This window comes from Frondihabitans sp. 4ASC-45, assembly GCF_049472575.1.
Lineage (GTDB): Bacteria > Actinomycetota > Actinomycetes > Actinomycetales > Microbacteriaceae > Frondihabitans.
In genome coordinates this window covers 57,672-114,384 of record NZ_JBCEBN010000003.1, presented here as the reverse complement: position 1 = coordinate 114,384, position 56,713 = coordinate 57,672, and the positions used below count along the sequence as shown (strand labels likewise).

Genomic DNA, 56,713 nt, shown 5'->3' with positions numbered 1-56,713 from the left:
CCGTGCCGGATCCTCGGCGGGGCCCGAATAGACTTGGGGCCATGTCTGAAATCACCCGCGAGCAGGTGGAGCACCTGGCAGGTCTCGCCCGCATCGCCCTCACGCCCGACGAGATCGAGAAACTCACCGGAGAGCTGGGGCACATTGTCGACAGCATCGCGAAGGTGCAGGAGGTCGCCGGGCAAGACGTTCCCGCGACGAGCCACCCGATCCCGCTGTCGAACGTGTTCCGCGACGACGTGGTCGGCGAGACGCTGACGCAGGAGCAGGCACTCGCGGGTGCGCCCGAGCACGACGGAAGCCGCTTCAAGGTGAGCGCGATCCTGGGAGAAGAGCAGTGAGCGACGACCTTATTCGCCTGTCGGCAGCCGACCTGGCTTCGAAGCTCGCTTCGGGCGAGGTCTCGAGCGTCGAGGCGACGAAAGCCCACCTCGACCGGATCGCGAGCGTCGACAAAGACGTGCACGCGTTCCTCCACGTGAGCGAGGCGGCCCTTCAGACGGCGGCCGCGATCGACGCGAAGCGCAGTGCCGGAGAGAAGCTCGGCCCGCTCGCGGGTGTGCCGATCGCCATCAAAGACGTGCTGTGCACCTCCGACATGCCCTCGACTTCCGGCTCGAAGATCCTCGAGGGCTGGGTGCCGCCGTACGACGCGACCGTCGTCGCGAAGCTTCGCGCCGCCGACCTCGTGCCGCTCGGCAAGACCAACATGGACGAGTTCGCGATGGGCTCGTCGACCGAGTTCTCGGCCTATGGCCCGACCCACAACCCGTGGAACCTCGACCGGATCCCCGGAGGCTCCGGTGGAGGCTCGGCCGCGGCTGTCGCCGCGTTCGAGGCGCCGCTCGCCCTCGGCAGCGACACCGGCGGATCGATCCGTCAGCCCGGCGCCGTCACGGGCACGGTCGGCGTGAAGCCCACCTACGGCTCGGTGAGCCGATACGGAGCCATCGCGCTCGCATCGTCACTCGATCAGGTCGGGCCCGTCAGCCGCACCGTGCTCGACTCAGCGCTGCTTCACGACGTCATCAAGGGGCACGACAAGCGCGACTCGACTTCGCTGCGCGACGAATGGCCGTCGTTCGCCGATGCGGCCACCGCCGGCCTCGCTCCCGGATCGCTGCAGGGCGTCAAGATCGGCATCGTGAAAGAGCTGAACGGCGACGGCTTCCAGCAGGGAGTCAAGGCCCGCTTCGCCGACGCCGTCGCCTTGCTGACCAGTGCCGGTGCCGAGATCGTCGAGGTCTCGGCCCCCAGCTTCGAGTACGCGATCAGTGCCTACTACCTGATCCTGCCCGCCGAGGCGTCGTCGAACCTCGCCAAGTTCGACTCGGTCCGCTTCGGCCTCCGGGTCAACCCCGAGGGCGGCGGCACGGTCGAGCAGGTCATGTCGGCGACTCGCGAGCAGGGCTTCGGCCCCGAGGTCAAGCGCCGGATCATCCTCGGCACCTACGCGCTCAGCGCGGGCTACTACGACGCCTACTACGGCAGCGCGCAAAAGGTGCGCACGCTCGTGCAGCGCGACTTCGCCCGTATGTTCGACGAGGTCGACATCCTCCTCTCGCCCTCGGCGCCGACCACGGCGTTCCCCATCGGCGAGAAGATCGACGACCCGCTGGCGATGTACCTCAACGACCTGACGACGATCCCGGCGAACCTCGCCGGAATCCCCGGCATGTCGATCCCCATGGGCCTCGCCGACGAAGACGGCCTGCCGACCGGCATCCAGCTCATGGCTCCGGCCCGCGAAGACGCGCGCCTCTACACGTACGGCGCCGCGCTCGAGCAGCTCTTCGAGCAGTCGTGGGGTCACACACTCATCTCGAAGGCGCCGAGCCTCAGCGCCTCCGAACAGTCCGCCGCAACCGAGGGAGTCGTCTGATGGCCGCCCGCCCAGAACTGATGGACTACGACAAGGCTCTCGAGATGTTCGAGCCCGTCGTGGGCTTCGAGGTGCACGTCGAGCTGTCGACTAAGACCAAGATGTTCTCCGACGCCCCGAACGAGTTCGGCGGAGAGCCCAACACGAACATCACGCCGGTCGACCTCGGCCTACCGGGGTCGCTGCCCGTCGTCAACGGCCAGGCCGTGAAGTACGCGATCAGCCTGGGCCTCGCGCTCGGCTGCTCGATCGCTCCGACGTCGCGCTTCGCGCGGAAGAACTATTTCTACCCCGACCTCGCCAAGAACTACCAGATCAGCCAGTCCGACGAGCCGATCGCGTTCGAGGGCTCGGTCGAGGTCGAGATGCCCGACGGCACGCTGTTCACGGTGCCCGTCGAGCGTGCGCACATGGAAGAAGACGCCGGCAAGCTGACTCACGTCGGCGGGTCGACCGGCCGGATCCAGGGCGCCGAGTACTCCCTCGTCGACTACAACCGCGCTGGCGTGCCGCTCGTCGAGATCGTCACGCACCCGATCATCGGCGCGGAGCACCTCGCTCCCGAGCTCGGTGCCGCCTACGTCGAGACCATCCGCGACATCGTCCGAGGTCTCGGCATCTCGGAGGCGAAGATGGAGCGCGGCAACCTGCGCTGCGACGCCAACATCTCACTGCGCCCCCGCGGCCAGGAGAAGCTCGGCACCCGCACCGAGACGAAGAACGTCAACTCGTTCCGCGCTGTCGAGCGCGCGATCCGCTACGAGATCCAGCGTCAGGCCGCGATCCTCGCCGCCGGCGGCTCGATCACGCAGGAGACGCGCCACTGGCACGAAGACACCGGGCGCACCTCCGCCGGGCGCCCCAAGAGCGACGCCGACGACTACCGCTACTTCCCCGAGCCCGACCTGCTCCCGGTCGAGCCGTCGCTCGAGCTGATCGACGAGCTGCGCGCGGCGCTGCCCGAGTCGCCGGCCGTGATGCGGACGCGACTGAAGGCCGAGTGGGGCTTCACCGACCTGGAGTTCCAGGACGTCAAGAATGCCGGTCTGCTCGGTGAGATCGTCGAGACGGTCAGCGCAGGATCCTCGCCCCAGGCCGCTCGCAAATGGTGGACCGGCGAGATCGCGCGCCTTGCCAACGCCGCCGGCCCCGAGGTCGAGGCCTCCTCGCTGGTCACCCCGCAGCAGGTCGCCGAGCTCATCACGCTCATCGACTCCGGCGAGCTCACCGACCGCCTCGCGCGCCAGGTGCTCGAAGGGGTCATCGCCGGCGAGGGCTCGCCGTCCGAGGTCGTCGAGAAGCGCGGGCTCAAGGTGGTCTCCGACGACGGTGCGCTGATCGCGGCGATCGACGACGCGCTGGCTGCCCAGCCCGACGTGCTGGCCAAGATCCGCGACGGCAAGGTGCAGGCGGCTGGCGCGGTGATCGGCGCGGTCATGAAGGCGATGAAGGGCCAGGCCGACGCGGCCCGAGTTCGCGAGCTCGTGCTCGAGAGAGCGCAGGCCTGAGCTGTCCGGCACAGTGTCTTCCCCCGCTTCGAAGGGCACGGCCTGGTGGCTCACGCCGCTGCGTCCGGGCCTGATCGGCCTGGTGGCACTCGTGGTCGCTGTCATCGTGGCCTCGCGGGTGCTGCCCGCCCACTCGATCCTCATCTGGGCCTCGGCGGGCAAGCAGGGGCTGGCGGCGTCACGGAGCGATCTCGAGATCACCGCCACGATCGCCGGGCTCATCGTGCTGGGGGCGTGGAGCCTCGGGTCTCTCGCTTTCGCGGTGACTCCGGCGCGGCACATGCTCGTGCCGCACGCCGCCTACTGGAAGTCGGGAGGACGCGAGCGGGTGCGTGAGATGAAGCACCGCTACTTCATCTACCTGTCGCGGGCCATCGGAATCACGTTCTGGTTTCTCGCCGCCGAGGTGATGGTGGCGGTCGTCTCGCAGAAGAACGGCCTGCTGGAATCGCCGTGGCTGCCGGTGGTCGTCTCGGCGCTGTACATCATCGGCCTGCTCGTGTTCGCGGTGTGGGTCTTCGCCGACGGATTCCAGCCGGCCGAGGCCAAGGCCGCGCGACGCCGCTAGAGGAGGGGCCATGACCGACTTCGATCGCTACGGCGACGACGTCCTCGCGAAGGGCTGGAAAGACGCGGGGCGCAAACCGCCCCGTGTCGTCGACGCCGTGCGCGACCTCGTCGTCGAAGAGACCCGATCAGGGTTCACCGGCGCCATCGTGCGCGTCGAAGCCCAGACGGTGGAGCTCGTCGACTGGAAAGACCGCGTCCGTGCGTTTCCGCTCACCTCGGCCTTCGCGATCGACGGCGAGCCCGTGCGGCTGCAGTACCCCCGGGCGGCGCCTCAGGGGCGTCTCCGGTCGGCCTCCGGGTCATTCGCGGTGACTGACGCCACAGCGCGCGTGGCCTTGCCGAGCCGCATCTTCGTCGAGGGGCGGCACGACGCTGAGCTCGTCGAGAAGGTCTGGGGGCACGATCTGCGGATCGAGGGCGTCGCTGTCGAATACCTCGAGGGCGTCGACCACCTCGCCGACGTGCTCAAGGAGTTCAAGCCCTCGCCCACGCGCAAGGTCGGTGTGCTCGTCGATCACCTGGTGAAGGGCTCGAAAGAGAGCCGCATCGCCGAACAGATCAGCCGCAGCCCGCTCGGGCACTCGGTGCTGGTCGTCGGGCACCCGTACGTCGACGTGTGGCAGTCGGTCAAGCCGGGGCGGCTCGGCATGACGGAGTGGCCGACGATTCCCCGCTCCATCGAGTGGAAGCACGGCATCTGCCAGGCGCTCGGGTGGCCGCACGACGAGCAGGCCGACATCGCTCGGGCGTGGCAGCGGATCCTCGGGCAGGTGCGGACGTTCGCCGACCTCGAGCCGGCCTTTCTGGGCCGAGTCGAAGAGCTGATCGACTTCGTCACGGCGCCCGCCGCGTGAGACCTCAGAATTGACCTCTTGTGGCGCTGATGCCCGGTCGATCTTGACGTCTCGGGTGGATGTCCAGCAGCAATTCGCTAGCGTCGGTCGGCGCGAGCGCGGGTGATACCCCGCCAGGCGAGCAGCACGATCACAGCGAAGACCACGAGGATCCCGCCGAACACGATCCAGCCGAGGTCGATCGTGAAGCCGTCCGACCCTGCGGGCGACGACGTCGGCGAAGGGGACGGGGTGGGCGCGAGAGCAGCCTCGACGGCGGCACCCGTTTGCGCAGCCAGGAAGCGAGCGCCGGCGGCATTCGGATGCAGGGCACCGCGCTGCAGCGAGATGTCGCTGAACCCGGCCGACGCGATCAGAGTGATGCCCTGCATGTACGACCCCGAGGTCGCGCAGCCGGAGTGCGCCCGGGTCGCCGCGAGCGTCGACACGTAGGTGAAGCCGGCGGCCTTCGTAGCGGAGCGGAGGGCGTCGTCGAGGTGATCCTGCACACCGGAGAGGTACTTCACGTCGGTGGCGGTGAAGGGGAAGCCGTTCGTGGGCAGCCCGTCGGTGAGGGTCGACGCCGAGACGACCGGGCGGAAGCATCCCGCAGGGGGAGTGTGGGCTGCGTCCGGGAAGATGGCCGGGTAGCCGACCACGATTACCTTCGCCTGCGGTGCCCGCGACGCGATCGTGGCGAACGCCGATCGGAGCCCCGAGGTGACGTGCCCGTCGATCGCCGCGGCCAGCGAATCGACGCCGTCGGTGACGAGTGCTGACCGGCACGACGACGCCCCCGAGCTGATAACCGGTCCGTCGGCCGAGACCGCGATGCACTTCGACGCCGTCGAGAAGAGACCGGCGTCGTTGCCGCCGATCGACACCGTGACCACTTTCGTCTGGCTGCCGAGGGCATCAGCCTGCGGAGCGGCGCCGTGCTGACGCATCGACACGATGTCGGCGGTGGTCGCACCCGCGCACGACACATCGGTGAGGTCGAGGCCCAGCGACGACGCGACGAGGTGGGGGTAGTCGAGGGCGGACTGACCGCACGCGGCAACAGGACGGCCCGTCGGCTGAGCGAGGCCGTACCCCGCGGCATACGAATCGCCGAGGGCGACGTACTCGGGGCCGTCCGCCGGGCTTGCGGTCGAGGTGGCCGCGGTAGCGGGCAGGGGCAGAGCGACGCCGCAACCGACGAGCAGGGCCAGGACGGGGGCCAAGCGCAGGATCCGACGGATCCTTCGCTTCGTTTTCGGCATCTGCCAATCGTACGGGCACCTTGTGGTGCACCTCCTCCAAGCGGGAGACTGGCGCCGTCACAACGGCTGTGACATCGAGACCGGGAGGGTCCCATGACTATCACGCTCAACCCGTATCTGAGTTTTCGCGGTCAGGCTCGCGAGGCCCTCGACTTCTACGCCTCGGTGCTCGGCGGCACCCCCACCACGATGACCTTCGCCGAGGGCGGCATGGCGGAGCAGTTCCCCGGTGAGGAGCAGCTGCTCATGCACGGCCAACTCGTCACCGACAGCGGCCTGACGCTGATGGCCGCGGACGCCCCGTCGTCGATGCCCGGCGAGTCGGGCAGTGCGATCAGCGTCTCGCTGTCGGGCGGCGGCGACGGCGATTCCGAGACGCTCGCCGCGTACTGGGAAGGGCTCGCCGCGGGCGCCACCATCGTCGCGCCCTACGAGCTGGCTCCCTGGGGAGATCGGTTCGGCATGCTGAAAGACAAGTTCGGCGTCGACTGGATGGTCAACTCGGCTGCTGCCGGCGCCTGATAGGCCTGCTCGGTCTGTTGCCCGCCCGAGCTGTGCCCCGCCCGAGCTGCTGCCCACCCGAGCTGTGGCCCGCCCGAATTTGAAGGAGAAACGTCGCGCAGCCGACGAAGACATCAGGATCCGACGGGGTCGCCGCCCGGTTTCTCCTTCAAATTTGCAGAGGGGGGACGCGATCGGCAGAGGGGGCACGCGATCGGCGTAGCGGTGAATCCGGGGGTCCTCGCCGTACGATGTGCGCATGGCCGATTCGATCGAGGGGCGCGTGCGCAACGGCGTCGACGCCTTCCTTCGATGGCTGCCGCGCTGGGAGATCGGCACCTCCCGGGCACGGACGAAAGTGTGCCGGCTCTGCCTCGGCTCGCCGGTCGCGACAGCGGCGGGGTTCGACCACGAGGTGCCGCACACCGTGCAGCACGCTCTGCTCAGTCGCATGCGCGTCATCATCGACGAGGCGGTCGAGGAGTACACGGCGCGCAACCTGCCACTCGTATCGCGCGAGCTGAGCCGGGCCGCCGAGCCGGAGCCCGCCGGCTACAAGCCCGACGAGGGGCTCGCCCTCGAGTTCCAGGGGCTTGAGATCGATCCCGAGCCGGAGCCCGGACAGCCCTACCTCTTCACCCTCGCCGAACTCGCGGAAGCCGACCGGGTCGTGCCGCCCGCTCGTGCCGAGCCCTCGGATCCTGCCCCCTCGTCGCTCGACGACGCCCCCGCCAGCTACTCGGAAGAAGCCAAAGCCGCATTGCGCACCGAACTCGAACTCGCCGACGACCACGCCCGGCAGGTCGGCACCGCCGTCTGCCTTGCTCTCGTCGAACACCGCACCCGTATCTCCGACGCAATCGACCGCCTCGTCGAACCGCAGATCGACGAGCTCCTCGCGGAACTGTCGCGGGCCCTCGAAAACCCGAGGTCGCGCTGATGGGCGTCATCGATCGGATCGTGAATCCATCGTCGACCGTCTTTCGGCGGTTCCCGTGGTGGTCGTTCGTGATCGACCTGGCGCTGGTGCTGGTCTTCGTGCTGATCGGTCGACGCAGTCACGCGGAGTCGGACGCGTTCGTCGGAGTGCTGACGACGGCCTGGCCGTTCGTGTGCGGGCTGGTGATCGGGTGGCTCGGCATCGTCGGATTCCGGTGGCCGTTCGTGACGCTGCACTCGGGAGTCGTGATCTGGGTCGCGACCGTGTTCGTCGGAATGCTACTGCGCGACTCGTCGGGTCAGGGCGTCGCGGTGAGCTTCGTCATCGTGGCCACCATCGTGCTCGGTGTCTTTCTTCTCGGATGGCGAGCTCTGGCGATCACGCTGGCGAAGCGGCGTCAGCGGACGGCTGCCTAGCCCCGAGCGGCGCGCCCGAAAGGCGCCGGACCTACGACTTGACGCTGTTGTCGAGCGACGGCTCGTCCGAGAGCACGAGGCCGCTCGAGCTGTTCGCGCTCGTGGTCAGCTCGGCCAGCCAGGCCCGGCTGATCGAAGGCACGCGCCCGCCGTTGTACTTGAAGTAGAGGGGGATGCCGGGATCCATCCAAAGGCTCGACCGACCGTCGCCGACCTTCTGCGGGTCTCGCCATGAAAAGAAGAACGACTCGCGACGACGGAGCTTGGTGGCGATCACGATCTGCAGGTGTTCGAGCGTGCGGTCTTCGAACTCGATTTCGATCGAGGTCGAACCGTAGATCAGTGATCCCATGGTTCTCCTTGGTGGTGACGCCGCACGAGTCCCGGATGACACGAGTGCGGCGAAACGAGGGTACCGGACGACGGAGCCCGCGCGGGCTCAGGGTCGCACGACTACCGTGAAGCATCCCGCGGTCAGCCGACCGACGCAACAGCACCGAGGAGATCCATGTCGAACAAGATCGCAGTCGTCACCGGCGGAACCGCCGGCTTGGGCCGTGCCATCGTCCGCGAACTCGCCGAGCGCGGGTGGGATGTCGCGATCCTGGCGCGCGGCGAAGACGGGCTCGACGGGGCAGCCGCCGACGTTCGCAGCACGGGCCGCCGAGCCCTGCCGATAAGCGTCGACGTGGCCGACAACGACGCCGTCGAGGCCGCAGCCGAGCGGATCGAGCTCGAGCTCGGCGAGATCGACCTCTGGGTCAACGACGCGATGGTGGGCGTCTTCGGCGAGTTCCTCACCACCGACCCGGGCGACTTCGAGCGGGCCACGCACGTCAACTACTTCGGCTTCGTCAACGGCACCCGCGCAGCTCTCAAGCGCATGGTTCCCCGCGACCGCGGCCACGTCATCCAGATCGGGTCGGCACTCGCGCACCGCGGCATTCCGCTCCAGGCCGCCTACTGCGCCTCCAAGCACGCGATCACGGGCTTCACCGAGTCGGTCACGACCGAGCTGATCCACAACAAGAGTCACGTGAAGATCTCGCAGGTCGACATGCCCGCGATGAACACCATCCAGTTCAACTGGGTCAAGTCGCAGCTGCCCGACCACCCGCAGCCCGTTCCCACGATCTTCCAGCCGGAGACCTGCGCCCGTGCCGTCGCCGACGTCGCCGAACGACCTCGCCGCCGCAGCTGGATCGGCGAGCCGACCGTCATGACGGTGCTCGGCAACCGGTTCGTCGCAAGCTTCCTCGACGTCTATCTCGCCAAGACGGGCTATTCCGGTCAGCAGGCCCCCGAGAAGTCGGAGCCCATGCTGCCGACGAACCTCTACGAGCCCGTGGCCGGCGATCACGGCTCACGCGGCATCTTCAGCGACAAGGCCAAAGAGTCGAGCCCGCAGATCTGGTACACCCAGCACCGGACGGTGACTTACGCCGCCGCGATCGGCGCGGCTGCGGCGGGGCTCACGGCGCTGGTGGCGGGCGTCAAGGCGCGCAAGTGACCGACGACGCCATCGTCGTCGGAGCCGGCCCCAACGGACTGGCAGCGGCCGTCGTGCTCGCGCGGGCCGGGCTGAAGGTAAGGGTGCTCGAACGGAACGACACGATCGGCGGCGGCGCGCGCACGGCCGAGTTGACGCTCCCCGGGTTCCTGCACGACATCTGCTCGGCCGTGCACCCCATGGGCGCGGTCTCTGGATTCTTCCGGCGGTTCGAACTCGACCGCAGGATCCCGATGCTCACCCCCGACATCAGCTACGCGCACCCGCTGGCTGACGGCCGGGCGGGCATCGCGCACCGGAGTCTCGCCGACACGGTGGCCGGCCTGGGCCCCGACGGCCGCTCGTACGAGCGTCTGCTCGGCGACCTCGTCGCCCGCGACGACCAGCTCGCGCAGTTCTCGCTGTCATCGCTGCTGCAGCTTCCCCGCCATCCCGCCACCGCAGCCCTCTTCGGCCTCGCGATGCTCGACCAGGGCATGCCGTGGTGGTACGAGCGCTGGCGTACCGAAGAGGCGCCGGCAATGCTCGCCGGCGTGATGGCGCACGCGATCCGTCCGATGCCGACCCTCGCGGCCTCCGCCGCGGGCCTCGCTCTCGCGGTGCACGCGCACGCTCGCGGTTGGCCTCTGCCTCGGGGCGGAAGTCAGAGCATCATCGACGCTCTCGCCGCCGACGTGATCGCGCACGGGGGTGAGATCGAGACCGGTGTCGAGGTGACGTCGCTCGACGAGGTCGCCCACGCCAAGGCAGTCGTCTTCGACGTCAGCGCCCGGGCGATGGCCGCGATCGGCGGCGACCGCTTCCCCTCCTGGTACTCGCGCGCGCTGAACAAGTTCCAGTACGGCAACGCCGCCTCGAAGGTCGACTTCGCCCTCTCGGAGCCGGTGCCGTGGCTGAACGCCGACGTGCGCCGATCGCCGACCGTGCATCTCGGCGGCACCCGCGAGCAAGTGGCGGCCGCCGAGAGAGCGGTGGCCCAAGGGCGCCATGCGCCGGATCCTTTCGTCTTGGTCGTTCAGCAGGGAGTGATCGACCCGACCCGAGCCCCCGAAGGCAAGGCGGCGCTCTGGGCGTACACGCACGTGCCGCGCGACAGCGACATCGACCAGACCGAGGTCATCACCCGCGAGATCGAGAAATACGCGCCCGGGTTCCGCGACACGATCCTCGCATCGGTGTCCCGGACGGCCAAAGACCTCGAGAACTACGACCCGAACTACATCGGCGGCGACATCGCCACTGGGGCGCCGAGCGTCAAGCAGCTCATCGCGCGGCCGATCATCGATGTCGACCCGTGGCGCACGCCGGAAAAGGGCGTCTACCTCGGGTCGTCGTCGACCCCGCCCGGGCCGAGCGTGCACGGTCTCGGTGGCGCCTACGCGGCCCGAAGTGCACTGCGACACGAATTCGGCATACGCTCGCTTCCTCACCTCGGACTCTGAAAGGGGCGCCATGTCTGTTCGCCACCGCCTGATCCACGCCACACCCGAAGCCGTTTTCGACGTGCTCGCCGACGGCTGGCTGTTCGCGAGCTGGGTCGTGGGCTCCGCCCGGATCCGCGACGTGTCGGATGCCTGGCCGGCCCCCGGATCCGAGATCCATCACTCGTTCGGCTCCTGGCCGGTCGTGATCGACGACACGACCTCGTCGGTGGAATGGGATGCCCCTCGGCACGCGAAGTTCGTCGCGCGAGGCTGGCCGATCGGCGAAGCGGTCGTGATCATCGACGTCAAGCGGCACAACGACGGCTGCGTCGTCCGCATGGAAGAGTTCGCCTCGAAGGGCCCCGGCCTCGTGGTGCCGAAACCACTCATGGCGATAGCGCTCAACATTCGCAACACCGAGGCGCTGCAGCGTCTCGCCTGGCTCGCCGAGGGGCGCGCCGGGCGCTGACGCGCGGCCGGCGCTGCCCTCGGTAGGCAAGGCCTACTTCTTGAGCAGCTGCTCTTTCACGTGGCGGCGGATGACCTTGCCGATGAGCGACTTGGGCAGGCTGTCGACAACGACGATGCGACGCGGAACCTTGTAGGCGGCGAGGTTCTCGCGCGCGAACTCGCGCAGTGCCGCCTCGTCAAGGGTCGTGCCGGGCTCGACGACCACCGCGGCGGTCACCTGCTCGTTGGACGAGGATCCGAGACCCACGACCGCGACATCGGCCACCCCCGCGAACTGCTTGAGCGTGTCTTCGACCTCGGACGGCGACACGTTGAAGCCGCCGGTGATGATGAGGTCTTTGATGCGGTCCACGATGGTGAAGTAGCCGTCGTCCGAGATGGTGACGATGTCGCCCGTGCGGAACCAGTCGCCCGTGAAGACCTCGGCGGTCTCATCGGGGCGCTTGTAGTAGCCGCTGAAGACCTGCGGTCCGCGCACCACGAGCTCGCCGCGCTCACCGAGCGGGACGTCTTTCGTCGGGTCGTCCGGGTCGACGGCGCGGGCCTCGGTGCTCGGCAGGGGCATGCCGACGGTCCCGGCACGGCGACTGTCGGCGACCGGGTTCGCCATCAGCACGGGGGAGGTCTCGCTGAGGCCGTAGCCCTCGATGAGCCACCCGTGCGAGCGCTCCTCCCAGGGCTCGACCACGGAGGCCGAGAGCGGCATGGCGCCCGAGATGGCGATCTCGATGCCGTTGAGCGAGACGCCGGCATCGTCGGCCGCCCGCTGCAGCCGCTGGTAGATCGGAGGCACGGCGGGCAGGAATGTCGGCGGGTGCTTCTTCATCGCCTTCAGCACGAGCGACGGCTCGAACGCGGGGAACAGCACGAGGCGCGATCCCATCCGCATGGCAAAGGTGAGGCAGAGCGTGAGGCCGTACGCGTGGAACATCGGCAGCACTGCGTAGACGACGCTCGAGCCCTCCTGGATCTGCGGGATCCAGGCCTGGCACTGTGCGGCATTCGACAGGAGGTTGCCATGGGTGAGCATCGCACCCTTGGGGCTGCCCGTGGTGCCGGAGGTGTACTGGATGAGAGCCAGATCGCCCGTCTCGGGGCGCGGGTGGTTCGCGTCGATGCGAGGGGACGCCGCGATCTTCTCCCACGGAGTCGTGCCCGAGACGCTCGTCGTGAGGCGCTCGCGCGACTCGCGGGCCTTCTTGATCGGCAGGCGGAGCTGGGCGCGCATCGAGAAGAGCATCGCCTTGGTCACGTCGATCGACACAATGCCGTCGAGGGGCACCTCGGCCGGGAACTTCTGCAGCGTCGCTACCGTCTTGTCCCACGCGATGGCGAAGCGAGCGCCGTGGTCTTCGAACTGGTGCTGCAGCTCGCGCGGCGTGTAGAGCGGGTTGTGCTCGACGACGATGGCGCCGAGACGCAGGATCGCGTAGAACGCGACGACGTGCTGGGGGCAGTTCGGCAGGATCAGCGCGACGGTGTCGCCCTTCTTCACCCCAAGGCGGCGGAGGCCTTCGGCGGCCCGCTGGATCTCTTCGACCATGTCTTCGTAGGTCGTCTCCGCGCCGAAGTACTCGAGCGCCACGGCCTTCGGGTATTTCTGAGCGGTGTCGCGGACCAGATCGATGAGGGAGCCGGTCGCGGGCTCGATGTCGTGAGGGATGCCGGGGGCGTAGGAGCCCAGCCAGGGACGGGCGCTGTCGATGGTCACTGCACCACTCTAGAAGGTTCGGGGGACGAACCTGGGGAAGCCGAGGATCCGAGGGAGTTGCCTGACCCAGGAATCACTCATCGAAAGGAACACGACAGTGAGCAAGGTTTGGTTCATCACCGGCGCATCCAAGGGCTTCGGCCGCGAGTGGGCCGAGGCGGCCCTCGAGCGCGGCGACAAGGTCGCGGCCACCGCCCGCAAGATCGAGACGCTCGACTCCCTCGTCGAGCAGTACGGCGACAGCGTACTGCCGCTGACGCTCGACGTCACCGACCGCTCGGCCGATTTCGCCGCCGTCCAGCAGGCGGCCGAGCACTTCGGCGCCCTCGACGTCGTCGTCAACAACGCCGGATACGGTCACTTCGGCATGATCGAGGAGATCACCGAAGACGAGCTCCGCGCCCAACTCGAGACGAACCTGTTCGGCGCCTTCTGGGTCACCCAGGCGGCGCTGCCGATCATGCGCAAGCAGGGTTCGGGCCACATCATCCAGGTGTCGAGCATCGGCGGCATCAGCGCCTTCCCGACGGTCGGCGCGTACCACGCGTCGAAGTGGGCGCTCGAAGGCTTCTCGCAGTCCCTCTCGCAGGAGGTCGCCGGCTTCGGAATCGACGTCACCCTGATCGAGCCCGGCGGATTCTCGACCGACTGGTCGGGGCCCTCGGCCTCGCGCAGCGACGAGCTGCCCGAGTACAAGGACGTCCGTGAGGCCGCCGCCAGCCGTCCGTCGGCGAACAACCCCGGCGACCCGAAGGCGACCCGCACGGCGATCCTCAAGGTCGTCGACGCCGAGAAGCCGCCGCTGCGCATCTTCTTCGGCAAGGCGCCCATCGAGATCGCGACGAAGGACTACGAGTCCCGTCTGGCGACCTGGAACGAATGGCAGCCCGTCTCCGTCGAGGCGCACGGCAACTGATCGAAAGCGACTGAACACAGGCAGCCGTTCCCGCTGATCGCTCGGACCCGAGCGATCAGGGGGCCCGCTGTCAGGTGGCTGGCATTCACTGGACGGATGCCAGCCACTGCTTCGTCCGGGGCCCCTTCGACTGATGCCCCCTCGGGCCTCGCCCGCGTCACCGAACCGATCCGCTCGCGCCTTCAGTACACCTTCAACGGCCAGCGCACGGGCACACCCGAGTGGGTCAGCGACCTCGAGAAGGGCGACGACCCCGGCTTCTTCGGGCCGGGATCGGCCGTGTGGGCCGTGCACGGCGGCATGTCGACGATCCCCGCGGGAGTTCGCGCGCTGCTCGTGCAGGCGCTTCACCCGGGAGCGCTCGCCGGGGTGCACGACCACTCTCGGTATCGGGAGGATCCTCTGGGCCGTCTCGCCGGCACGATCCGCTGGATCTTCACCGTCTCGTACGGTTCGCAGGAGGCCGCAACCCACGCGTCGAACTGGGTGCTCCGGCTGCACGAGAAGGTGAGTGGCAGCTACGACGACCGCCACGGCGTCTCGCACGACTACAAGGCCAACGACCCCGACCTGCTCGCCTGGGTGCATATGGCGTTCGCCGACTCGTTTCTGGCGGCGGCCATGGCATGGGGCGACCCCATCCCGGGCGGCCCCGACGCGTACGTGCGCGAGTGGGCCAAAGCTGGCGAGCTCATGGGAGTCCAGGATCCGCCGCGTTCCGTCGCTCAGATGCAGGCGCAACTGGCGGCCTTCGACGATGCCGGCATCCTCGAGCGCTCGGCCCGCACCGATGACGTCGTGAAGTTCCTGCGCCGACCACCGCTCTTTCCGGTGCTGCGCGCCGGCTACCCCGTGCTGTTCAACGGCGCCGTGCGCACCCTGTCGTCGCGCCATCGTGATCTGCTCGGGCTTCGCGCGCCCCACCTCGGCCCGCTCGACCTACCGACGCGGGCCCCCGCGGGCGCCATGCTCGCCGGGATCGGCGCGCTACTGGGGCCGGAGCCGGTCGCCGCCAAACACGCGCGATTGCGGAGGGCACGGCTCGGTATCGCGGATCCTGCGTAGCGTTCGAGGGCGAGGTCGCGCGAATCGGCCGACATCGCGCGCCGCGGCGCCGCTACCTTGGCCGATCCACGCGAGGTCGCACGGCGATCACGGGCGGGCGATGAGCTCGTCGCGCACCTTCCGCCGCAGCACCTTGCCGATCAGGTTGCGCGGCAACTCGTCGACCACGAACAGGTGTTTCGGCACCTTGTAGGCGGCGAGGTTGTCGCGCAACTGCGCCCGAGCGGCCTCCTCGTCGAATGACACGCCCGGTTCGAGCACGACCACGGCGGTGACATCCTCGCCGCCGGCCTCGCGCGGCAGGCCTACGACGGCCGCGTCGGCCACGCCGTCGATGCCGCGCACGGCGTCTTCCACCTCGGAGGGTGCGACATTGAAGCCGCCGGTCACGATCAGCTCCTTGATGCGATCGACGATCGTGATGAAGCCGTCGTCGCTCATGGTGACGATGTCTCCGGTGCGGAACCATGCGCCCTCGAGCAGCACGGCGGCCGTCTCGTCGGGCCTGCGCCAATACCCCTGGAACACCTGCGGACCCTTGAGGAGCAGCTCACCGGGCTCTCCGGGTTCGACCGGCACCGTGGGATCCTCGCGTTTCACGACCTTCGCGAAGGTCGATGGGAATGGCACGCCGACCGTGCCCGAGCGCCGCGACGGCCCGACCGGGTTGCCGAGCGCGACGGGAGAAGTCTCGGTCAGGCCGAATCCCTCGACGAGGATCCCGCGGCTCACTTCCTCCCACGCGGTCACGGTCGAGGCCGGCAGGTTCATCGCACCCGAGATCGCAGCTCGGCAGGCTGTCAGGTCGACCTTCCGCTCGCGGGCGGCGTCGGCCAGACGCTGGTAGATCGGCGGCACGGCCGGGAGGAACGTCGGCGGGTGCTTCTTCGCCGCGGCGAGCACGAGGTCGACGTCGAACTTCGGGAACAGCACGAGTCGGGCACCGATGCGCATCGCGAACGTGAGGCACAGCGTGAGGCCGTATGCGTGGAAGAACGGCAGGACCCCATAGACGGTCTCGGCCCCGTCGTCGAGACCCGGCACCCAGGCCCGGCCCTGCTCGACATTGCTGCGCAGGTTGCGGTGGCTGAGGATCGCACCCTTCGGCGTTCCCGTCGTGCCGCTCGTGTACTGGAGCAGCGCGATGTCGTCGGCTGCGGGCCGATCGTGCTTTCGTCGCAGCGGACGGTGGTCGACGAGGTCGGCCCAGGTGGTGACCGTCTTGCCGCTCGTGACGGGCTTGGCTGTCGTCAGCGCCGCCTTCGAGTCGCGCGCCTTCTTGATGGGCAGCCGAAGGGCCAGGCGCTTGCCCAGAGGTAGTTCACGGGTGATGTCGACGGCGACGATCCGGTCGAAGCGGATGTCGCTCGGCATGGACGCGAGGCAGTCGACGAGGGTGTCCCACGCGATCGCGACCTTCGCCTCGTGGTCTTCGAAGAGGTGGCGAAGCTCGCGGTCGGTGTACAGCGGATTGTGCTCGACGACGACGGCGCCGAGTCGAAGGATCGCGTAGAAGGCGACGACGTGCTGCGGGCAGTTCGGCAGCAGCAGAGCGACCCGATCGCCAGGCTCGACACCGAGGCGTCGGAGGCCCTCCGCGGCGCGCAGGATCCGATCGTGCAGGTCTCGGTAGGTGGTCTCGCGCCCGAAGAACTCCAGCGCCGTCCGGCTGCGGTACGTGCTCGCCGCCTCGTCGATGAGGTCGACCAGCGTTGCATCGGAGGGCTCGATGTCGTGCGGGACACCTAGGGCGTAGTGAGCGAGCCAGGGGCGGTCGACGTCGACCGGGAGCTGTGAGGCTGACATGGGCCAAGCCAACCATGGGCGGCTGTGGGGGTGCGGTGGTGGAGTGGCAGCCCGGGCAAGGGCGCTGAGCTGCTGAGCGACGCGAATCGGCCAAAGCAACGCGGCGCGCCACGTCGGATTGGCCGATCCGCGTCAGAAAGCCCTGGCTCGCCAGAGCGACGCGGGTCAGCTCGCGTCGCGACCCGTCAGCGCGAGCAGGCGCACCCGCAGCGGCGCGTTATCGGGCACCGGCACGATCGGCGCGAAGAGGCCGCTCGCGGCGAGCCCCTCGGCCTGCGGCTCGAACACTCCCCACACGGCGTCGACGAGCGCGTCGTCGAGCTCTTCGCTGGTGCCGGTGGCGCGGGCAAGATCCCAGGAGTGGATCGTCACGTCACCGACCTGCTCGGCGAGGTAGTCGGACGCGGTCACGGTGTCGTACGAGAGATGCACTTCGCGGTCGAGGTCGGCCTGTTGCCACGCGTCCAGAGCGGAAGCGGCGTGGCGATGCCACTCGAGAGCCAGGTCGTCGCCGAGCGGGGCGACGGCGAGCTTTGCCTCAGAGGTGGTCTTGCCGGCAAGCAAGAGCGGCACCCACTGCTGGTCGTCGATCACGTGGGCGACGAGGTCGCGGGTGGTCCAGTCGGTGTCGGGTGTCGGGGCATCCCAGTCGGTGACAGCGGCGATGCGGTCGGCGAACTCGGCGTGGGCGAGGCGAAGGAGGGCGATCCAGTCGGTGGTCACGGTGTGATCCTCTCGTGTCGGGCCCTGGGCAGTGGCACACGGCCCCGGGGCTTGGTGCAACTCTGACCCTTGTCGAGGTGTTCCCGGGCCTCGTTCGCTGATGGGAGAATCGCGTGCCCGTTAACGGAGCGAGACCTCGAAAACGACCAGCGGGATCTCAGGGATCCGGTCGTTTTCGAGGTCTCAGCCTCGTGGCGAGTGACTGCTAGGAGGCGAGAACGACCTGGATTTCGAGGTCGAACGAGATGTCGTTTCCGAGCAGCACGCCGCCCTTCTCGAGGTTCTGGTTGAACGAGACACCGAACTCGGTGCGGTCGATCTTGCCCTTGGCCGAGAAACCGGCCTTGGTCTGGCCGTAGCCGTCGGTGACGATGCCACCGAACTCGGCCTTCAGCGTGGTGGGCTTGGTGACGCCCTTCATCGTGAACTCGCCGTCGATGAGCAGGTCGTCGCCGTCTTCGGTGACCTTGGTCGACTTGAAGGTCGCGGTGGGGTGCGTCTCGGTCGAGAAGAAGTCGTCGGAGTGCAGGTGGCCATCGCGGTCGGCGTTGCCGGTCGAGATGGACGAGATGTCGATGACGGCCTCGACGGTGGAGTCGACGATCGACTCACCGGTGGTCAGGGTCACGTCGAACTTCGAGAAGTTGCCCTTGACCTTCGAGATCGCGAGGTGGCGCACCGAGAAGGTGAGCTCGGAGTGCATCGGGTCGATGTTCCAGGTGCCTGCGACGTAGCCGGGGATGGTTTCGGTGGTGATAGCCATGTGGTGTCTCCGTAAGTGAGAAGCGGTAAGGGGATCCGAGAGATCGGTGACGTGTCACCGACCGGACGAATAGATGCAAGTGTATCGATTCGGGAGAAATTCCCAAGGATCCGAGAAAAGAAGTTTCGGCCCGGGGCTCAGGCCGGGCGCGAGTCGGGCGAGACCGTCTTCGCGGGGTCGCGCTCGGCCAGGTGCCCCACGGCTGCATCGATCTTCGAGAGCACCTCGGCGGGCAGTTTCACGCCGGCCGCCTTGACGTTGTCGACGACCTGCTCGGGGCGCGAGGCGCCGATGATCGCGGACGCGACGTTGTCGTTCTGCAGCACCCAGGCGACGGCGAGCTGCGCCATCGACATGCCGAGATCGGCGGCGATCGGCTCGAGATCGGCGACGGCCGTCAAGACCTCGTCGGTGAGGAAGCGCTTGATGGTGTTGGCGCCGCCCTTCTCGTCGGTGGCCCGCGAGCCCGCAGGGAGCGGCTGGCCGGCCTTGTACTTGCCGGTGAGCACACCCTGGGCGATCGGCGACCAGACTATCTGCGAGAGGCCGTACTGCTTCGAGGCGGGCACGACCTCCTCTTCGATGACGCGCCAGAGGAGGGAGTACTGCGGCTGGTTCGAGATGAGCTGGACGCCGAGCTTCTGCGCGAGCTCGTGGCCCCGCTGGATCTCGGAGGCGCTCCACTCGGAGACGCCGATGTAGAGGGCCTTGCCCTGGCGGACGACGTCGGCGAACGCCTGCATCGTCTCTTCGAGGGGGGTCTCGTTGTCGAAGCGGTGTGCCTGGTAGAGGTCGACGTAGTCGGTGCCGAGGCGCTTCAGCGATCCGTCGATCGACTCGAGGATGTGCTTGCGGCTGAGACCCACATCGTTGTGGCCGCGCGGCCCGGTGGGCCAGTACACCTTTGTGAAGATCTCGAGCGATTCGCGTCGCTCGCCCTTGAGGGCGTCGCCGAGCACTTGCTCGGCGGCGGTGTTGGCGTACGCGTCGGCTGTGTCGAAGGTCGAGATGCCGGAGTCGAGAGCGGCACGCACGCAGGCGGTCGCCTGGTCGTTCTCGACCTGCGACGCGTGCGTCAGCCAGTTGCCGTAGGTGATCTCGGAGATCTTGAGGCCGGAGTTGCCGAGGTATCTGAATTCCATGGCCCCCAACTTACGCGCCACGGGCCAAGGCCCGCATATGAACAACTTGTGACCTTTGTCTGGCAATCCCGTCCAATTGCTGTACCCCGACCAAACCGTTCCCCTGGGGGCACCCGAACGAGGGGCATGGCCGGACTCCTTGCCCCCTTCTCGGGGGTCGGACGTTCCTTCTGATCGCTGACGATCTCACCCACCCGAGCATCATTCCCGATCTCCCCCCGAAAAGGAGACCTCCGTGTCGACTGACCCGACGCGTTACCTCAGCCTGCCCGCAGCCAGCGAACCCGCGCCGCTGCTCACTCCCCAGGCGCCGTCCGACGGATCCTTCGTTCCCAACCGCGGGGTCTCGACGGGTGCCGACGGCTCCGTTTTCGGATTCCAGTTCCCCGCCTGGACGCCGGCGGAATGGATCGGCTACTCGGCGCTCGTCGTCGTGTCGCTGCTTCTGACGGCTGTCGCCGTGTCGACCCTCTGGTGGATGCTCCACGCCTGGCGCTCGAAGGACAACCTCAAGGGGACGTCGTTCAGCGATGACCCGCTGGACGCGCGCCACTCGTTCACGCTGCTCGTACCGGGCCGCCACGAAGAGGAGGTCATGGGGCAGACGCTCGACCGTCTGGCCCTGCAAGACCACCCCGACTTCGAGATCATCGCGATCGTCGGCCACGACGACCCGGGCACCGAGCGGGTCGCTCGCGAGGCGGCGGCCCGACACCCCGAGCTGATCCGGGTTATCGTCGACGACTCCGAGCCGAAGAACAAGCCGAAGGCCCTGAACCTGGCGCTGCAGACGGCCCACGGCGAGATCGTCGGCGTGTTCGACGCCGAGGACGAGGTGCACCCGCGCCTGCTGACACTGGTCGACTCGAAGTTCACCGAGACCGATGCCGACGTCGTCCAGGGCGGTGTTCAGCTGATGAACTTCCAGTCGTCGTGGTGGAGCCTCCGCAACGTGCTCGAGTACTACTTCTGGTTCCGGTCGCGTCTGCACTTCCACGCCAAGTCGAAGTTCATCCCGCTGGGCGGGAACACGGTCTTCGTCACGAAGAAGTGGCTCGACTGGTCGGAGGGCTGGGACGCCGGATGTCTCGCCGAAGACTGCGAGCTCGGCGTGCGGCTCTCGAGCGCCGGTGCCAACGTCGTCGTCGCCTACACGCCCGAGGTCGTCACCCGCGAGGAGACGCCGGGAACCTTCACCTCCCTGCTCAAGCAGCGGACGCGCTGGAACCAGGGCTTCATGCAGGTGCTCGGCAAGGGGGAGTGGCGCAAGCTGCCCACCTTCCGTCAGCGCTTCTACGCCCGCTACCTCCTGACGATGCCGTTCATCCAGGCCGTCACGGGTCTTCTGATCCCCATCTCGGTCGTGCTGATCTTCACGATCAAGGTTCCGACCGGCATCGCCCTGATCACCTTCATCCCGGTGGCACCGACCCTCGTGCTGCTCGCGGTCGAGATCACCGGACTCGCCGAGTTCGGCCGGACCTACGACATCAAGGTCCGCGCCCTCGACTACTTCCGTCTCGTCTGGGGCCTGATTCCGTACCAGATCTTCCTCGCGCTCGGCGCCGTGCGGGCGGTCTACCGTCAGCTCCGCGGCCAGAACGGCTGGGAGAAGACGGAGCACAGCGGCCTGCACCGCGACGCTGAATTGCCCACCTCCGAATCGAACGTCGTGCCGATCGGCGAGGGCCGTAAGCAGCCCGAGTCCGCGCTCGCGATGGTGTCGGGAGACGAGCGATGACCGCCACGCAGGAACGTCCCACCGTCCAGGCCCCGCCGCGCCAGGCGAGCCGCGACCTCGCGGGCCCGCCCGCGGCTGCGCCGAAGAACCGAAGGATCCGAGGCTGGCTGGCTCGTCACGGAGCCTCCCTCGTCTGGATCCTGCCCGTCCTCGCCCTCGCGGGCATCGTCCAGCGCATCAACATGGCCGGGTCGCCCCAGCGCATCGACGACGAGGGCACTTACACGGCGCAAGCCTGGGCCATCGGCCACCTGGGTGAGTTGACGCATTACACCTACTGGTACGACCACCCGCCGCTCGGCTGGATTCAGATCGCGGGCTACACCGGCCTCACCGGTGCCTTCGGGCGCTACGACCAGGCCGTCATGGCCGGCCGCGAGGCGATGCTCTTCTTCGCCCTCGTCTCCGTGCTCCTGGTGTGGCTGCTCGGTCGTCGTCTCGGCCTCAGCCGTCCGGCCTCAGCCGTCGCCGCGCTCGTGTTCGGTGTCTCGCCGCTGGCCGTGCAGTTCCACCGCACCGTGTACCTCGACAACGTGGCCGTGCCCTGGCTGCTGCTGGCCTTCCTCCTGGCTCTGAGCCGGAAGAACCAGCTGGCCGGGTTCATCGGCGCGGCGTTCGCCTTCGGGATCGCCGTGCTCTCGAAAGAGACGTTCCTCCTTGCCCTGCCGTTCCTCGCGTGGGTCATGATCCGGAACTCCGACAAGAGCACCCGCCGCTACACCCTCGCGACCTCGGGGGCCGTCCTGGCCCTCGTCGGGCTCAGCTACGTCGTGCTGGCGGCCGTGCGCGGCGAGCTGATCCCCGGCCCGGGCCACACGAGCCTGATCTCCGGGCTCACTTTCCAGCTCGGCACCCGCGCCGACAGCGGATCGATCTTCGATACCGGAAGCCTGTTCTTCAAGGTCGTCGACCAGTGGTGGGTCCTCGACCAGGTGTTCATCGTGATGGGTGTCCTCTCGGCCGTCGTCGCGCTGTTCCTCAAGCGCTTCCGCCCCCTGGCCGTGCTCGTGCTCTTCGCGGTCGCCGTCATGTTCCGCCCGAACAGCTACGTGCCGGTGCCGTACGTCATCATGCTGATCCCGTTCGCCGCGCTCCTACTCGCCGGTGTCGCCGACGCGGCCGTGAAGACGTACCGCGCTCGCCGGGCGGGGAAGGTCACCACGACCCTCAGCCGCGTCGGCGGTACCGCGTGGCTCGTGGCCTGCGCGGTCGCGATCGCGGCACTCGTGCCGTTGTGGACCGTCCAGCTCCGCGGGTTCCTGCAGACCGACCTCGACCAGCCCATGGTGAGTGCCGAGCAGTGGGTCGACGACAACGTGCCGCACGACTCCCGGCTGCTCGTCGACGATTCCATGTGGGTCGACCTCGTGAACGATGGCTTCGATCAGGACAACGTCATCTGGTTCTACAAGATCGACACCGACGGGGCCGTCGAGGCGCAGTCGCCGAACGGCTGGAAGGACAGCGACTACATCGTCACGACCGACTCCATCCGGACCTCAGCGGCGGGCAGCCCGGATGTGCAGAACGCGCTGAAGAACTCGACCATCGTCGCCTCGTTCGGCACCGGCAACCAGCTGGTCGACGTCCGTCGCATCAACCCCGAGGGTGCCGCGACCGCGAAGCAGACGGCCGACTCCGAGAAAGCGGCGCAGACGGCCGCCGGCACCGAGATCTCGGAGAACCCGAACCTCGTCGCCTCCGACGCTCTGAAGAAGCAGCTCGCCGCCGGGCAGCTTAACTCTCGGGCACTCGTCGTGCTCGGACAGCTGCTGGGCACGGGCAAGGTCACTGTCGCCGACCTGGAGCCGCTCCCGGGCGAGGAGGGGTCGTCGTTCCGCCGCCTCGTCATCGAGTCGGCAGCCGGCGAACCCGGCTCGCAGCTCACCGACTGGCTGAAGAACGTGGGATCGACCTACGCCCCCTCGACCATCCGCACCACGGGCGCGGGCACCGAGGTCGTCTTCCCGGCGATCGAGCCGACCGGCCTCCTCGGCTGATGGGCACCCACGCACGCTCCACCCGAAGAACCCGTCGCACCACCCGCAGCAGCACCCACCCGAAGAAAGGAACCACCATGGCCTCCGCCCTGGGAACGTCCGAACTCCCCGAGAACACCGAATCGCGTCTCCTCCACTACCGCCGACTCGCCCTCGTGCTGGCTCTCGTCGTAGCCGTCGCAATCGCGGTCGGCACCGCCCTCCTCGGCTCCGCGCCCGCTGCCAACGCCGCCACCAATGCCAACGCAACCACCGCGGGCAAAGGCTGGGTGCGGGTCGGCCATCTCTCGCCCGACACCAAGTCGGTCGACGTCCGCCTCACCTCCTTCTCGGGCGGTCAGACGGTGTACGAGCTCGACAACGTGAAGTACGGCCAGATCAGCCCGTACAAGCAGCTCCCGAGCGGAAAATACACGGTCGCGATGACGACGGCGGGTGCCTCCAGCACCGCTAAGCCGGTCATCAGCGCATCGATCACCGTGGCGACCGGCAAGCCGATCACCGTCGTGGCCTACGGCACCAACGCCAACCTGAAGACCACCGTCTTCGAGGACGACCTCACGAAGCCCGCCACCGACAAGTCGCGGATCCGCCTCGTCCAGGCGGCCAACGTGTCGAAGACCGTCAGCATCGAGACGTCGACCGGCGTCGCGATCGCGAAAGACGCGGCGTTCGGCAGCGCGTCCGGCTACGCCTCGGTCGGAGCGGGCAAGTGGACCCTCGACATCCAGGGGCGCGACAAGGCCGTTGACGCGACGAAGACGGTCAACCTCGCCTCGGGCAGCATCACCACTCTCTTCGTGCTCGACAACTCCCAGAACGGCATCACGGTCGTTCCCGTGGTCGACAGCGCGGCGACGACGACCACGCCGAAGGGCGGAGTGCAGACGGGCGGCGGCTACGAGGCCACTCACGTCGAGTTTTTCGGCGGCTTCCAGAGCTTTGACCGCTTCGCCGATTTGAGCGAGGCAACCCGCTAGGGGCTGTATGACCGCGAAGACGAAAGCACTCATCGCCGGAGGAATCGCTCTCGCCGTCCTGGTCACGGGTGGCATCGCCACGGCGGCGATCGGCGGGCTCCCCGGCTCGTCGACCGCCGATCCGTCCGCCTCCAGCACCCCGCAGCCGTCCGAGTCGGCCGACCCCACCCGGTCGGCCACCGAAATCGGACGGGCGTTCCTCGACGACTACGTCGTCGACTCCGGGGCGGCGGCGGGCCGCGTGGTCCGCCGTGACCAGGGTGGCGACACGGTCAGCGAGGGGCAGGCCTACGGCATGCTCGTCGCGGTCGCCCTGGGCGACGAGAAGACGTTCGACTCCATCTGGTCGTGGACCACGACCCACCTGCAGCAGAAAGACGGGCTCATGGCCTGGCGCTGGGATGACGGGAAAATCGTCGACGACGAGCCCGCCTCCGACGCCGACATGGACATGACCCGCGCGCTCCTGCTGGCCGGGAAGACCTTCGACTCAGCCACCTACACCCGCGAGGGGAAAACATTGGGCGCGCACGTGCTCGACGACATGACGTCCGTCACACCGCTCGGTCGGATCCTGCTGCCCGGGGTCTGGGCCCAGGGGTCCGGCCCGTGGTCGTACAACCCGTCGTACGCGGCCCCGGCGGCCTTCGACGAGCTCGCGAAGTCGACCGGAGACGCGCGGTGGAGCGAGCTGGCGAGCGGGTCTCGGAAGGTGACCACAAGGATCCTGGAGTCCGCCGCCCTTCCCAGCGACTGGGCCCAGGTCAAGACCGACGGCACCGTCGTGCCCCTGCCCGGCCCCACCGGCGACTCGGGCACCGTCGAGTACGGCTACGACGCCGGCCGAGTCGCGATCCGCTTCGCCGAGTCGTGCACACCCGTCGACCAGAAGATCGCGGCGAAGCTCGCCGCACCACTCTCGGGCAAGGATCCGCTGCCGATGCAACTCGATCTCGGGGGCACGCCCCTCAGCCAGGACCAGAGTCCGCTCGGCTACGTCGCTCGGGCCGGCGCCCTGGCCGCCGACGGGCAGGACGGCGCAGCCCAGCGCGACCTCCAGCGGGCCGACGAACTCGCGCAGTCGACGCCGACGTACTACGGAGCGGCATGGGATGCGCTCGGCGCGCTCCAGCTGCAGACCGACTCGCTCGGAGCGTGCGCTCCCCTGAAAGGACAGTAGATGCTCTCCCGAATGAAGACGGCCCTGGGTGCTGCGGCGCTCGCCGCCATCGTCGCGCTCGGTGTCGCCGGATGCTCGGCGGGCTCCGGCGAGGCCGATGGCTCCGCCCCGAAGACGACCGCGTCGCCGACCGCCTCCGCGACGCCGGGTGCAGGCGCGGCCGGACGGATTCAGGATCCCGACACCGAGTCGCTCTCGGACGCCCCGGCTGCCGGGGTGGTCCCGTCGAAGATCGTCATCCCGTCGCTGGATGTCTCGGCCGGCATGCAAGACCTCGCCATCGGGGCCGCGGGCGAGCTCGATCCGCCGACGAACGCGACCGACGCCGGCTGGTACGCGAAGGGCGTCGTGCCGGGTGCGGTCGGCCCGGCGATCATTGCCGGCCACATCGACTCGACGACGGGCCCCGGGGTGTTTCTGCACCTCGCCCGGCTGAAGGAGGGTGACACCGTCGAGGTCGTGCTCTCGAACGGCGACGTCCAGACTCGGACCGTCACGGGCAGCCGTGCGGCGCTCAAAACCGAGTTCCCGACCAGCGACGTCTACGGCACGTCGCCGACGCCCCAGCTGCGCCTCATCACTTGCGGTGGCACGTTCGACGCCTCGATCGGCCACTACGACCAGAACACGATCGTCTTCGCCGACCTGACGTCGACTCGGAAGGCGGCGTAGCGCTTCGGCGAACAGCCACCCCTCGTGCCGTGACCTTCAGCGGCCGCCCGCCGTCTACAGTGGCCTCGTGTATCGCTTCTTCCGTTTCTTCGCAGTCCGCCCGGTGATGTTCCTCTTCTTCCGGACGCGGGTCGTCGGTCTCGAGAACATCCCGAAACGCGGTGGCGTCATCATCGCGGGCAACCACATCGCGTTCATCGATTCCGTGTTCGTGCCGGGGGCGGCCAACCGGCCGATGACCTACCTGACCGGCAGCGACTACTTCACGAAGACCGGATTCGGCGGGCGTCTGCTCGGCTGGTTCCTGACGCAGATCGGGCAGCTCCCGATCGACCGGGCCGGCGGGTCGGCGTCGAAGGCGGCGCTCGATACCGGAATCGGTGTGCTCGAGCGAGGCGGCGCCCTGGGCATCTACCCCGAGGGGTCACGCAGCCGCGACGGCAAGCTCCACAAGGGCCGCACCGGGGTGGCCCGTCTCGTGCTCTCCTCCGGAGTGCCGGTCGTGCCCTTCGGCATCGTCGGCAGCGACGGGGTGATGGTCAAGGGATCCAAGCTCCCTCGACGGGCCCGCGTCACCGTCACCTTCGGGGAACCCCTGACGTTCGAGAAGGTGACGGGCGACTACGACGCGGCGCGGCTGCGTGCGGTCACCGACGAGATCATGGCGGCCGTGCAGAAGCTCACTCCCCAGGAGTACGTCGACACCTACGTGTCGGCCCGCTCGGAGTAGCGCGCCCGTTCGGGTGCGCCGTCGTCGCGGCTCAGTCGAGGACTCCTGCGTCGTTCAGCGTTTCGATGAGGGCGGGCGACGTCAGGTGCGCTGCCTCGGGGGTCAGATGGTTGAAGTCGTAGCGGACCGGCGTCGTGCCGATGATGGCGGGGCAGAGGTCGTAGGCGCAGTACAGCGGGCGACTGTCGATCCACACGCCACGGAGAGACCGTGCCAGGGCTGATTTGAACCGAGCGCGAGCCTTCCAGCCGTCGGTGACGCGGCTCAGGCAACTGCTCGGAGTGCTGAAGCGAGTGAAGCAGTTGCGAATGTTGTTCTGCGACGGAGGGGGAGCCAGGAGTACGATCTTGTCGGTGTAGCGCGCGATGCGGGAGACGGCCCCTGCGATCGCCCGGTGGGAAGCCCGCTCCTTCTCCGGGTCGTTCGAGTCGCCGTAGATATTGGAGATGAAGACCACGTCGGGGTGCTTCGCCCTGATCGCCTTTTCGACCGCAGCCCGGTGCTTGAGGCATTCCTCGCTCGTGTCGGTGTTGTCTCCGATTGGGCACGACACCTTCGAAGCGTTCTGGATTTTCCATTTCGAGCCGGAGGCTTCGGCAAATTGACCGAGGCCGGGAAACTCGAACGCCGCCATGGAGTCACCCAGCACGAAGGCAAGTCGAGGGGCATTCCGAGGCCCGAACAGACAGTCGGGGCTGACCTCCGAACCGGAGGTCTTCGTCGAGCACCGGTAGTACTTCCCCTCGGGCGACCCGTTGATGAGGTCTGTGGCATACGAGTTCGCCAGGATGGTCTCCATGCTCGGCTTCACGTCGGGCCATGTCGACTCTCGAAGGGAGGCGATGATGCGGTCGCGAAGTACAGCCCGCTCCGGTTCTCTCTGGGCGATGGCTGCATCTGACGCCGTCTGTTCGGGAAGTGTCGGCGGTTGGGGCGGATGCGCGATGAAGAGGCCCGCGGCGGTAGCGACGATGGTGACGCCGGCGACGACGACGGGGAGGCCCCGTCGGTAGGTCGCCCGGACGGACCGGCGCCAGTCTCGCCAGGTCGATTTGATTCCGCGGCCCACGGAGCCGATTGGCGACGAAATGAGGGGGCGCTCGACGAGGCGGTAGGTGGCGAGCGAGAGGGCGAAAGTGAGAGCGGTCGCGGGAAGGATAATCCAGACGGATCGCCCCATCAACGACTCCAGCAGGACGATGACGGGGAAGTGCCAGAGGTAGAGCGAATACGACATGTCTCCGAGAGCGACGACTCCTCGGTCGATCCGAAGGGGAATCGGTCGGGGAGGGGCTGAGTCTCGTCTGGTGCCGGCAGCGATGACGACTATCGTCGCGGCTACCGGCGCGAGCGACCACGGCCCAGGCACCCGGAACGATGCCGGGATCAGCAGGAAGGACGCGAGGATCCCCGCGAGGCCGGCAACTCGAAGGGGGAAACGGACGAGGTCGGGGATCCTGGCCAGGCATGGTGCCACGACCGCGAGGAGAGCCCCCGCTCCGAGCTCCCAGACCCGGGCGAACGTCGAGAAGTACGCCTCGCTGGGGTGATCGGCAGTGAGGTCTAGCGCTACGACGAACGAACCCAGCGTCACGGCCGCGATACCGACGACGAGGATCGCGCCGCGGCCCCAGTCACCCACTCGGCGGCCGGCGAACAGGAGCAGAACCAGCAGGAGTGGCCAGACCAGGTAGAACTGCTCCTCCACAGCCAGTGACCAGTAGTGCTGCAGCGGCGAGATCGACCATGCCGCCGCGAAGTAGTCGGTGCCGTCTGTGGAGAATCGCCAGTTGGCTGCGGCCAGGGCAGCCCAGACCGCGTCGACGGAGATCGTCGCCAGACGGGATGGGCTGAAGACGAAGACCGAGAGGGCGACGGTTGCGAGAAGGACGAGGAATGCAGCCGGGGCGAGCCGCACGATTCGTCGAATGGCAAACGCGACGAGAGCGATACGCCCAGTCGTGCGGTGCTCGCGGAGGAGGAGACCGGTGATCAGAAAGCCCGAGACGACGAAGAAGACGTCGACGCCGAGAAAGCCCCCGGCAGGACGATCCGCAAGGTGATTGGCGAAGACCGCGGAGACCGCGAGGGCCCGGAGCGCCTGAATGTCGCGGCGGCGATGCGTGACTGACTGACGCTGCTTCATGCGCTGAGGAGGTCGGCTTTGCGGAGGAGCTCGGCCAGAGCCGCCGAAGTCAGGTGGGCCGCGCCCGGGGTGATGTGGTTGAAGTCCATCCGAACCACCGTCGAACCGATGACGGCCGGGCAGAGGTCGTACGCGCAGAAAAGGGGCCTGCTGTCGATCCACGAGCCCTTGAGGGTGCGCATCAGAGCTTGGTCAGACGCGGCTCGATGCTGCCAGGTGCCGACGACGTGCGAGAGGCAGTTGCCGGGGGTGCTCGACGGGGTGTAGCACGTCTTGATGTTCTGCTCTGCGGGCGGTGGCGACAGGATCACCAGTTTGTCGGTCGACTTCGCCAACTCGGTGAGAGCCCGCTTTGTCGCGGCGTCCCAGTCGGCCGCGCTGATCGCTTTGCCGTTTCGGTCTTTGGCTTCGGTGTACGCGTTCGAGACGATGACCATGTCAGGCTCGGAACTCCGAATGGCGTCGAGGACGGCCTCTTTGTGCTGCAGGCAGCTGTCTTCCGTCCCGTCGAACGAGACGTCGAGGTCGACGTAGGGGCAGGCGAATTTCGAGACGTTCTGCAGCTTCCATCCCGATTTGGGGTCGGAGACGATGTCGGCGAGGCCCGGGAACCCGAAAGCGGCCATGGAATCGCCGACGACGAAGGCGGTCTTGGGTGCATCGGAGGCTCCGAAGGAGCAGGTGGGATCAGTTGTCGAGGTGAGAGACCCCGTCACGGCCGAACAGCGGTACGCGGCATCCACCTCGGCATCGGCACCGGTATCACCCGCCAAGACCTGCTCGATGCTGGGGTCGGTCGTGGGCCAGGAGGTCAGCTTGAGCGACGCCTCGATCTTCTTCTGGAGGGCCGTGACCTCGGGCCCCGCGGTCGAGGCGTCGGATGCCTTCTCAGAGGCCTGGGCGAGCTCGGGAGGCAACGCGGGCGTGACCGGGGCCGAGCCGACCACCGCGGCACCCGACAGGATCACAGCGAGGCCGGCGAGGAGACCGAGGCTGCCGCGGCGGTAGGTGGGCCGCACGTCGGCGAGCCAGGAGCGCCATCGGGCACGGACGCCCGGCCCGGATGTGAAGAGGGGAGACAGGAGCAGGGGGCGCTCGACCAGGTGGTATGAGCCGATCGCGAACCCGATCGAAAGCACGGCAGCGGCGACGAGCTCGAAAAGGCCGCTCGGCAACACCGACGCGAGCACGATGATGACGGGGAAGTGCCAGAGGTAGAGCGAGTACGAGATGTCTCCGACATACCCGACCACCCGGTTGGTCTCGAAGGGGACCACGGCGAGATCGGGGTCGGCCCGACCCGTTCCTGCGGCCAGGACGACGAGCGTGGCGATCACGGGAGCAAGCGACCACGGGCCGGGCACGGGGAACGCCTCGTCGATCATCACGAACGAGCCGAGAATGCCGGCGCAGCCGAGAAAGCCCAGGGCCGGCCGCACTCGGTCGGGAATGCGCCCGAGGAGCGGCGTCAGCGTGGCGAGAAGGGCACCGGCCCCGATCTCCCATGCCCGGGCGAACGTGGAGAAGTAGGCGGAAGTCGGACTCTCGCCGGTCGTCACGAGGGCGCAGACGAACGAGGCCGCGACCAGGGCCGCCAGCCCGCCGGCGACCAGCGCCGTGCGCCCGCGAGCGTGGAACGCGCGGCCGAGGGCGAGCAGGAGGATGAGGGCGAGCGGCCAGACGAGGTAGAACTGCTCTTCGACGGAGAGCGACCAGAAGTGCTGCAGCGGGGAGACGGGGGTGTCGGCGGCGAAGTAATCGGTTCCGACACTGCCGAATCGCCAGTTCGCCCCGAAGAGGGAGGCCCACAGGGCATCAGTCAGGATCGACGACGCGCGGACCGCGTTGAACACGAGAGCGGACACCGCGACCGTGACCCCGAGCACGAGAAGCGCCGCGGGCGCCAGTCGTTTGACGCGCCGGACGAAGAAGCGCCGGAGCGAGATGCGGCCGGAGGAGGCGTGCTCGCGGAGGAGAAGCCCGGTGATCAGGAACCCGGAGAGCACGAAGAAGACGTCGACGCCCAAGAACCCCCCGCCGGGAAAGGCGAGGAGGTGGTCGGCGAAGACGGCTACGACGGCGACGGCACGGAGAACTTGGATGTCGCTGCGGTGGCCGGGTGTGGTCGGGCGCTGAGGAAGTCGCGAGAAAGAAGGCACAAGAATTCCGTCCGATCGGGCTACGGGCGGTTCTATTATGCCTTATTGATATTTCTCCTACAAGAGCAGTGCCAACTGTTTTATCGCACCACGGCAACCGAATGCCCGGGCAGGCGAAGCGCTCGGCCGGAGACGATCGACGGGTCACTCGCAAAGAGCACGGCGCTCGATTCGACCGGGAGTTCTCTTGGATCCTCGCCGAAGTTGACGGCGATGCGCAGCGAGCCGCGTTTCAGCACGAGCCACCGCTCGTCTTCGGAGTAGTCGACCGCCACGCCGGCAAGCGCAGGGTCGACGAGCTCGGGTTCGGCGCGACGAAGGGCTGTCAGCCGCTTGTACGCGTCGAACACGGTCGCGTGACGACCTGTGGCGAGCTCGTTCCAGTCGAGCTTCGAGTCGGTGAAGGTCGAAGGGGCTTGAGGATCCGGCACGACGCTCGGGTCCCATCCCATCTTGGCGAATTCGGCGATGCGCCCCTTCGCGGTGGCCTCACCCAGGTCGGGCTCGGGGTGCGACGTGAAGAACTGCCACGGCGTCGACGCGGCCCACTCCTCGCCCATGAAGAGCATCGGCGTATACGGCGACAGGAGAGTGAGCGCCGCCGCGATGACGAGCTGCCCTTCGTCGAGGGTCGCAGCGAGCCGGTCGCCGATGGCGCGGTTGCCGATCTGGTCGTGGTTCTGGTTCGCGACCACGAGACGCCAGGCGGGCATGCGCTCGGTGTCGATGGGACGGCCGTGATACGTCTCGCGGAACGACGACCAGGTGCCATCGTGGAAGAAACCGCGAGTCAGCACTTTCTCGAGGGCGGCGAGACGCTCGAAGTCGGCGTAGTAGCCGGTGGTCTCGCCGGTCAGGGCGACGTGCACCGAGTGGTGGAAGTCGTCGGACCACTGCGCGTCGATTCCGAACGCGGCACCGGATCGACCGGCCGCCTCGCGCGGGGTGACGAGCGAGGCGTCGTTCTTGTCGCTCTCGGCGATGAGCCACTTGCTGCGACCCGAGACGGCTTCGAGGTGATCGGTGCGGATCGCGAGCTCTTCGAGCAGGTGCACCGGCGAGTCGTCGACGAGCGCGTGAACGGCATCGAGACGCAGGCCGTCGACGTGGAAGGTGTCGAGCCAGAGCATTGTGTTGTCGGAGATGTAGCTGCGCACCTCGTCGGAGCCGGCGTCGTCGAGGTTGACTCCGGTGCCCCAGGTGGAGGCGTGCTTGTCGGTCAGGTAGGGGCCGAACTGCGGCAGGTAGTTTCCCGATGGGCCCAGGTGGTTGTAGACGACGTCTTGGACGACGCTGAGGCCCCGCGCGTGAGCCGCGTCGACGAAGCGCTGATAGGCCGCCGGGCCGCCGTAGTTCTCGGTGACCGCGAACCAGTCGACGCCGTCGTAGCCCCAGTTATGCGTGCCGTTGAAAGCGTTGACCGGCAGCACCTCGACCAGGTCGACACCCAGGTCGACCAGGTGATCGAGCCTGTCGATGGCCGAGTCGAGCGTTCCGTCGGGGGTGAAGGTGCCGATATGCAGCTCGTAGATCACCGATCCGGCGAGCGGGCGGCCCTTCCAGTCGGAGTCGGTCCAGGCGAACGTCGTCGCGTCGAACGTCTCGCTCAACCCGTGGACGCCGTCGGGCTGGCTGAGCGACCGAGGGTCGGGCACGGGCGTCTCGGCGTCGTCGAGCAGGAATCCGTAGCGATGACCCGGGCTGCGGTCGAGGTCGGCGGGCGCGCGCCACCAGCCGTCGTCGCCTCGGGCCAGCTCGTGCACGGTGCCGTCGAGCTGGAGTCGGACACGGGAGGGCTCGGGGGCCCAGACGTCGTAGAGAGCCACGTCAGCCTTTCTGAGGGGCGGGAATCAGCAGGGCGACGGGGTAGGTCGCCAGGAGGTCGGACAGGGCGATGCGAGAGCCGGTGAAGCGTCGCCCGGTGAGCGCGTCGATACGGTCGCCCGCGGGCAGGTGGAGTTCGGTGCCCCGCCAGCCGCCGGATTCGCGAAGACCGACCGGAAGGCGCGTCGCAACGACGACGGCGCCACCGCGGTCGATCGCGACGGCATTCGAGGCCGCCTCGCCGAAGACGGGTAGGGGCACGTAGCGCTCGAACAGTTCGGGCCGGTCACGTCGGAGGGTCAGAGCCCGGTGCGTCAGCAGCAGCTTGGCAGCGCCGGTTTCGTCGACGGGAGGGGTCTCGCCGGCCGAGATGGCCGCCAGGAGGCGGCGGCGCTCGTCGAAGTCGACCTCGCGACGGTTGTCGGGGTCGACGAGCGAGTAATCCCACAGCTCGCCGCCCTGATAGACGTCGGGTGCTCCGGGGCCAGTGAGCTGCAAGGCCGCGAGGGCGAGCGAGTTCGACCATCCGGCGCTTCGGACGACCTCGACGATGCGCTCCAGCTCACTCGCGACCCGGTCGTCGTCGAAGCAAGCGTCGACCAGCGCGTGCATCCGCTTCTCGAACTCCTCGTCGGGAGCCGTCCAGTGCGTCGACAGGTCGGCTTCGCGTGACGCCTTCTCGGCGTAGTCGTGGAGGCGCTCACGGGAAGCGGGCCAGACGCCGACGATGCTCTGCCAAAGGAGGTTCTCGAACGGTCCGTCGCCGACGGGGGCGAGTTGGCGCAGTCGCTCGAGCGCCGCGGCCCACTCGTCGGCCACCTCGGCGAGCACGGTGATGCGGGCGCGCACGTCGGCTGACCGCTTCGTGTCGTGCGTCGACAGGGTCGTCATCGCGTGGGGGAACGTCGCGAGGCGGCGCTGCTGCCGAGCGTGGAACTCGTCGGCCGTGAACGAGAACACGTTCGGCTCGCCACCGACCTCGTTGAGCGATACGAGTCGGCTGTAGCGGTAGAACGCCGTGTCTTCGACGCCCTTCGCCATCACCATTCCGCTGGTCTGCTGGAACCGCACCGCCGCCGGGTCGGTCGGGTCGCCGAGCCTCTGCACGACCGTGGCGATCACGTCGGTCAGGTCGGGGCGAGCGGCCCCGGCGGCTGCCGCGGCGCGGGCGAGTTGCTCGCCGCCCTGCGGCAGGTAGCTGCGGTAGACGGGAAAGGCGGCGGCGAGTTCGGCGAGTGCGTCGACGACCCGAGGATCCGTCGGAGCGCCGCTCTCGCCGAGCAGCCTGGCGAGCCGCCGGATCTCGCTGCCGAGGATGCCGTCCGCGATGCCGCGCTTGGTGCCGAGGATCATCTCCTCCCAGGAGAACTCGCCCGCGGGCTCCGAGCGGAGGGCGGAGTCGAGCGCGCCGAGTGCGTCACGTCCGTCGGGGTCGACGAGCACTCGCTCGTACTCACCGAGAGCGTCGTAGCCTGTCGTGCCGGCGGTCGCCCAGTCGCTCGGCATCTCTTCGTCGCCCTCGAGGATCTTCTCCACGAGCACGTGCTTGCCGCCCGTCAGCTCGGCGAGGCGGTCTAGATAGCCAGACGGATCGGCGAGGCCGTCCGGGTGGTCGACACGGAGCCCGTCGGCCAGCCCCTCGCGGAACCAGCGACCGATCTCGGCGTGCGACTCATCGAAGACCCAGCCCTCTTCGACCCGGATGCCGGCGAGGGTGTTCACGGCGAAGAAGCGCCGGTAGTTCAGCTCGGAGTCGGCGCGCTTCCAGTGCACCAGCTCGTAGTTCTGGCGGCTGTGCACGTCAACGGCCGCGTCGCCGGCGGCAGCGGTGCCGGGGGCGATCGGGTACCGGTTGTCGTAGTAGTGGAGCTCGTCGCCGACGACCTCGAGAGCGTCGAAACGGTCGTCGCCCGCGTCGCCGAGCACCGGGATCCTGATCTTGTTGTCGCCTGCCGTCCAGTCGACGTCGAACGCCGTGGCGTAGCGCGACTCCTGACCGTGCTTCAGGAGGTCCCACCACCACGAGTTCGACGCCGGAGTGGCGACGCCCATATGGTTCGGCACGATGTCGATCACGACGCCGAGGCCCAGGCCGTGCGCGCTGTCGGAGAGCTTCTGCAGGCCGACGCTGCCACCCCGAGCCGGGTCGACCCGGGAGTGGTCGACGACGTCGTAGCCGTGGTCGCTGCCCGGCTCCGCCTCGAGCACGGGCGAGAGGTAGACCCAGTCGGCGCCCAAGTCGTTCAGATACTTGGTCACGGCGGCGGCTTTGTCGAGGTCGAACGCCTCGCGGATCTGCAGACGGTAGGTGGAGAAAGGGTGGGGCGCGCGGGTCATTCGGCGTCTTCCGTGCTGGCGCGGAGGACGACGATCGAGCGGCCCGGCACGGGCAGCACGTCACCGGCCTTGATCGCGTGGGTGGGTTCGGGGGAGTCGGTCGTGTCGAGCACGACCTCCCAGCACTCCGCGTATTCGTCGGAGGGCAGGGTGAAGCTGACGGCCTCGTCGTGGGCGTTGAAGTACACGACGAAGTTGACGTCGGTGACCCGACCGCCTCGCTTGTCGCGACCGTGGATGCCGTTGCCGTTGAGGAACATGCCGATCGAGCGCCCGAAACCGGAATCCCATTCGTCGGCGGTCATCGACTCGCCTTCCGGCGTCAGCCAGACGATGTCGGGCAGAGGGTCGCCCTCGCCACGCCGCACATTGCGTCCGTCGAAGTAGCTCTGGCGGCGGAAGGTCGGGTGCTTGCGTCGGAGCTCGATCACCCGTGTCGTGAACTCGACGAGCTCGGCGTCGGCGTTCTCCCAGTCGACCCAGGCGATCTCGCTGTCTTGCGCGTAGGTGTTGTTGTTGCCGTTCTGCGTGCGACCCAGCTCGTCGCCGTGGAGCAGCATCGGCACGCCTTGGCTCAGCATCAGGGTCGCCAAGAAGTTCTTGACCCGCTGGCGCCGCAGGGCGGTGATCGCCTCGTCGGTCGTGGGGCCTTCGACCCCGGAGTTCCAGGAGCGGTTGTGGCTCTCGCCGTCGTTGCCGTTCTCGCCGTTGGCCTCGTTGCGCTTCTCGTTGTACGACACCAGGTCGCGCATGGTGAAGCCGTCGTGGGCCGTGACGAAGTTGATCGACGCGATGGGCCGTCGTCCGTCGCGCTGGTAGAGGTCGGCCGATCCGGTGATCCGCGAGGCGAACTCGCCGAGGGTCGCCGGCTCACCGCGCCAGAAGTCGCGCACGGTGTCGCGGTACTTGCCGTTCCACTCCGTCCACTGGGGCGGGAAGTTGCCGACCTGGTAACCGCCCGGCCCGACGTCCCACGGCTCGGCGATGAGCTTGACCTGGCTGACGATGGGATCCTGCTGCACGAGCTCGAAGAAGGTCGACAGGCGATCGACCTCGTAGAACTCGCGGGCGAGGGCAGCCGCGAGGTCGAAGCGGAAGCCGTCGACGTGCATCTCGGTCACCCAGTAGCGCAGGGAGTCCATGATCAGCTGCAGCGAGTGCGGGTGACGCACGTTGAGCGAGTTGCCGGTGCCGGTGTAGTCCATGTAGAACTGCTGGTCGTCTTCGACGAGGCGGTAGTAGCTGGCGTTGTCGATGCCCTTGAACGACAGGGTCGGCCCGAGATGGTTGCCCTCTGCCGTGTGGTTGTAGACCACGTCGATGATGACCTCGATGCCCGCTTCGTGCAGCACGCGGACCATCGTCTTGAACTCCTGCACCTGCTGGCCGTGGTCGGTCACCGAGGCGTACTGCTGGTGCGGTGCGAAGAAGCCGATGGTGTTGTAGCCCCAGTAGTTGCGAAGGCCCTTCTCGAGCAGGGTGTTGTCTTGCACGAACTGGTGCACCGGCATGAGCTCGATGGCGGTGACCCCGAGCCCCTTGAGGTGCTCGATGATCGCCGGGTGGGCGACTCCCGCGTAGGTGCCGCGCTCCGACTCGGGAATGTCGGGGTGCGTCTCGGTCAGGCCCTTGACGTGGGCTTCGTAGATGACCGTCTCGTCGTAGGTGTACTTCGGCGGACGGTCGCCCTGCCAGTCGAAGAACGGGTTGATGACGACGCTCATCATCATGTGCGCCGCGCTGTCTTTGTCGTTGCGGGAATCGGGCGCGCCGAAGTTGTAGGCGAACAGCGCCTCGTCCCAGTCGATCTCGCCGCTCGTCGCCTTCGCGTACGGGTCGAGGAGGAGCTTGTTCGCGTTGGCGCGCTGCCCCTTGGACGGGTCGTAGGGGCCGTGCACTCGGTAGCCGTAGCGCTGCCCCGGCTGCACGCTCGGCAGATAGGCGTGCCAGACGTAGGCGTCGACCTCGACGAGGTCGACCCTCGTCTCGACTCCGGAGTCGTCGAACAGGCAGAGCTGTACAAGCTCGGCCGCCTCCGAGTAGATGGCGAAGTTGGTGCCGCTGCCGTCGTAATTGGCACCGAGGGGATAGGGGTTGCCGGGCCAGGTGATCATCGAACCTCCGTCAGGACTCGGCTAAGCCTACGGGCGATCGGCTGATCGCGTCCGGGCCCTCCCCGGCACGGGGACGCGGCAGGCGTTATGCTCGACCCACAACACACGGGAGTCCGGTGAGCCGGGTTGAGAGGAAGCGATCCACGCTTCGACCGTCGAACCTGATCCGGATCATGCCGGCGCAGGGAGGAGAACGCATGTCTGTTTCTGCGAGCACTCGCACCACCTCGAGCAGCACCCCGGCCTCGCCGCCCCGTCGGTGGCGGGTCGTCGACATCGTCGTCGCCAGCGTCTTGGGAGTCGCCGCCGGCGTCATCTTCTGGGCTTGGGGTCTCGCCTGGACCCCGCTCAGCGGTCTGCTGACCTTCTCGCCGGGCCTCGAGGGTCTCTTGGCCGGCGGCTGGCTCTTCGCCGGTGTGCTCGGCGGCCTCGTGATCCGCAAGCCGGGGGCCGCGCTCTACACCGAGATCGTCGCGGCCGTCGTGTCGATGCTCGTGGGCACGCAGTGGGGCTTCTCGACGCTCATCTGGGGCATCCTCGAGGGTCTCGGCGCCGAACTCCTCTTCGCCGTGCTCCTCTACCGGTCGTGGCGGCTGGGCGCGGCGCTCCTCGCCGGCATGGGGGCCGGCCTCGCGGCGGGGCTCCTCGACACCAACTTCTCGAGCGTCGCGGCCTACGCACCCGAGTTCAAGGTCATCTACCTCGTCTCGTCCGTCGTCTCCGGCGCCGTGCTGGCCGGGCTCCTCTCCTGGCTCGCCGTCCGCGGCCTCGCCGCCTCCGGCGCACTCAGCCGGTTCGCGAGCGGCCGCTCGGCCACGAAGCGGGTCTGACGTGATCCGCGCGCCCGGGCCGGGTGCGCGGGTCGACGCACGAGGGTGGTCGTGGCGGCACGCCTCGAGGATCCAGCCCGCCGTCGATTCCCTCGACCTCGTCATCGAACCCGGCGAGCGGGTCCTCCTCCTCGGGTCCTCCGGCGCGGGCAAGTCGACGCTCCTCGCGGGGCTCGCCGGAGTCCTCGGGGGTGACGAGGAGGGCGACTCGGCCGGCGAGCTCCTCATCGACGGTCGCCCCGCGGCGACGCAGCGCGGGCGGGCGGGGCTCGTCCTCCAGGATCCCGACTCCCAGGTGGTGCTCGCGCGCGTCGGCGACGACGTCGCCTTCGGCCCGGAGAATCTCGGCGTGCCGCGCGACGAGATCTGGTCGCGAGTGCACGAGGCCCTCGAATCCGTCGGACTCGACGTGCCCCTCGACCGCTCCACGTCGGCTCTCTCGGGCGGCCAGAAGCAACGACTCGCGCTCGCCGGAGCCCTGGCCATGCGGCCCGGGCTGCTGCTGCTCGACGAGCCCACGGCCAACCTCGATCCCGAGGGGGTGCGTGAAGTGCGCGACGCGGTCGCCCGGGTCACCGCCGAGAGCGGGGCGACGCTCGTGGTCGTCGAGCACCGCGTGTCGGTCTGGCTCCCCGTGGTCGATCGCGTGGTCGTGCTGGCAGCCGGCGGCGGCGTTCTCGCCGACGGCACCCCGGACGCCGTCCTCGGCGCCCACGCCGCGACGCTGACGGAGGCGGGCGTCTGGGTGCCCGGGCGACCGCCCGTCCTCCCTCCGCGCTCGACGTCGCAGCCGACGCCGACGCCCCTCCTCGACGTGTCCGACCTCGCTGTCGGACGCCAGCGCGGCCTCACCGTCGCCACCGGCATCCACGCCTCCGTGGTTGCCGGACGCGCCCTCGCCATCACGGGCCCGAACGGCGTGGGCAAATCGACGCTGGCGCTCACGGTCGCGGGGCTTCTGCCTCCGGCCGGGGGCAGTCTCGAGGCCGCGGGCCCGCTCGCCGCAGGGGCGGCACGAGAGCCGATCCGCTGGAAGTCACGGGAGCTGCTGACCCGGATCGGAACCGTCTTCCAGGATCCTGAGCACCAACTGCTCGCGTCGAGCGTGCGGGCCGAACTGGCGGTCGGACCAAGGGCTCTGCGCCTCGCTCCCACCGAGGTCGATGCGCGCGTCGACGACCTGCTCGAGCGCCTCAGGCTCGCCCATCTCGCTGAGGCGAACCCGTTCACGCTCTCGGGCGGCGAGAAGCGCCGACTCTCGGTCGCCACGGTGCTCGCCTCACGGCCTCGGGTGCTCGTGCTCGACGAGCCGACCTTCGGGCAGGACGCCCGCACCTGGCGCGAGCTCGTCGTGCTCGCGGCCGAACTGCTCGACTCCGGCAGCGCCATCGTGGCGGTCACGCACGACGCCGAGTTCGTGGATGTGCTCGCCGACGAAGTGCTGACCCTCGCGCCGTGCGGCTCCCGCGCCGTGCCTCGCATCTCGGCCTCTCGGGCGGCGGTGTCGGCATGACGATCCTCTCCACCATCGAGACGACCCGGGCGATCGGCCGCGTCAATCCGGTCGCCAAGCTGCTGGCCGCCGTGATCGTCAGCATCACACTGCTGCTCTCCATCGACTGGGTCTCAGCGGGTACGGCGCTCGCGCTCGAGGCCGTTCTGCTCCTCTTCGCGGGGCTCAGCCCGCGGCAGCTGGTGAAGCGCACGCTGCCGCTCTGGATCGCGGCGCCGCTCGCCGTCATCGCGACCTCGCTCTACGGCGTCGACTCCGGTGCGACCCTGTGGCGGCTCGGCTTCATCACCGTCACCGAGGGGTCGGTCGCATTGGCATTCGCGATCGGGCTCAGGATCCTCGCGGTCGGCATCCCCGGCATCGTGCTCTTCGCCACCACCGACCCCACCGACCTCGCCGACGGCCTCGCTCAGGTTCTGCGCCTTCCCGCCCGCTTCGTGCTGGGCGGTCTCGCGGGCCTGCGGCTGGTGGGCCTCTTCGTCGACGATTGGCGGCAGCTCGGGCTCGCCCGGCGTGCCCGGGGCGTCGCCGACGAGGGTGGCATCGTCGGGGCGGTCCGTCGCGGCACGGGTATGGCCTTCGCCCTCCTGGTGCTCTCGGTGCGCCGGGGGAGCAAACTCGCCACGGCGATGGAAGCGAAGGGATTCGGCACCGACGCACCCCGCACGTGGGCGCGTGAGTCGACGTTCGGGCGTGCCGAGTGGATCCTCGTCGTCCTGGCCGTCGTCATCGCCACCGTCGCGGTCGTCGCGGCGTGCCTCGCGGGAACCTGGTCGATCGTCTTTGCCTGATCAAATACCGCCACTGTCGTTGTCTTCGTCGACTTCTCTCGCCCTGCTCGCCTCGCGTGCGGAGGCTGGGAGCGCGCGTCCGGTCGTGCTCATCGACGGGAGATCAGGATCCGGCAAGACGACACTCGGCCGAGCCCTGGCGCCACTCCTCGACGCTCAGCTCGTGGAGCTCGACGACGTGTATCCCGGTTGGCACGGCCTCGCTCGCGCCTCCGAGGCCGTCGTCCGCGACATGCTCCGCGCCGCTGATACCGGCCACCGCCGCTGGGACTGGGACGCCAATGAGCCTTCCACCTGGCGCTCCCTCGACCCGCGACGGCCGCTGGTGATCGAGGGTGCCGGTGCCCTCACCCGAGCCTCGGCTCCTCTGGCTACGCTGCGCGTGTGGGTCGAGCTCGACGATGACTCTCGGCGGTCGCGTGTGCGTGAACGGTCGGTAGTGGACGCCGCGGACTACGCCGACAGTGCGTGGTGGGATGTCTGGGCCGAGCAGGAGGAAGCGCACCGTGTGGCGAACGACCCGCGCCGGCTCGCCGACGTCGTCGTGGAGGGCTGAACGACTACGCCCAGCCGAGCTCGTGCAGTTTGTCGTCGTCGAAACCGTAGTAGTGACCGATCTCGTGGACGAGCGTCACGTGGATCTCGTCGCGGAGGTCGTCTTCGGTGTCGCACGCCGCGAGGTGGGGCTCCCGATACAGGATGATGCGGTCGGGTAGCTCGCCGAAGCCGTACTGGCCCCGCTCGGTGAGGCTCACGCCGTCGTAGAGCCCGAGGAGGTCGAGGGAGCCGTCTTCGGGGCGATCTTCGGTGACGAAGGCGACGTTCTCCAGACCCTCGAACATGTCGTCGGGAAGGAGGTCGAGCTCGTCGATCACGAGCTTCTCAAACGCGTTCGCATCCACCTCGAGCATGCGGTCAGCCTCTCACGCCGGACTGAGAACCCCCGCCTCCTTCAGAAGTTCGTACATGGCCGGTGCGATCGCGGTGGCGTAGCGGACCGTGAGGTGATTGAGATCGGATTTGACGACGTCGCGGCCAACGAAGGCAGGGCATAGGCCCGAGACACAGAAAAGGGGCCGCGTGTCGACGAAGGTGCCCTGCACCGACTTCGCCAGACTCTTCTCGGTCTCGGCCCGGGCCGTCCAGGTGCTGCTGACGCGTGAGATGCAGGAGGACGGAACGCTGCGGGGAGTGAAGCACGTCTCGAGAACGGCCCCCGGCGGTGGCGGAGGCAGGAAGACGACCTGTGCCCCGGTAGCGGCCATGCGATCGGTGACGCCCTTCATGCCGGTCTTCCATTGGGCCGCCGAGACGGATGCCTTCGTGGTGGCATCGGTGAGCGGAGCGTAGGTGTCAGTGACGACTACGACATCGGGCTTGAGCGTTTCGAGCGTCGTCAGCGTCTCTTCACGATGCCGAGAGCACTCGGTTTTGTCTGTGCTGCTCTCGTGAAGCGGGAGATCGGCGAGTGGACAGCCGAACTGGCCAAGGCTCGTGACCGAGATATCGTCATGCGCCTCCGTCATGGCGATGAACGTCTTGGCGTAGGCAAGGGCGACGGAGTCGCCCACTACCGCCAGGGATTTTTTCGCAGAGGGGGACCCCCAACTGCAGCTACCGATATCGATGCGACCGGGTTGGCCGCAGGTCGCCACCTCGGAGGCCGCGTCTGGGCCGTTGATCTCCGCGTCGATGGAGGGGTCGAGGTCTGGCCAGGTGCTGGCCCCGAGCGCTGCCTCGATCTGCTTCGCGAGTTTTTGCTGCACGGGGCCGCCCTGGTCGGTAGCGGTGCTGGATTCTCCAGCCGCTCCGGCCACGGGGAGAGGACGCGTGACCGCGGGTGACGTCGAGGGGAGGAGGGTCGCGGCGCAGAGGACGACAGTGATGCCCGAAAGGACGGCGAGGCCGCCAGTACGGTAAGTCGCTCCATGCGCTTTCCGCCATTCTCGCCAGAGAGCCGCGCGATTCTGGACCGATTCGCCCGTAAGGAGCGGCGCTGACAGGGCAGGTCGCTCGAGGAGGTAGTAGGTCGCAACCGAGAGGCCGCCCGTGAGTGCGATCGCCGCGGCATACAGAGCCGGAGAGCCGGCCTCGAGCGAGACCCCCACGAACACGATCACGGGCAGGTGCCACAGGTAGAGCGAGTACGAGATGTCACCGAGGAATCCCGTGACCGGATTGGACAGAGGCACGAGCCGGGGCGCCGTGCGGGCAGCCCCGCCGAGGATGACGAGCCCGGACGAGGCAACGGCTGCGAGCGCCCAAGGGCCGGGAACAGCGAACGACGCATCGATGAAGACGAACGACGCCACGATGCCCCCGAGGCCGAACCACGAGGCGAGGGCGCTCACCGCGCGGGGAATGCGCTCCCAAAGCGGCAGGGCGAGTGCGAGGACGGCACCGAACCCGAGCTCCCACGCTCGGGCTGGAGTCGAGAAATACGCTGCGATCGGCTCGGCGCTGGTCGACGCGACCGCGTAGAAGAAGGACGCCCCGACCAGGGCGATCGCCACAGCGACGAGGGCACCGCGCTGGAGCGAGAACCGGGCCGTGGAGAGGGCGAAGAAGCCGGCGATGAGGAGAAGCGGCCAGACCACGTAGAACTGCTCCTCGACGGACAACGACCAGAGGTGCTGCAACGGGGAAGTGGCGTTCTGGCTCGTGAAGTAGTCGGTGCCAGAGGCGGCGAAATGCCAGTTGGCAAGAAACGCGGCGGACCACTTCGCGTCGGTCAGAACCGAGTCGGCTCGTGCGGAGTTGAACAGTGCGAACGCGGCCACACACGTCGACATTGTGACGAGCAGGGCCAGCGGGACGATGCGTTTGACCCGGCGTCGGTAGAAGTCAGCGAGAGAGATGCGCCCGGTCTGCTGACGCTCGCGTACGAGCAGCCCCGTGATGAGAAAGCCGGAAATGACGAAGAAGACGTCGACTCCGAGAAAGCCACCCGAGGGGGCTCCTGTCAGGTGGTTGGCGATGACACCGATGACGGCCAGGGCACGAAGGCCCTGAATATCGGAGCGTCTGCCATTTGTGGTGGCAAGAGTGGTTGTCGGTTTGCGGCCTGATCTGGGCACATCTACCCCCGGGTCGGATTGATGCCACCAGAATATCAGAGATATATAAGATGTTCGAGCCCAAAAAAGTCCTGAAGCCTTGCGAACCGAGCCGAAGGACACGAGCATTTCTGGTCCGCTTTCGATGCGCTTGTGCATCGAAGCCAATGGGCACGACGAAGAAATCGGGCCCTGCTCTCGTGAGAGAGGGCAGRRCCCGACCATTTCTGTGCCGCTTTAGATGCGCTTGCGCATCTAAAGCAATGGGCACGACGAAGAAATCGGGCCCTGCTCTCGTGAGAGAGGGCAGGGCCCGACCATTTCTGAGGGTGAGTAACGGGGCTTGAACCCGCGGCCTCCTAGACCACAACCAGGCGCTCTACCAGCTGAGCTATACCCACCATGCGACTTCGCCCGCCTAGCTGGCGAGAGCTTGACGAACGAAGCAACCCGACAAGTCTATCCCAAACGCGGGGCCCATTTGTCCACTACCGACTTCGAGATGGATTGCACGTCGTCGGTGGTCGGGCCGGGCTCGGCGGTGAAGCCGGCGAGTCGGTAGTACTCGAGCTCGCGGATCGATTCGAGGATGTCGGCGAGGGCGCGGTGGCCGCCGTTTTTCGCAGGGGCATTGAAGTAGACGCGCGGGAACCAGCGGCGCGAGAGCTCTTTGATCGACGACACGTCGACGGAGCGGTAGTGGAGGTGCGAGTCGACACGCGGCATGTATTTAGCGAGGAACGTGCGGTCGGTTCCGATGGTGTTGCCGGCGATCGGGGCACTGCCCTTGTCAGGTGCGTATTCGAGGATGTAGTTGAGCACCTCGTATTCGGCTTCGGCGAGGCTCACGCCGTTCGGGATCTCATCGATGAGACCGGACGAGGTGTGCATCTTCGTGACGAACTCGCCCATATTGTCGAGTGCGGCCTGGTCGGGCTTGATGACGATGTCGAACCCGGGGTGAAGGGGAGTGAGGTCGAAGTCGGTGACGACGACGGCCACTTCGACCAATTCGTCGACGCCGAGGTCGAGCCCGGTCATTTCGCAGTCGATCCACACGAGTCTGTCGCTTGAAGGCATGTCGCGAGTCTAGCGAGGGGCTCGCGGGGGTCGACGCTGAACATTCCGGGGGCCCCGCCTGGTAGACAGTTCCCATGACAGACGAAAAGCTCCAGGTCGAAGAAGGCTCCGAATACGTCGTGTTCTTCGAGGGCGGGCCGAGCGATGGCCGCACCGACAAGCGCGTGTCGACGAATGGCTCCTACGACGACGAGATCACCGATTACGTGCTCATCGACGGAACCGAGACCGGTTTCGTCTACACGGCGACGAAGGCACACCTGGTGGGCGAGCAGCTCCAGGTCCACTACGCCCTCGACGCAAAAGACAGCGACCCGGTGGTCGACCCTGAAGATCGCCGCGAGAGCACCAACTAAAAACACAGAGCCAGAACGCAGGATCCGAGGAGCGCCTCCTCGGATCCTGCGTTTTTTGCTCTCCGCTCGTTTTCATAGGGATCTCATCGGGTGCATCAGTCGCCCTCATTGAGACGGATCGCATTCTCGATCCATGCCCGAAATCACGAAGACCCTCGACCTCGACATCGTCGTGCCCGTGTACAACGAGCAGGCGACCCTCGTAGCCAGCATCACCGCTCTGCACGCGTACCTCTCGCGCTCCCTGACGGAAACGTGGCGGATCACGATCGCCGACAACGCGTCGACCGACACCACGCCGGCGCTGGCCGACACGCTCGCGAACGAACTCGACGGCGTGATCGCCGTCCACCTCGCTCAGAAGGGCCGGGGCCGCGCCCTCAAGAAGGTGTGGTCGGAGTCGACGGCGAGCGTGCTCGTGTACGTCGACGAAGACCTGTCGACCGACCTGTCGGCGCTCAAGCCGCTCGTCGCGCCCCTCCTCTCCGGGCACTCCGACCTGGCGATCGGCACGCGCCTCGATCCCTCCTCGCGCATCACCCGGGCCGGCAAGCGCGACTTCATCTCGCGCACCTACAACCTGCTGCTGCGCCGGACCATGGGCGTGTCGTTCAGCGATGCGCAGTGCGGCTTCAAGGCCATCCGAAGCGACGTGGCGGCTCACCTGCTGCCCCTCGTCGAAGACACGGGCTGGTTCTTCGACACCGAGCTGCTGATCCTCGCCGAACGGTCGGGCCTCCGCATCCACGAGGTGCCGGTCGACTGGGTCGACGACCCACAGTCGTCCGTCGACATCGTGGCGACCGCCTCCGCTGATCTCCGAGGAATGGTCCGCGTCGCTACGGGGATCGCCCGGGGCCGCATTCCGGTGGGCGCCATCTACGACCAGATCGGCCGTCATCCCTATGCCCAACCGGCGCCGTCGTTCTTCGGGCAGGTGATCCGATTCGGTCTCGTCGGCGTGCTCTCGACAGCCGCCTACGCCGTCATCTACCTGCTCTTTCAGCAGTTCGTGCCGGCCCAGCTGGCCAACTTCCTCGCGCTGCTGATCACGACCATCGGCAACACGGCCGCCAACCGACGATTCACCTTCGGGGTGCGGGGGAGCGGCCAGGTCAAGCATCAGGCCCAGGGCCTCATCGTGTTCGGGATCGCCTGGGTCATCACCTCCGGCTCGCTCGTCGGCCTGCACCGGGTGTCGCCCGATGCAGGAGCCCACGTCGAACTCGTCGTCCTCACGGCAGCCAACCTCATCGCCACGGTCGTCCGGTTCGTGCTGCTCCGCGTTTGGGTCTTTCGCCGCGAGGCGAAACCCGCCCCGACGCTCGAGCCGCGACGGGCGTTCGAGGTCGCAGACCAGCCGAGCGCGCACGCTCATCACCACACCGCCGAGACTCTGACGAAGGCGAGCCAGTCATGACCACCGTTTCTCTTCCGCCCGCGTCGGCCACGTCGGATCCTTCGTCCGCTGCCGCATCGCCGCCGTCCCGGCTCCGACGGGCCGGGCGCTGGCTGGCTCTCGGCCCGGCGACCTCGCCGCGCTGGGAGCGACCGTCGCTCTGGGGGCTCATAATCGCCTCGGCGGTGCTTTACATCACCAATCTCTCGATTTCGGGCTACGCGAACTCGTTCTATTCGGCGGCCGTCCAGGCCGGGGCATCGAACTGGGAGGCGTTCTTCTTTGGATCCTCCGACGCCGCCAACTCGATCACGGTCGACAAACCGCCCGCGTCGCTCTGGATCATGGAGCTGTCGGTGCGCCTGTTCGGCCTCTCGTCGTGGAGCATCCTGCTGCCCGAGGCGCTCATGGGCGTGGCCACGGTCTTCCTGGTCTACGTGATCGTGCGACGGCACTTCTCGGCGGCGACCGCTCTGATCGCCGGCGGCACCCTCATGCTGACGCCGGTCGCGGTGATGATGTTCCGGTTCAACAACCCCGACGCGATGCTCCTGCTGCTGATGACGCTGGCCGTCTACCTGACGCTGCGCGGCATCGAATCGGGCAGGATCCGATGGGTCATCTGGGCGGGAGTGGTCGTCGGATTCGGGTTCCTCACAAAGCAACTGCAGGCGTTCGTGATCCTCCCCGAGCTCGCGGCCGTGTACTTCCTCTGCGCGCCCCTCCGCTGGAAGACGCGACTGCTGCACCTGCTCGGAGCCCTCGGCGGCGTGATCGTCGGAGCCGGCTGGTGGGTCGCGATCGTCTCGCTCGTTCCCGCCTCGATGCGTCCGTACATCGGCGGGTCGCAGAACAACTCGTTCCTCGAGCTGACGTTCGGCTACAACGGCTTCGGCCGGTTGACGGGCAACGAGACGGGCTCGGTGACGGGCGGAACAGGGGCGGCGGGAGCCGGATCCTGGGGTTCGACCGGCATCACCCGCCTCTTCGGCTCGGAGATCGGCGGCCAAATTACCTGGCTGCTGCCCGCCGCCCTGATCGTGATGGTCGCCGCATTCGTCGTGCTGGGTCGGCGCCACCGGATCGACGTGCGCCGCGCCACCCTGCTGCTCTTCTCGACCTGGCTGGTCGTCACCGGACTCGTCTTCAGCTTCGCCGGCGGCATCTTCCACCCGTACTACACGGTGGCCCTGGCCGCCCCACTCGCCGGGACCGTCGCCATCGGCGGCTCCATCGTCTGGAACGCCGCCCGCACGCGCTGGTGGCCGCGGATCGTCTTGGCAGTCACCATGCTCGTGACGGCGGCCTGGTCGTACGCGCTGCTCGCCCGGGCCACCGACTGGCTGCCGTGGCTGAAGTTCGTGGTCGTCGTTGCGTGCGTGGCCGCTGCGGTGCTCGTGCTGGTGCCTCGTGGGCGTGGTGCTGGTGCCGGTGGCGTTGCCGGTGGCGTTGCTGAGGGTGCTGTCGGTGGTGCAGGTGGCGTCGCTGCCGGTGCTGCTGGCGCTATGGGGCGCTCGGCCGGGCGCGCTCGCGGGCTGGCTGCGGCGACCGTGTCGCTCATGCTGGTCGGCGGTCTGCTCGGGCCTCTCGCCTACTCGATCGAGACGGCCTCGACCGCCCACACCGGGTCGATCCCGTCGGCCGGGCCTGCGGTGGCTTCCGCTCGCGGTGGCTTCGGCGGCGGCGGTGGCGCGCCCGGTGCGGGCGGTGGCGCTCGCGGCACGCAGGGCGGGACCGGGACCGGGGCAGGCACCGGAGCGGGTACCGGAATGGGCACGCCGCCCGGTGGCTTTGGTGGTACGCCCGGCGGGGCTGGCACTGGAACTGGAACTGGCACGGGCGCTGGCACTCGCACGGCGCCGACCGGTGGCGTGGGCGGCATGGCTCGGGGTGGCGGTGGCATGGGCGGCATCTTCGGAGGCTCGACCACGGTCTCGTCGGCCCTCAAGAAGCTGTTGCTCACCGATGCCGACCAGTACACCTGGGTTGCCGCGGCGATCGGCTCCGACACGGCGGCCAGTTATCAGCTCGCGACTCTCAAGTCGGTCATGCCCGTCGGCGGCTTCAACGGAAGCGATCCGTCACCGAGCCTGGCCGAGTTCAAGGCCTACGTCGCGGCGGGCAAGATCCACTATTTCGTGGGCAGCTCGGTCGGCACGTCGAATGGCGGAAGCAACGCATCGTCGAAGATCGCGGCCTGGGTCAAGGCGAACTTCGCTTCGCAGACCGTCGGCGGCGTGACCGTCTACGACCTGACGGGCTCGCTGACCCAGTAATCCGACCTTCGCGAACTGAATCACGCACCGCTTACCGTTTTTTCGGTGGGCGGTGCGTGATTCGGTTAGCGACACCCGTCGAATCACTGACGACACTGCGTCTCGTGGCATTTCGCAGGTCTAGTCGCGATTTACCGCGACTAAACCTGCGAAACGCGACTAGATCTGTCGCACATAGAGATGCAGGAGTCCCCCCGGAGGGATTCGAACCCCCGGCCATGTGGGTAGAAACCACGTGCTCTTCCACTGAGCTACGGGGGGAGACGACCGACCGCAATCGATGACTACGGTACTACGCGCCGCCCGTTCGCTCAGCTTTCGTCGGGTGCCGTGCGGCGACGGACCTGATGTGCGCTGACCGGAGCGCTGAACGCCGGCTCGCGATCGTCGCCCGACTCGTCATCGCGAGACTCGCTGTCGGCTGGCTCGAGGCCCCGCTCCGCATCGGCGGTGGTCTCCTGCGTCGCGCTCGCCGCCTCCGCATTCGCCGCCTCTGTACTCGTCGACTCTGCACCGACCGGCGCGGGCGCGTTGACCACGGGCGTCGTCACCATGCCGGTCGAGGCGCGAGCGGGTACGCCGCCAGAAACCGAAGGATCCGCCCCCACGCCGCTCACCTCGGCCCCGCCCTGCACGTGAGCCTCACTCGACAGCCCCGCCTCGGCGTCGGCCGCTTCGGCGCGCCCCTCCTCGCTCGGGGATGCCTCGCGAGGGGCGGTCTCGACCGGCGACGCCTCGTCGGTGGCGGTCGCGGAGGGGGCCGCAGCTACCACCTGGGGTTCGGCAGGCGTTTGCTCCATCGCGGCGATGGCGGCGTCTTGGGTGGCCGCGGCCGGGGGCGTAGCCGGAACGACGGGTGCGGGTGCGAACGCTGTGGGCGCCTGCACCGGACTGGACTCGCCGTCGACCGGAACGAACGACTGCGTCGTCGCCGACTCGGGTTGAGACGCCTTGTCTTCGGCCTTCTCGGCGTTCCAGCGCTCGACCTCGTCGCGGAACAGCTTCTTCGCCCGGGTCGGCTTGGTCTGCCACTGCACAAGGCGGTCGCGCAGGTCGGCAAAGGTCTGCTCGGCCTGGAATCGGAAGGTGGCCGAGTTGCTGCGAATCGACGCGATCTCGTGCTCTGACCAGACGGCGGCGAGGTCGGCGCCCGCGACGGGAAGCAGCCGGAGCCTGATCGACGCCTCGTCGGAGAGGTGCGCCGTGTGCGCTCGTTCGTCGGTGCCGAGCGTGCTCCACTCGATCGAACGACGGGCCGATGCAATCAGGGCCGTGACCGTGTTCGCCTTGGCTTCGCGGTCACGCGCCTCGAGTAGCCGCTTGCCCATGCTGCGAGCGATGAGCGCAGCCAAGACACCCGCCACGATGATCGCTACAAAGGGCAGAACGACGTTCGTGATGATGCGTTGCCCTTCGGTTGAAGTCAGCCAGTCGGTCAGCGCGTTCCACCAGGTCATGCCGCGCACACTAACTGCTCCAGGGCCGCAGGCCGGGCTGCGACAGGCATCGGGGCGTAATCGGCACGCAAAACGCCACCCCGCTCAGGCAAGGCGACAGCGAACTCAGGCGAACCGGAAGCAGTCGGTTGCATCGTTGCGGCTCCAGAACTCGCCGATCTCCACGAACCGACGCTGCCGCGGGAGGAAACGCTTGGCGCGGAATCGCTCGCCCTCGGCGTGCTGATAGCTCTCGACGTACCCGAGCACTTCACCCGACGGCCGGGTCACGCGGATGAGGCCGTCGTGAAGTTGGACGAGAGTGAGCCCGCCCCGCTGCTCGCGAACGGAAGGCGCCGTCGCGAGGGCGCCGGGAACGGAATCGGGGGTGAAGGTCAGGGTGGTCATCGTGGTGCTCCTCGCTGTGGTCGGATGGACTCTGGGTGCAAATCGAACATACGTACGACCACCGACATTCGAGCCCGCGCGACCACGCATCCGGCGCGAAACCTCGAAATCGCCCGCTTTTCGAGGAGAAAAGCGGGCGATTCTGAGGTCTCACCATCCGGCGATACTGAGCGCGACTACCGACCCGACCCGGTGCCGTCGACAGCGAGAGGCTCGATCGCCGCGAGCTCCGCGTCGCTCAGATCCGCGCCGTGCAGCGCGTCGAGGCTGTCGTCGAGCTGCGCGACGCTCGAGGCGCCGATGAGGGCCGACGTCACGGCCTCCTGCCGCAACACCCACAGCAGCGCGAGCTGGGCGAGCGACTGCCCGCGTGCCGACGCGATGTCGTTGAGGGCGCCGACCCGAGAGAGGTAGGTCTCATCGAGCACGTCTTCGGTGAACCAGCGACCCTCGGCAGCCCTGGATCCTGAGGGTGCCTTTCCGTTCAGGTATCGACCAGTCAGCAGCCCGCCCGCGAGCGGCGAGAAGACGATCGAGCCCACGCCGTTGGCGGTCAGGGTGTCGAACAGGCCCTGCTCGGGTCGGCGGTCGAACATGTTGTACCGCGGCTGGTGGATCAGCAGCGGCACGCCCTCGGCGGCGAGGGCGCTGATGGCCGCCTCGGTCTGGGCGGGGTCGTAGTTCGAGATGCCGACGTAGAGGGCCTTGCCCTGGCGGACGGCCGTGGCCAGCGCACCCATCGTCTCTTCGATGGGCGTCTCGGGGTCGGGGCGGTGCGAGTAGAAGATGTCGACGTAGTCGAGGCCCATGCGCGTGAGGCTCTGGTCGAGCGACGAGAGCAGGTATTTGCGCGAGCCGCCGTCGCCGTACGGCCCGGGCCACATGTCGTAGCCGGCCTTCGACGAGATGAGGATCTCGTCGCGGTAGGGCGCGAGATTCGCACTCAGGATCCGGCCGAACTGCTCCTCGGCCGAGCCGTACGGGGGGCCGTAGTTGTTTGCCAGATCGAAGTGGGTCACGCCGCGATCGAAGGCGCGGAGCACGATGTCACGCTGCGTCTCGAGGGAGCGGTCGGTGCCGAAGTTGTTCCAGAATCCGAGCGAGATGCGGGGGAGTCGCAGTCCGCTCCGGCCGATCCGGTCGTAGGGGAGCTTTTCGTACCGTTCGGCGTCGGCGACGTAGGGCGTGAAAGGTGAGGTCATAGGGCTGAGCCTACTGACGCCTGCAGGGCCGGGGAGTATCGTGAGGTCATGACGACTTTCACGCTTGCCGGCGGCTGTTTCTGGTGTCTCGACGCCGTCTACCGCACCCTGCAGGGCGTCACAGACGTCGTCTCCGGCTATACGGGAGGCTCGATGTCGAATCCCAGCTACGAGGCCGTCTGCACCGGCGCGACGGGGCACGCCGAGGCCGTTCAGGTCACCTTCGACGAGGAGGTCATCCCGGCCGAGGTCATCCTTGACGTCTTCTTCACCCTTCACGATCCGCGACAGCTCAATCGCCAGGGTGCCGATGTCGGCACTCAGTACCGTTCGGCGATGTTCTATACGGACGACGCGCAGAAGGCGCAGTTCGAAGCGGCCCTCGACCGTGCTGCGGAGTACTGGGAGGGCGGCATCGTGACCACCCTCGAGCCGCTCGGCGTCTATTACGACGCGGAGGAGTATCACCAAGACTTCTTCGCCAAGAATCCCGGTCAGGGTTACTGCCTCGCGGTCGCGCTGCCGAAGGTCAACAAGATCCGCAAGTCGTACGGCAAGTACGTCTTGGCGTCATAGGTCGCGGCACCGCGCCTCGGCCACATCGAAAGGAGCTCAACGATGAGCAACGACACCGTCACCACCATGCAAAGCACCTGGGTGGCCAGCGGCCCCGCCGGAGCCGTGGGATCGATCCACCGCACCGGCGAGGGTTTCGCCATTCGAGTCGGTCGCGAGGCCGACTATCACGGCGCCTACCCGACTCTCGACGTCGCGAAGCGCGCCATCCACGCGGCGCTCGGCCCCGGCGCGGATCGACCCGAGTTCACCGAGCACTGAGTCACTGACCGGGAGCGCCCTGGTCTCCACAACCGGCCCGACGGCCTGTCTCTCCCCAGAAGCGGGAGAGACAGCCTCGGGCCGTTGTCGTCGTCGCGAGACTTTCGGTCATGACAGACACCATCTCCCTCACCGGCACCATCGCGACCCCGCTCAAGCGGGTGAGCACCACCTCGGGCATCTCGCTCGTCACCTTCCGCCTCGCGTCGTCTCAGCGTCGTTACGATCGCTCGCGCGCCGTCTGGGTCGACTCCGATACCAACTGGTACTCGGTGAACGTGTATCGCCAGCTGGCCGATCACGCTGACGCCTCGCTCGACAAGGGTGACCGCGTCTTCGTCTCCGGCCGTCTGCGTATCCGCAACTGGCAGAAAGACGACCGCTCCGGCACCTCCGTCGAGATCGACGCCGAATCGCTCGGGCCCGATCTGCTGTTCGGCACAACCACGTTCACGAAGGCCGCAGGTCGCGCGGCACCGGCCCCCGGCGCGGCAGACGAGCACGACGAGAACGCGACCGATCCTCAGCAGGCACCCCCGCAGGATCCCTCGGGCCACCTCGAGACGCCCGTCACCACCGCGGCACCCGGTTCCGGCTCCGAACCGGGCGTCCCGAGCGCGCCGCCTCCGCCGACCCACGTCGCAGTGCCCGCCGCCGCTCCAGCCCTCGTCCCGGCGGCCTCCAAGCCGCCTTCCCCGGTCGACCAGCAGCCCGGGTGGCACGTCGTCGGCGAAGAGGCCCCGTTCTGATCGGGTCGAATAGACTCGGGCCGTGGTCTTTCGAACTCAGCGATCCCAGGGCACGGGCAGGGCGGTCGCCGGGCTCACTCTGCTCGTCCTCCTCGCGACGACAGCGTGCACCACCCAGGCGCCTGAGCCGACAACGAGTCCTTCGGCGTCGCAGGAGTCGGCGACGGCCACCTCCACCGCCGAGTCGACTGCCACGCCCAAGCCGGCGCCCAGCTTCTCGAAGACCGCCTCGACCGCCGAGGCGCTCCGCTTCTTCGACTCCGTGATGAAGAAGAAGCTCGACGCCGATTCGGGCGCGCAGGGTCGAGACATCGTCGACGCCCTGAGCTCGGCCGGCTTCTCCAAGAAGAACATGGAGGTCACCGCCGACTCCACCTCGATCGGCCGTCAGGTCGACTCGATCGAGGTCTCGGTGCGCTGGCGGGGTGACGACTGTCTTGTCGGGCAGATCGGTCAGAACGGGTTCGCCAGCACTTCCTCTCCGGTCTTGAAGACCGGCAAATGCCTGATCGGAACGACTCGCGCTATCGACTGGTGAGACCTCGTCTCAGAGTCGCCGCCCGCGACCCATTCCCCAAATAGACTGGACCCCATGGCCGAATACATTTACTCGATGGTCCGTGCGCGAAAGACGGTCGGCGACAAGCTGATCCTCGACGACGTGACCATGTCGTTCATCCCCGGAGCCAAAATCGGCGTCGTCGGCCCGAACGGTGCCGGTAAGTCGACGATTCTCAAGATCATGGCCGGCCTCGACACTCCCTCGAACGGCGAGGCGAAGCTGAGCCCGGGTTACACCGTCGGCATCCTCATGCAGGAGCCCGAGCTCGACGAGTCCAAGACCGTCCTCGAGAACGTCCAGGAGGGCGTGGGGCCGATCAAGGGAAAGATCGACCGCTTCAACGAGATCTCGGCCGCGATGGCCGAGCCCGACGCCGACTTCGATTCCCTTCTCGAAGAGATGGGCGGTCTGCAAGAAGAGATCGACGCGGCCGACGCCTGGGATCTCGACTCCCAGCTCGAGCAGGCCATGGATGCCCTGCGGACGCCCCCGGGCGACGCCCAGATCGCCAATCTCTCCGGTGGTGAGAAGCGCCGCGTCGCGCTCTGCAAGCTGCTGCTGCAGAAGCCCGATCTCCTGCTTCTCGACGAGCCCACTAACCACCTCGACGCCGAGAGCGTCCTGTGGCTCGAGCAGCACCTGAGCCAGTATCACGGCGCCGTCCTCGCCGTGACACACGACCGGTACTTCCTCGACCACGTCGCCGAGTGGATCGCCGAGGTCGACCGCGGCCGTCTCTACCCGTACGAGGGCAACTACTCGACCTACCTCGAGAAGAAGGGCGAGCGCCTCAACATTCAGGGCAAGAAAGACGCGAAGCTCGCCAAGCGACTCTCGTCCGAGCTCGAGTGGGTACGAAGCAACTCGAAGGGCCGCCAGGCCAAGTCGAAGGCCCGCCTCGCTCGCTACGAAGAAATGGCAACCGAGGCCGAGCGCACGAAGAAGCTCGACTTCGAAGAGATCATCATCCCGGTCGGTCCGCGTCTGGGCCAGCAGGTGATCGATGCCAAGGGTCTCGAAAAGGGCTTCGACGGGCGGGTCCTGATCGACAACCTCTCGTTCACCCTTCCACGCAACGGAATCGTCGGCGTGATCGGCCCGAACGGCGTCGGCAAGACCACGCTCTTCAAGACCATCACGGGGCTTGAGCCGCTCGACGGCGGAGACCTGAACGTCGGCGAGACGGTCGACATCTCGTACGTCGACCAGAACCGCGGCGGCATCGACCCCAACAAAAACCTGTGGGAGGTCGTCTCCGAGGGCCTCGACTACATCCAGGTCGGCAAGACCGAGATCCCGTCGCGGGCCTACGTGTCGCAGTTCGGTTTCAAGGGCCCCGACCAGCAGAAGAAGGCCGGCGTGCTCTCGGGTGGTGAGCGCAACCGTCTGAACCTCGCGCTGACCCTCAAGCAGGGCGGCAACCTGCTGCTGCTCGACGAGCCCACAAACGACCTCGACGTCGAGACCCTGGGCAGCCTCGAGAACGCCCTGCTCGAGTTCCCCGGCTGTGCTGTGGTCATCACTCACGACCGGTGGTTCCTCGACCGCATCGCGACGCACATCCTCTCCTACGAGGGCACCCCCGACAACCCGGCCAACTGGTACTGGTTCGAGGGCAACTTCGAGGCCTACGAAGAGAACAAGATCGAGCGCCTGGGCGCCGACGCCGCCAAGCCGAGCCGGGTCACGTACCGCAAGCTGACGAGAGACTGACGTGGCGAGGCTTCACGTTCCCACCGTGCTGCGGTGGGGCGACCTCGACGCCTATGGCCATGTGAACAACGCCGAGATGCTGCACCTCCTCGAAGAGGCCAGGATCCAGGCGTTCTGGTCGGCCGGCGAAGAGTCGGGCGACTCGACCGCGACGGCCATCCTCGACTCGAGCCCGGGAACCGACACATGGTCGCTCATCGCGCGGCAAGAGGTCGAGTACCTCGCGCCGATCGCGTACACGCGTCTGCCCCTCGACATCCAGCTCTGGATCGGCCACATGGGCGGTGCCAGCCTCGAGATCTTCTACGAGGTCTTCTCGCCGGTCGGAGTCGAGCCACGCGTGCTGCACACCCGTGCCGCTTCGACGCTGGTCTTGGTCGATGCCTCGACGCAGCGCCCGCGCCGGATCAACGACGCCGAACGAACCGCCTGGTCGCCGTTCGTCGATGAGCCGCTGACGTTCCGGCGTCGCTGACGCGTCATTTGTCGAGACCTCAGAAACGACCGCCGATCGCGCCGATCGGCGGTCGTTTCTGAGGTCTCGCTGACTCACACCGCCGAGCTACGCGCCAGGAACCCTGGTCATGCCCTCCTGAGCGACCGACGCGAGCAGGCGCCCACTGCGGTCGTAGAAGCGCCCGGTCGACAGCCCACGTCCGCTCTGCGCACTCGGCGACTCCATGGCGTAGAGCAGCCACTCATCGGCACGCCCGGCCCGGTGCCACCACATGGCATGGTCGAGGCTGGCGATCTTGATACCGGGTGCCGACAGCGGAACGCCGTGTCGCCGCAGGATCGGCTCCAGGATGCCGAGGTCGCTTGCGTAGGCGAGCGCAGCGCGGTGAACGAGGTCGTCGTCGGGAAGCCGCCCCACCGTCTTCATCCACAGTGCCTGGTGCGCGACGTGCGCCCCCTCGACCCGGAGGAAGATCGGCGACGGCACGTGACGGATATCGAACGGCCGGCCGTGGGCCCAGAACCTCGCCGACGGATCGTCTATGCCCTCGAGCCCCTCGGCGAGCGTCGGAAGGGATTCAGGATCCGGCAACCCGCTCGGCGCCTCGACCTGGTGGTCTATTCCTCCGTCGATCGTCTGGAACGACGACATCGTCGTCATGATCGGCACGCCGTTCTGCGAGGCCTCGGTCCGGCGGGACGCAAAGGAACGGCCGTCGTGGC

General features: G+C 67.9%; 51 protein-coding genes and 2 tRNA genes (1 of these 53 running past the window's edge). 32 read left to right on the top strand and 21 right to left on the bottom strand.

The window, feature by feature from the left end; genetic code table 11:
* Positions 1-41 precede the first annotated feature (41 nt).
* The 5 genes from gatC to VH571_RS06695 are packed head-to-tail and all read left to right on the top strand — an operon-like array spanning position 42 to position 4,814.
* The gene (gene gatC, locus VH571_RS06715; RefSeq protein WP_055962927.1) at positions 42-341 is read left to right on the top strand and encodes an Asp-tRNA(Asn)/Glu-tRNA(Gln) amidotransferase subunit GatC; all 300 of its coding nucleotides are present in this window, start codon (positions 42-44) and stop codon (positions 339-341) included.
* Positions 338-1,882, top strand: a complete 1,545-nt coding sequence (gene gatA / locus VH571_RS06710; protein ID WP_123942743.1) for an Asp-tRNA(Asn)/Glu-tRNA(Gln) amidotransferase subunit GatA — start codon at positions 338-340, stop codon at positions 1,880-1,882. The genes gatC and gatA overlap by 4 nt, the downstream gene beginning before the upstream one ends.
* Complete coding sequence (gene gatB, locus VH571_RS06705; protein ID WP_055962921.1) at positions 1,882-3,390, top strand: Asp-tRNA(Asn)/Glu-tRNA(Gln) amidotransferase subunit GatB; 1,509 nt, start codon at positions 1,882-1,884, stop codon at positions 3,388-3,390. Before gatA ends, gatB begins: the two co-directional genes overlap by 1 nt.
* Positions 3,391-3,403: 13 nt before the next feature.
* The gene (locus tag VH571_RS06700; protein ID WP_423263852.1) at positions 3,404-3,958 is read left to right on the top strand and encodes a hypothetical protein; all 555 of its coding nucleotides are present in this window, start codon (positions 3,404-3,406) and stop codon (positions 3,956-3,958) included.
* A 10-nt stretch (positions 3,959-3,968) separates the two neighbouring features.
* The gene (locus tag VH571_RS06695) at positions 3,969-4,814 is read left to right on the top strand and encodes a DUF3097 domain-containing protein (protein WP_423263851.1); all 846 of its coding nucleotides are present in this window, start codon (positions 3,969-3,971) and stop codon (positions 4,812-4,814) included.
* A 77-nt stretch (positions 4,815-4,891) separates the two neighbouring features.
* Here the strand turns inward: VH571_RS06695 and VH571_RS06690 are convergent, their stop codons facing one another.
* Positions 4,892-6,055, bottom strand: coding sequence for an SGNH/GDSL hydrolase family protein (locus VH571_RS06690; RefSeq protein WP_423263850.1), 1,164 nt, complete (start codon positions 6,053-6,055; stop codon positions 4,892-4,894).
* Between the two features lie 93 nt (positions 6,056-6,148).
* Between VH571_RS06690 and VH571_RS06685 the strand changes: the two genes are divergently transcribed.
* The 3 genes from VH571_RS06685 (at position 6,149) to VH571_RS06675 (ending at position 7,912) form a co-directional block, all read left to right on the top strand.
* Positions 6,149-6,577, top strand: a complete 429-nt coding sequence (locus tag VH571_RS06685; RefSeq protein WP_423263848.1) for a VOC family protein — start codon at positions 6,149-6,151, stop codon at positions 6,575-6,577.
* 238 nt (positions 6,578-6,815) lie between these two features.
* A complete protein-coding gene (locus tag VH571_RS06680) occupies positions 6,816-7,496 on the top strand; it encodes a spermidine/putrescine ABC transporter substrate-binding protein (RefSeq protein WP_423263847.1) in 681 nt (226 codons plus the stop codon).
* Complete coding sequence (locus VH571_RS06675) at positions 7,496-7,912, top strand: DUF3054 domain-containing protein (RefSeq protein WP_423263846.1); 417 nt, start codon at positions 7,496-7,498, stop codon at positions 7,910-7,912. The genes VH571_RS06680 and VH571_RS06675 overlap by 1 nt, the downstream gene beginning before the upstream one ends.
* Positions 7,913-7,943: 31 nt before the next feature.
* Here the strand turns inward: VH571_RS06675 and VH571_RS06670 are convergent, their stop codons facing one another.
* Positions 7,944-8,264: a hypothetical protein gene (locus VH571_RS06670; RefSeq protein ID WP_055962903.1), complete on the bottom strand. Its 321-nt coding sequence runs from the start codon at positions 8,262-8,264 to the stop codon at positions 7,944-7,946.
* 156 nt (positions 8,265-8,420) lie between these two features.
* Here VH571_RS06670 and VH571_RS06665 point away from each other — a divergent pair, with 156 nt between their 5' ends.
* From VH571_RS06665 to VH571_RS06655, 3 genes are read left to right on the top strand one after another with little or no spacing between them, the layout of a single operon-like run.
* Positions 8,421-9,422, top strand: a complete 1,002-nt coding sequence (locus tag VH571_RS06665) for an SDR family oxidoreductase (protein WP_423263845.1) — start codon at positions 8,421-8,423, stop codon at positions 9,420-9,422.
* Complete coding sequence (locus VH571_RS06660) at positions 9,419-10,864, top strand: phytoene desaturase family protein (RefSeq protein ID WP_423263844.1); 1,446 nt, start codon at positions 9,419-9,421, stop codon at positions 10,862-10,864. Before VH571_RS06665 ends, VH571_RS06660 begins: the two co-directional genes overlap by 4 nt.
* A 10-nt stretch (positions 10,865-10,874) precedes the next feature.
* Positions 10,875-11,315: an SRPBCC family protein gene (locus VH571_RS06655; protein WP_423263843.1), complete on the top strand. Its 441-nt coding sequence runs from the start codon at positions 10,875-10,877 to the stop codon at positions 11,313-11,315.
* Positions 11,316-11,348: 33 nt separating this feature from the next.
* Here the strand turns inward: VH571_RS06655 and VH571_RS06650 are convergent, their stop codons facing one another.
* Positions 11,349-13,028: a long-chain-fatty-acid--CoA ligase gene (locus VH571_RS06650; RefSeq protein ID WP_123942723.1), complete on the bottom strand. Its 1,680-nt coding sequence runs from the start codon at positions 13,026-13,028 to the stop codon at positions 11,349-11,351.
* 97 nt (positions 13,029-13,125) lie between these two features.
* Here VH571_RS06650 and VH571_RS06645 point away from each other — a divergent pair, with 97 nt between their 5' ends.
* Entirely contained in the window at positions 13,126-13,944 is an 819-nt protein-coding gene (locus VH571_RS06645; protein ID WP_423263842.1) for an SDR family oxidoreductase, read from the top strand.
* Between the two features lie 96 nt (positions 13,945-14,040).
* Positions 14,041-15,009 (top strand): oxygenase MpaB family protein, encoded by a 969-nt coding sequence (locus tag VH571_RS06640; protein ID WP_423263841.1) that lies wholly within the window; start codon positions 14,041-14,043, stop codon positions 15,007-15,009.
* Positions 15,010-15,096: 87 nt separating this feature from the next.
* On the opposite strand, the gene VH571_RS06635 is transcribed toward VH571_RS06640, so the two are convergent.
* The 4 genes from VH571_RS06635 to VH571_RS06620 form a co-directional block, all read right to left on the bottom strand.
* Positions 15,097-16,815 carry a long-chain-fatty-acid--CoA ligase gene (locus VH571_RS06635; RefSeq protein WP_423263840.1) on the bottom strand — a complete coding sequence of 573 codons (1,719 nt, stop codon included), beginning with the start codon at positions 16,813-16,815 and terminating at the stop codon, positions 15,097-15,099.
* 165 nt (positions 16,816-16,980) lie between these two features.
* On the bottom strand, positions 16,981-17,538 hold the full coding sequence (locus VH571_RS06630) for a TIGR03086 family metal-binding protein (protein WP_423263839.1): 558 nt from the start codon (positions 17,536-17,538) through the stop codon (positions 16,981-16,983).
* A 205-nt stretch (positions 17,539-17,743) separates the two neighbouring features.
* Entirely contained in the window at positions 17,744-18,301 is a 558-nt protein-coding gene (locus VH571_RS06625; RefSeq protein ID WP_055962878.1) for a YceI family protein, read from the bottom strand.
* Between the two features lie 137 nt (positions 18,302-18,438).
* Positions 18,439-19,443 carry an aldo/keto reductase family protein gene (locus tag VH571_RS06620; RefSeq protein ID WP_055962877.1) on the bottom strand — a complete coding sequence of 335 codons (1,005 nt, stop codon included), beginning with the start codon at positions 19,441-19,443 and terminating at the stop codon, positions 18,439-18,441.
* Between the two features lie 235 nt (positions 19,444-19,678).
* Here VH571_RS06620 and VH571_RS06615 point away from each other — a divergent pair, with 235 nt between their 5' ends.
* The 6 genes from VH571_RS06615 (at position 19,679) to VH571_RS06590 (ending at position 26,746) form a co-directional block, all read left to right on the top strand.
* Positions 19,679-21,184, top strand: coding sequence for a glycosyltransferase (locus tag VH571_RS06615; protein ID WP_423263838.1), 1,506 nt, complete (start codon positions 19,679-19,681; stop codon positions 21,182-21,184).
* Positions 21,181-23,184, top strand: coding sequence for an ArnT family glycosyltransferase (locus VH571_RS06610; protein ID WP_423263837.1), 2,004 nt, complete (start codon positions 21,181-21,183; stop codon positions 23,182-23,184). The genes VH571_RS06615 and VH571_RS06610 overlap by 4 nt, the downstream gene beginning before the upstream one ends.
* Positions 23,185-23,261: 77 nt before the next feature.
* Positions 23,262-24,164 carry a DUF4397 domain-containing protein gene (locus VH571_RS06605; RefSeq protein WP_423263836.1) on the top strand — a complete coding sequence of 301 codons (903 nt, stop codon included), beginning with the start codon at positions 23,262-23,264 and terminating at the stop codon, positions 24,162-24,164.
* Positions 24,165-24,171: 7 nt separating this feature from the next.
* Complete coding sequence (locus VH571_RS06600) at positions 24,172-25,344, top strand: glycosyl hydrolase family 8 (protein WP_423263835.1); 1,173 nt, start codon at positions 24,172-24,174, stop codon at positions 25,342-25,344.
* Complete coding sequence (locus VH571_RS06595; protein ID WP_423263834.1) at positions 25,345-26,016, top strand: sortase domain-bontaining protein; 672 nt, start codon at positions 25,345-25,347, stop codon at positions 26,014-26,016.
* Between the two features lie 67 nt (positions 26,017-26,083).
* Entirely contained in the window at positions 26,084-26,746 is a 663-nt protein-coding gene (locus VH571_RS06590; protein ID WP_233573088.1) for a lysophospholipid acyltransferase family protein, read from the top strand.
* A 31-nt stretch (positions 26,747-26,777) separates the two neighbouring features.
* Here the strand turns inward: VH571_RS06590 and VH571_RS06585 are convergent, their stop codons facing one another.
* The 5 genes from VH571_RS06585 to glgX all read right to left on the bottom strand — a co-directional run bounded on the left by VH571_RS06585 (position 26,778) and on the right by glgX (position 37,326).
* Positions 26,778-28,892, bottom strand: a complete 2,115-nt coding sequence (locus VH571_RS06585; protein ID WP_423263832.1) for an acyltransferase family protein — start codon at positions 28,890-28,892, stop codon at positions 26,778-26,780.
* A complete protein-coding gene (locus VH571_RS06580; protein ID WP_423263831.1) occupies positions 28,889-31,051 on the bottom strand; it encodes an acyltransferase family protein in 2,163 nt (720 codons plus the stop codon). Before VH571_RS06580 ends, VH571_RS06585 begins: the two co-directional genes overlap by 4 nt.
* 80 nt (positions 31,052-31,131) lie before the next feature.
* The gene (gene treZ, locus VH571_RS06575) at positions 31,132-32,877 is read right to left on the bottom strand and encodes a malto-oligosyltrehalose trehalohydrolase (protein WP_423263830.1); all 1,746 of its coding nucleotides are present in this window, start codon (positions 32,875-32,877) and stop codon (positions 31,132-31,134) included.
* 1 nt (position 32,878) lies between these two features.
* Positions 32,879-35,212 carry a malto-oligosyltrehalose synthase gene (treY, locus tag VH571_RS06570; protein WP_423263829.1) on the bottom strand — a complete coding sequence of 778 codons (2,334 nt, stop codon included), beginning with the start codon at positions 35,210-35,212 and terminating at the stop codon, positions 32,879-32,881.
* Positions 35,209-37,326, bottom strand: a complete 2,118-nt coding sequence (gene glgX, locus VH571_RS06565; RefSeq protein ID WP_423263828.1) for a glycogen debranching protein GlgX — start codon at positions 37,324-37,326, stop codon at positions 35,209-35,211. The genes treY and glgX overlap by 4 nt, the downstream gene beginning before the upstream one ends.
* Before the next feature lie 197 nt (positions 37,327-37,523).
* Between glgX and VH571_RS06560 the strand changes: the two genes are divergently transcribed.
* From VH571_RS06560 to VH571_RS06545, 4 genes are read left to right on the top strand one after another with little or no spacing between them, the layout of a single operon-like run.
* A complete protein-coding gene (locus tag VH571_RS06560) occupies positions 37,524-38,156 on the top strand; it encodes an ECF transporter S component (RefSeq protein WP_123942691.1) in 633 nt (210 codons plus the stop codon).
* A 1-nt stretch (position 38,157) separates the two neighbouring features.
* Entirely contained in the window at positions 38,158-39,669 is a 1,512-nt protein-coding gene (locus tag VH571_RS06555) for an ABC transporter ATP-binding protein (RefSeq protein ID WP_423263827.1), read from the top strand.
* Positions 39,666-40,460, top strand: coding sequence for an energy-coupling factor transporter transmembrane component T family protein (locus VH571_RS06550; protein WP_423263826.1), 795 nt, complete (start codon positions 39,666-39,668; stop codon positions 40,458-40,460). Before VH571_RS06555 ends, VH571_RS06550 begins: the two co-directional genes overlap by 4 nt.
* Positions 40,461-40,479: 19 nt before the next feature.
* Positions 40,480-41,016, top strand: a complete 537-nt coding sequence (locus tag VH571_RS06545) for an ATP-binding protein (RefSeq protein WP_423263825.1) — start codon at positions 40,480-40,482, stop codon at positions 41,014-41,016.
* A gap of 4 nt (positions 41,017-41,020) precedes the next feature.
* Here VH571_RS06545 and VH571_RS06540 read toward each other — a convergent pair whose 3' ends face one another.
* The 4 genes from VH571_RS06540 to orn all read right to left on the bottom strand — a co-directional run bounded on the left by VH571_RS06540 (position 41,021) and on the right by orn (position 44,596).
* Entirely contained in the window at positions 41,021-41,371 is a 351-nt protein-coding gene (locus VH571_RS06540) for a metallopeptidase family protein (protein WP_123942689.1), read from the bottom strand.
* Between the two features lie 12 nt (positions 41,372-41,383).
* On the bottom strand, positions 41,384-43,537 hold the full coding sequence (locus VH571_RS06535) for an acyltransferase family protein (RefSeq protein ID WP_423263824.1): 2,154 nt from the start codon (positions 43,535-43,537) through the stop codon (positions 41,384-41,386).
* Between the two features lie 307 nt (positions 43,538-43,844).
* Positions 43,845-43,917: transfer RNA gene (locus VH571_RS06530), tRNA-His, on the bottom strand.
* Positions 43,918-43,975: 58 nt separating this feature from the next.
* Complete coding sequence (orn, locus tag VH571_RS06525; protein WP_423263823.1) at positions 43,976-44,596, bottom strand: oligoribonuclease; 621 nt, start codon at positions 44,594-44,596, stop codon at positions 43,976-43,978.
* A 74-nt stretch (positions 44,597-44,670) separates the two neighbouring features.
* On the opposite strand from orn, the gene VH571_RS06520 reads away from it, so the two are divergent.
* From VH571_RS06520 to VH571_RS06510, 3 genes are all read left to right on the top strand, one after another.
* The gene (locus VH571_RS06520) at positions 44,671-44,952 is read left to right on the top strand and encodes a hypothetical protein (RefSeq protein WP_055962843.1); all 282 of its coding nucleotides are present in this window, start codon (positions 44,671-44,673) and stop codon (positions 44,950-44,952) included.
* Between the two features lie 133 nt (positions 44,953-45,085).
* Entirely contained in the window at positions 45,086-46,372 is a 1,287-nt protein-coding gene (locus VH571_RS06515; RefSeq protein WP_423263822.1) for a glycosyltransferase, read from the top strand.
* On the top strand, positions 46,369-48,627 hold the full coding sequence (locus VH571_RS06510; protein ID WP_423263821.1) for a glycosyltransferase family 39 protein: 2,259 nt from the start codon (positions 46,369-46,371) through the stop codon (positions 48,625-48,627). The genes VH571_RS06515 and VH571_RS06510 overlap by 4 nt, the downstream gene beginning before the upstream one ends.
* Before the next feature lie 189 nt (positions 48,628-48,816).
* Here the strand turns inward: VH571_RS06510 and VH571_RS06505 are convergent.
* The 4 genes from VH571_RS06505 to VH571_RS06490 all read right to left on the bottom strand — a co-directional run bounded on the left by VH571_RS06505 (position 48,817) and on the right by VH571_RS06490 (position 51,673).
* Positions 48,817-48,888: transfer RNA gene (locus VH571_RS06505), tRNA-Arg, on the bottom strand.
* A gap of 50 nt (positions 48,889-48,938) precedes the next feature.
* Positions 48,939-50,084, bottom strand: coding sequence for a hypothetical protein (locus VH571_RS06500; protein ID WP_423263820.1), 1,146 nt, complete (start codon positions 50,082-50,084; stop codon positions 48,939-48,941).
* A 105-nt stretch (positions 50,085-50,189) separates the two neighbouring features.
* Complete coding sequence (locus VH571_RS06495) at positions 50,190-50,471, bottom strand: hypothetical protein (RefSeq protein WP_194605125.1); 282 nt, start codon at positions 50,469-50,471, stop codon at positions 50,190-50,192.
* 176 nt (positions 50,472-50,647) lie between these two features.
* On the bottom strand, positions 50,648-51,673 hold the full coding sequence (locus tag VH571_RS06490) for an aldo/keto reductase (RefSeq protein WP_055962833.1): 1,026 nt from the start codon (positions 51,671-51,673) through the stop codon (positions 50,648-50,650).
* A 48-nt stretch (positions 51,674-51,721) separates the two neighbouring features.
* Here VH571_RS06490 and msrA point away from each other — a divergent pair, with 48 nt between their 5' ends.
* The 6 genes from msrA to VH571_RS06460 all read left to right on the top strand — a co-directional run bounded on the left by msrA (position 51,722) and on the right by VH571_RS06460 (position 56,009).
* Positions 51,722-52,249, top strand: a complete 528-nt coding sequence (gene msrA, locus VH571_RS06485) for a peptide-methionine (S)-S-oxide reductase MsrA (protein ID WP_194605129.1) — start codon at positions 51,722-51,724, stop codon at positions 52,247-52,249.
* 42 nt (positions 52,250-52,291) lie between these two features.
* Positions 52,292-52,510 carry a methyltransferase gene (locus tag VH571_RS06480; RefSeq protein ID WP_423263816.1) on the top strand — a complete coding sequence of 73 codons (219 nt, stop codon included), beginning with the start codon at positions 52,292-52,294 and terminating at the stop codon, positions 52,508-52,510.
* 110 nt (positions 52,511-52,620) lie between these two features.
* On the top strand, positions 52,621-53,259 hold the full coding sequence (locus VH571_RS06475) for a single-stranded DNA-binding protein (protein WP_423263814.1): 639 nt from the start codon (positions 52,621-52,623) through the stop codon (positions 53,257-53,259).
* Positions 53,260-53,281: 22 nt separating this feature from the next.
* On the top strand, positions 53,282-53,797 hold the full coding sequence (locus VH571_RS06470) for a DUF6993 domain-containing protein (RefSeq protein WP_423263813.1): 516 nt from the start codon (positions 53,282-53,284) through the stop codon (positions 53,795-53,797).
* Positions 53,798-53,851: 54 nt separating this feature from the next.
* The gene (ettA, locus tag VH571_RS06465) at positions 53,852-55,534 is read left to right on the top strand and encodes an energy-dependent translational throttle protein EttA (protein WP_423263812.1); all 1,683 of its coding nucleotides are present in this window, start codon (positions 53,852-53,854) and stop codon (positions 55,532-55,534) included.
* A gap of 1 nt (position 55,535) precedes the next feature.
* The gene (locus tag VH571_RS06460; RefSeq protein ID WP_055962816.1) at positions 55,536-56,009 is read left to right on the top strand and encodes an acyl-CoA thioesterase; all 474 of its coding nucleotides are present in this window, start codon (positions 55,536-55,538) and stop codon (positions 56,007-56,009) included.
* Positions 56,010-56,096: 87 nt separating this feature from the next.
* Here VH571_RS06460 and VH571_RS06455 read toward each other — a convergent pair whose 3' ends face one another.
* Positions 56,097-56,713, bottom strand: the 3' portion of a protein-coding gene (locus VH571_RS06455) for an acyl-CoA thioesterase (RefSeq protein ID WP_423263811.1). It continues 271 nt past the right edge of the window; only the last 617 of its 888 coding nucleotides appear in the window; its start codon lies beyond the right edge, outside the window — the gene reads right to left on this strand; it ends in the stop codon at positions 56,097-56,099.

Excerpts from the sequence above, each read along its gene's own strand:
- gatC (WP_055962927.1), top strand. The coding sequence starts at position 42 with ATGTCTGAAATCACCCGCGAGCAGGTGGAGCACCTGGCAGGTCTCGCC.
- gatB (WP_055962921.1), top strand. The coding sequence starts at position 1,882 with ATGGCCGCCCGCCCAGAACTGATGGACTACGACAAGGCTCTCGAGATG.
- VH571_RS06695 (WP_423263851.1), top strand. The coding sequence starts at position 3,969 with ATGACCGACTTCGATCGCTACGGCGACGACGTCCTCGCGAAGGGCTGG.
- VH571_RS06690 (WP_423263850.1), bottom strand. The coding sequence starts at position 6,055 with ATGCCGAAAACGAAGCGAAGGATCCGTCGGATCCTGCGCTTGGCCCCC.
- VH571_RS06685 (WP_423263848.1), top strand. The coding sequence starts at position 6,149 with ATGACTATCACGCTCAACCCGTATCTGAGTTTTCGCGGTCAGGCTCGC.
- VH571_RS06680 (WP_423263847.1), top strand. The coding sequence starts at position 6,816 with ATGGCCGATTCGATCGAGGGGCGCGTGCGCAACGGCGTCGACGCCTTC.
- VH571_RS06675 (WP_423263846.1), top strand. The coding sequence starts at position 7,496 with ATGGGCGTCATCGATCGGATCGTGAATCCATCGTCGACCGTCTTTCGG.
- VH571_RS06670 (WP_055962903.1), bottom strand. The coding sequence starts at position 8,264 with ATGGGATCACTGATCTACGGTTCGACCTCGATCGAAATCGAGTTCGAA.
- VH571_RS06665 (WP_423263845.1), top strand. The coding sequence starts at position 8,421 with ATGTCGAACAAGATCGCAGTCGTCACCGGCGGAACCGCCGGCTTGGGC.
- VH571_RS06655 (WP_423263843.1), top strand. The coding sequence starts at position 10,875 with ATGTCTGTTCGCCACCGCCTGATCCACGCCACACCCGAAGCCGTTTTC.
- VH571_RS06640 (WP_423263841.1), top strand. The coding sequence starts at position 14,041 with ATGCCAGCCACTGCTTCGTCCGGGGCCCCTTCGACTGATGCCCCCTCG.
- VH571_RS06635 (WP_423263840.1), bottom strand. The coding sequence starts at position 16,815 with ATGTCAGCCTCACAGCTCCCGGTCGACGTCGACCGCCCCTGGCTCGCT.
- VH571_RS06625 (WP_055962878.1), bottom strand. The coding sequence starts at position 18,301 with ATGGCTATCACCACCGAAACCATCCCCGGCTACGTCGCAGGCACCTGG.
- VH571_RS06620 (WP_055962877.1), bottom strand. The coding sequence starts at position 19,443 with ATGGAATTCAGATACCTCGGCAACTCCGGCCTCAAGATCTCCGAGATC.
- VH571_RS06610 (WP_423263837.1), top strand. The coding sequence starts at position 21,181 with ATGACCGCCACGCAGGAACGTCCCACCGTCCAGGCCCCGCCGCGCCAG.
- VH571_RS06605 (WP_423263836.1), top strand. The coding sequence starts at position 23,262 with ATGGCCTCCGCCCTGGGAACGTCCGAACTCCCCGAGAACACCGAATCG.
- VH571_RS06600 (WP_423263835.1), top strand. The coding sequence starts at position 24,172 with ATGACCGCGAAGACGAAAGCACTCATCGCCGGAGGAATCGCTCTCGCC.
- VH571_RS06595 (WP_423263834.1), top strand. The coding sequence starts at position 25,345 with ATGCTCTCCCGAATGAAGACGGCCCTGGGTGCTGCGGCGCTCGCCGCC.
- VH571_RS06585 (WP_423263832.1), bottom strand. The coding sequence starts at position 28,892 with ATGAAGCAGCGTCAGTCAGTCACGCATCGCCGCCGCGACATTCAGGCG.
- treY (WP_423263829.1), bottom strand. The coding sequence starts at position 35,212 with ATGACCCGCGCGCCCCACCCTTTCTCCACCTACCGTCTGCAGATCCGC.
- glgX (WP_423263828.1), bottom strand. The coding sequence starts at position 37,326 with ATGATCACCTGGCCCGGCAACCCCTATCCCCTCGGTGCCAATTACGAC.
- VH571_RS06560 (WP_123942691.1), top strand. The coding sequence starts at position 37,524 with ATGTCTGTTTCTGCGAGCACTCGCACCACCTCGAGCAGCACCCCGGCC.
- VH571_RS06550 (WP_423263826.1), top strand. The coding sequence starts at position 39,666 with ATGACGATCCTCTCCACCATCGAGACGACCCGGGCGATCGGCCGCGTC.
- VH571_RS06540 (WP_123942689.1), bottom strand. The coding sequence starts at position 41,371 with ATGCTCGAGGTGGATGCGAACGCGTTTGAGAAGCTCGTGATCGACGAG.
- orn (WP_423263823.1), bottom strand. The coding sequence starts at position 44,596 with ATGCCTTCAAGCGACAGACTCGTGTGGATCGACTGCGAAATGACCGGG.
- VH571_RS06520 (WP_055962843.1), top strand. The coding sequence starts at position 44,671 with ATGACAGACGAAAAGCTCCAGGTCGAAGAAGGCTCCGAATACGTCGTG.
- VH571_RS06515 (WP_423263822.1), top strand. The coding sequence starts at position 45,086 with ATGCCCGAAATCACGAAGACCCTCGACCTCGACATCGTCGTGCCCGTG.
- VH571_RS06510 (WP_423263821.1), top strand. The coding sequence starts at position 46,369 with ATGACCACCGTTTCTCTTCCGCCCGCGTCGGCCACGTCGGATCCTTCG.
- VH571_RS06500 (WP_423263820.1), bottom strand. The coding sequence starts at position 50,084 with ATGACCTGGTGGAACGCGCTGACCGACTGGCTGACTTCAACCGAAGGG.
- VH571_RS06495 (WP_194605125.1), bottom strand. The coding sequence starts at position 50,471 with ATGACCACCCTGACCTTCACCCCCGATTCCGTTCCCGGCGCCCTCGCG.
- VH571_RS06490 (WP_055962833.1), bottom strand. The coding sequence starts at position 51,673 with ATGACCTCACCTTTCACGCCCTACGTCGCCGACGCCGAACGGTACGAA.
- msrA (WP_194605129.1), top strand. The coding sequence starts at position 51,722 with ATGACGACTTTCACGCTTGCCGGCGGCTGTTTCTGGTGTCTCGACGCC.
- VH571_RS06480 (WP_423263816.1), top strand. The coding sequence starts at position 52,292 with ATGAGCAACGACACCGTCACCACCATGCAAAGCACCTGGGTGGCCAGC.
- VH571_RS06475 (WP_423263814.1), top strand. The coding sequence starts at position 52,621 with ATGACAGACACCATCTCCCTCACCGGCACCATCGCGACCCCGCTCAAG.
- ettA (WP_423263812.1), top strand. The coding sequence starts at position 53,852 with ATGGCCGAATACATTTACTCGATGGTCCGTGCGCGAAAGACGGTCGGC.